The 56344-nt window shown below is 60.1% G+C and carries 57 protein-coding genes, 1 tRNA gene and 2 pseudogenes (1 of these 60 only partly in view); 30 read left to right on the top strand and 30 right to left on the bottom strand.

The features are described from left to right. On the bottom strand, positions 1 to 1333 hold the 5' portion of the coding sequence (locus P792_RS24495) for a Hint domain-containing protein (protein WP_023977925.1). Its footprint begins 953 nt before the window's first position; the window shows 1333 of its 2286 coding nt (coding positions 1-1333); it begins with the start codon at positions 1331 to 1333; the stop codon falls past the left edge of the window. A gap of 291 nt (positions 1334 to 1624) precedes the next feature. Beyond that, on the bottom strand, positions 1625 to 2218 hold the full coding sequence (locus P792_RS24490; RefSeq protein ID WP_023977924.1) for a hypothetical protein: 594 nt from the start codon (positions 2216 to 2218) through the stop codon (positions 1625 to 1627). A 98-nt stretch (positions 2219 to 2316) separates the two neighbouring features. On the opposite strand from P792_RS24490, the gene P792_RS24485 reads away from it, so the two are divergent. Both P792_RS24485 and P792_RS24480 read left to right on the top strand, forming a co-directional pair. After that, entirely contained in the window at positions 2317 to 3096 is a 780-nt protein-coding gene (locus P792_RS24485; protein ID WP_023977923.1) for an SDR family NAD(P)-dependent oxidoreductase, read from the top strand. A gap of 124 nt (positions 3097 to 3220) precedes the next feature. After that, positions 3221 to 3937 carry an MgtC/SapB family protein gene (locus P792_RS24480; protein ID WP_023977922.1) on the top strand — a complete coding sequence of 239 codons (717 nt, stop codon included), beginning with the start codon at positions 3221 to 3223 and terminating at the stop codon, positions 3935 to 3937. 41 nt (positions 3938 to 3978) lie between these two features. Here P792_RS24480 and P792_RS24475 read toward each other — a convergent pair whose 3' ends face one another. From P792_RS24475 to folP, 4 genes are all read right to left on the bottom strand, one after another. Then, positions 3979 to 5157, bottom strand: a complete 1179-nt coding sequence (locus P792_RS24475) for an SMP-30/gluconolactonase/LRE family protein (RefSeq protein WP_023977921.1) — start codon at positions 5155 to 5157, stop codon at positions 3979 to 3981. 66 nt (positions 5158 to 5223) lie between these two features. Then, entirely contained in the window at positions 5224 to 5880 is a 657-nt protein-coding gene (gene folE / locus P792_RS24470) for a GTP cyclohydrolase I FolE (RefSeq protein ID WP_081866710.1), read from the bottom strand. Continuing rightward, positions 5877 to 6755 (bottom strand): 2-amino-4-hydroxy-6-hydroxymethyldihydropteridine diphosphokinase, encoded by an 879-nt coding sequence (gene folK, locus P792_RS24465; protein ID WP_023977919.1) that lies wholly within the window; start codon positions 6753 to 6755, stop codon positions 5877 to 5879. Before folK ends, folE begins: the two co-directional genes overlap by 4 nt. Then, on the bottom strand, positions 6752 to 7657 hold the full coding sequence (gene folP, locus P792_RS24460) for a dihydropteroate synthase (protein WP_235075409.1): 906 nt from the start codon (positions 7655 to 7657) through the stop codon (positions 6752 to 6754). Before folP ends, folK begins: the two co-directional genes overlap by 4 nt. Before the next feature lie 110 nt (positions 7658 to 7767). On the opposite strand from folP, the gene P792_RS37940 reads away from it, so the two are divergent. Beyond that, entirely contained in the window at positions 7768 to 8079 is a 312-nt protein-coding gene (locus tag P792_RS37940; RefSeq protein ID WP_023977917.1) for a hypothetical protein, read from the top strand. Positions 8080 to 8221: 142 nt separating this feature from the next. Here P792_RS37940 and P792_RS24450 read toward each other — a convergent pair whose 3' ends face one another. Further along, complete coding sequence (locus P792_RS24450) at positions 8222 to 9319, bottom strand: branched-chain amino acid aminotransferase (protein ID WP_031240193.1); 1098 nt, start codon at positions 9317 to 9319, stop codon at positions 8222 to 8224. Between the two features lie 228 nt (positions 9320 to 9547). On the opposite strand from P792_RS24450, the gene panB reads away from it, so the two are divergent. From panB to P792_RS24430, 4 genes are all read left to right on the top strand, one after another. Then, on the top strand, positions 9548 to 10366 hold the full coding sequence (gene panB / locus P792_RS24445) for a 3-methyl-2-oxobutanoate hydroxymethyltransferase (RefSeq protein ID WP_023977915.1): 819 nt from the start codon (positions 9548 to 9550) through the stop codon (positions 10364 to 10366). Continuing rightward, positions 10363 to 11208 (top strand): pantoate--beta-alanine ligase, encoded by an 846-nt coding sequence (gene panC, locus P792_RS24440; RefSeq protein ID WP_031240192.1) that lies wholly within the window; start codon positions 10363 to 10365, stop codon positions 11206 to 11208. The genes panB and panC overlap by 4 nt, the downstream gene beginning before the upstream one ends. A 110-nt stretch (positions 11209 to 11318) precedes the next feature. Beyond that, positions 11319 to 12047: an SDR family oxidoreductase gene (locus P792_RS24435; RefSeq protein ID WP_023977913.1), complete on the top strand. Its 729-nt coding sequence runs from the start codon at positions 11319 to 11321 to the stop codon at positions 12045 to 12047. Positions 12048 to 12426: 379 nt separating this feature from the next. Beyond that, positions 12427 to 13632 carry a PepSY domain-containing protein gene (locus P792_RS24430; protein WP_023977912.1) on the top strand — a complete coding sequence of 402 codons (1206 nt, stop codon included), beginning with the start codon at positions 12427 to 12429 and terminating at the stop codon, positions 13630 to 13632. Between the two features lie 61 nt (positions 13633 to 13693). On the opposite strand, the gene P792_RS24425 is transcribed toward P792_RS24430, so the two are convergent. Further along, a complete protein-coding gene (locus P792_RS24425; RefSeq protein WP_023977911.1) occupies positions 13694 to 14011 on the bottom strand; it encodes a hypothetical protein in 318 nt (105 codons plus the stop codon). Positions 14012 to 14561: 550 nt separating this feature from the next. Between P792_RS24425 and P792_RS24420 the strand changes: the two genes are divergently transcribed. The 3 genes and pseudogenes from P792_RS24420 (at position 14562) to arsH (ending at position 16613) form a co-directional block, all read left to right on the top strand. Then, positions 14562 to 15422, top strand: a complete 861-nt coding sequence (locus P792_RS24420; RefSeq protein WP_023977910.1) for a glucose 1-dehydrogenase — start codon at positions 14562 to 14564, stop codon at positions 15420 to 15422. Positions 15423 to 15536: 114 nt separating this feature from the next. After that, positions 15537 to 15890, top strand: coding sequence for a helix-turn-helix transcriptional regulator (locus P792_RS24415; RefSeq protein WP_023977909.1), 354 nt, complete (start codon positions 15537 to 15539; stop codon positions 15888 to 15890). A gap of 39 nt (positions 15891 to 15929) precedes the next feature. Next, a pseudogene (arsH, locus tag P792_RS24410) lies at positions 15930 to 16613 on the top strand (arsenical resistance protein ArsH). A 36-nt stretch (positions 16614 to 16649) separates the two neighbouring features. Here arsH and P792_RS24405 read toward each other — a convergent pair. Then, complete coding sequence (locus P792_RS24405; protein WP_023977908.1) at positions 16650 to 17498, bottom strand: sugar phosphate isomerase/epimerase; 849 nt, start codon at positions 17496 to 17498, stop codon at positions 16650 to 16652. Further along, the gene (locus P792_RS24400) at positions 17495 to 18304 is read right to left on the bottom strand and encodes an alpha/beta fold hydrolase (RefSeq protein ID WP_023977907.1); all 810 of its coding nucleotides are present in this window, start codon (positions 18302 to 18304) and stop codon (positions 17495 to 17497) included. Before P792_RS24400 ends, P792_RS24405 begins: the two co-directional genes overlap by 4 nt. A 175-nt stretch (positions 18305 to 18479) precedes the next feature. On the opposite strand from P792_RS24400, the gene P792_RS36435 reads away from it, so the two are divergent. Then, positions 18480 to 18671: a DUF2256 domain-containing protein gene (locus P792_RS36435; RefSeq protein WP_081866712.1), complete on the top strand. Its 192-nt coding sequence runs from the start codon at positions 18480 to 18482 to the stop codon at positions 18669 to 18671. A 395-nt stretch (positions 18672 to 19066) separates the two neighbouring features. Here the strand turns inward: P792_RS36435 and rpsI are convergent, their stop codons facing one another. After that, the gene (gene rpsI, locus P792_RS24395) at positions 19067 to 19552 is read right to left on the bottom strand and encodes a 30S ribosomal protein S9 (protein WP_023977906.1); all 486 of its coding nucleotides are present in this window, start codon (positions 19550 to 19552) and stop codon (positions 19067 to 19069) included. 5 nt (positions 19553 to 19557) lie between these two features. Then, positions 19558 to 20034 (bottom strand): 50S ribosomal protein L13, encoded by a 477-nt coding sequence (rplM, locus tag P792_RS24390; protein WP_023977905.1) that lies wholly within the window; start codon positions 20032 to 20034, stop codon positions 19558 to 19560. Positions 20035 to 20268: 234 nt separating this feature from the next. Between rplM and P792_RS24385 the strand changes: the two genes are divergently transcribed. The 5 genes from P792_RS24385 to P792_RS24365 all read left to right on the top strand — a co-directional run bounded on the left by P792_RS24385 (position 20269) and on the right by P792_RS24365 (position 26193). Continuing rightward, complete coding sequence (locus P792_RS24385; RefSeq protein ID WP_152530150.1) at positions 20269 to 21690, top strand: hypothetical protein; 1422 nt, start codon at positions 20269 to 20271, stop codon at positions 21688 to 21690. Between the two features lie 2 nt (positions 21691 to 21692). Beyond that, positions 21693 to 22592, top strand: a complete 900-nt coding sequence (locus tag P792_RS24380; protein ID WP_051395808.1) for an SDR family oxidoreductase — start codon at positions 21693 to 21695, stop codon at positions 22590 to 22592. Next, on the top strand, positions 22589 to 23098 hold the full coding sequence (locus P792_RS24375; RefSeq protein ID WP_235075408.1) for a hypothetical protein: 510 nt from the start codon (positions 22589 to 22591) through the stop codon (positions 23096 to 23098). The genes P792_RS24380 and P792_RS24375 overlap by 4 nt, the downstream gene beginning before the upstream one ends. A 62-nt stretch (positions 23099 to 23160) precedes the next feature. Next, complete coding sequence (locus P792_RS24370; RefSeq protein ID WP_023977901.1) at positions 23161 to 24627, top strand: phosphomannomutase; 1467 nt, start codon at positions 23161 to 23163, stop codon at positions 24625 to 24627. A gap of 123 nt (positions 24628 to 24750) precedes the next feature. Beyond that, positions 24751 to 26193: a mannose-1-phosphate guanylyltransferase/mannose-6-phosphate isomerase gene (locus P792_RS24365; protein WP_031240190.1), complete on the top strand. Its 1443-nt coding sequence runs from the start codon at positions 24751 to 24753 to the stop codon at positions 26191 to 26193. 198 nt (positions 26194 to 26391) lie between these two features. Here the strand turns inward: P792_RS24365 and P792_RS24360 are convergent. After that, positions 26392 to 26467: transfer RNA gene (locus tag P792_RS24360), tRNA-His, on the bottom strand. 353 nt (positions 26468 to 26820) lie between these two features. Here P792_RS24360 and P792_RS24355 point away from each other — a divergent pair. Further along, on the top strand, positions 26821 to 28275 hold the full coding sequence (locus tag P792_RS24355; RefSeq protein WP_023977899.1) for a SulP family inorganic anion transporter: 1455 nt from the start codon (positions 26821 to 26823) through the stop codon (positions 28273 to 28275). On the opposite strand, the gene P792_RS24350 is transcribed toward P792_RS24355, so the two are convergent. Further along, positions 28267 to 28743, bottom strand: coding sequence for an Rrf2 family transcriptional regulator (locus P792_RS24350; protein ID WP_031240189.1), 477 nt, complete (start codon positions 28741 to 28743; stop codon positions 28267 to 28269). The two genes, P792_RS24355 and P792_RS24350, sit on opposite strands and share 9 nt — an antisense overlap. Before the next feature lie 46 nt (positions 28744 to 28789). Between P792_RS24350 and P792_RS24345 the strand changes: the two genes are divergently transcribed. Together P792_RS24345 and P792_RS36945 are read left to right on the top strand one after the other, a co-directional pair. Then, entirely contained in the window at positions 28790 to 29983 is a 1194-nt protein-coding gene (locus P792_RS24345; protein WP_023977897.1) for a globin domain-containing protein, read from the top strand. Between the two features lie 355 nt (positions 29984 to 30338). Beyond that, entirely contained in the window at positions 30339 to 30671 is a 333-nt protein-coding gene (locus P792_RS36945) for a hypothetical protein (protein WP_152530149.1), read from the top strand. 1070 nt (positions 30672 to 31741) lie between these two features. Here the strand turns inward: P792_RS36945 and P792_RS24335 are convergent. The 9 genes from P792_RS24335 to cobD form a co-directional block, all read right to left on the bottom strand. Further along, positions 31742 to 32161, bottom strand: coding sequence for a host attachment protein (locus P792_RS24335; protein WP_023977894.1), 420 nt, complete (start codon positions 32159 to 32161; stop codon positions 31742 to 31744). 79 nt (positions 32162 to 32240) lie between these two features. Beyond that, on the bottom strand, positions 32241 to 33113 hold the full coding sequence (locus P792_RS24330) for an inositol monophosphatase (protein WP_051395806.1): 873 nt from the start codon (positions 33111 to 33113) through the stop codon (positions 32241 to 32243). 55 nt (positions 33114 to 33168) lie between these two features. Then, on the bottom strand, positions 33169 to 34473 hold the full coding sequence (gene hflX / locus P792_RS24325; protein WP_031240186.1) for a GTPase HflX: 1305 nt from the start codon (positions 34471 to 34473) through the stop codon (positions 33169 to 33171). A gap of 27 nt (positions 34474 to 34500) precedes the next feature. Beyond that, positions 34501 to 34794 carry an RNA chaperone Hfq gene (hfq, locus tag P792_RS24320; protein ID WP_023977891.1) on the bottom strand — a complete coding sequence of 98 codons (294 nt, stop codon included), beginning with the start codon at positions 34792 to 34794 and terminating at the stop codon, positions 34501 to 34503. Positions 34795 to 34919: 125 nt separating this feature from the next. After that, positions 34920 to 36305 carry a sigma-54 dependent transcriptional regulator gene (locus P792_RS24315; protein ID WP_023977890.1) on the bottom strand — a complete coding sequence of 462 codons (1386 nt, stop codon included), beginning with the start codon at positions 36303 to 36305 and terminating at the stop codon, positions 34920 to 34922. 20 nt (positions 36306 to 36325) lie between these two features. Further along, positions 36326 to 38635, bottom strand: a complete 2310-nt coding sequence (locus P792_RS24310) for a PAS domain-containing sensor histidine kinase (RefSeq protein ID WP_051395809.1) — start codon at positions 38633 to 38635, stop codon at positions 36326 to 36328. Between the two features lie 137 nt (positions 38636 to 38772). Then, positions 38773 to 39702 carry a helix-turn-helix domain-containing protein gene (locus P792_RS24305; protein ID WP_235075407.1) on the bottom strand — a complete coding sequence of 310 codons (930 nt, stop codon included), beginning with the start codon at positions 39700 to 39702 and terminating at the stop codon, positions 38773 to 38775. A gap of 214 nt (positions 39703 to 39916) precedes the next feature. Continuing rightward, positions 39917 to 41020 carry a tRNA dihydrouridine synthase DusB gene (dusB, locus tag P792_RS24300; RefSeq protein ID WP_023977887.1) on the bottom strand — a complete coding sequence of 368 codons (1104 nt, stop codon included), beginning with the start codon at positions 41018 to 41020 and terminating at the stop codon, positions 39917 to 39919. A gap of 105 nt (positions 41021 to 41125) precedes the next feature. Then, the gene (gene cobD, locus P792_RS24295; RefSeq protein WP_081866714.1) at positions 41126 to 42175 is read right to left on the bottom strand and encodes a threonine-phosphate decarboxylase CobD; all 1050 of its coding nucleotides are present in this window, start codon (positions 42173 to 42175) and stop codon (positions 41126 to 41128) included. A gap of 8 nt (positions 42176 to 42183) precedes the next feature. Here cobD and cbiB point away from each other — a divergent pair, with 8 nt between their 5' ends. Both cbiB and bluB read left to right on the top strand, forming a co-directional pair. Then, complete coding sequence (cbiB, locus tag P792_RS24290) at positions 42184 to 43185, top strand: adenosylcobinamide-phosphate synthase CbiB (protein WP_023977885.1); 1002 nt, start codon at positions 42184 to 42186, stop codon at positions 43183 to 43185. Further along, positions 43182 to 43838 carry a 5,6-dimethylbenzimidazole synthase gene (gene bluB / locus P792_RS24285; protein WP_031240182.1) on the top strand — a complete coding sequence of 219 codons (657 nt, stop codon included), beginning with the start codon at positions 43182 to 43184 and terminating at the stop codon, positions 43836 to 43838. Before cbiB ends, bluB begins: the two co-directional genes overlap by 4 nt. A 44-nt stretch (positions 43839 to 43882) precedes the next feature. Here the strand turns inward: bluB and P792_RS24280 are convergent, their stop codons facing one another. Next, complete coding sequence (locus P792_RS24280) at positions 43883 to 44791, bottom strand: LysR family transcriptional regulator (protein WP_023977883.1); 909 nt, start codon at positions 44789 to 44791, stop codon at positions 43883 to 43885. Between the two features lie 367 nt (positions 44792 to 45158). On the opposite strand from P792_RS24280, the gene P792_RS24275 reads away from it, so the two are divergent. Beyond that, positions 45159 to 45500: a hypothetical protein gene (locus P792_RS24275; protein ID WP_023977882.1), complete on the top strand. Its 342-nt coding sequence runs from the start codon at positions 45159 to 45161 to the stop codon at positions 45498 to 45500. 105 nt (positions 45501 to 45605) lie between these two features. On the opposite strand, the gene P792_RS0118090 is transcribed toward P792_RS24275, so the two are convergent. The 3 genes from P792_RS0118090 to cobU form a co-directional block, all read right to left on the bottom strand. Then, positions 45606 to 47036, bottom strand: coding sequence for a cobyric acid synthase (locus P792_RS0118090; protein ID WP_031240181.1), 1431 nt, complete (start codon positions 47034 to 47036; stop codon positions 45606 to 45608). Positions 47037 to 47050: 14 nt separating this feature from the next. Further along, positions 47051 to 47689, bottom strand: a complete 639-nt coding sequence (gene cobO, locus P792_RS24270; RefSeq protein ID WP_023977881.1) for a cob(I)yrinic acid a,c-diamide adenosyltransferase — start codon at positions 47687 to 47689, stop codon at positions 47051 to 47053. 63 nt (positions 47690 to 47752) lie between these two features. Next, a complete protein-coding gene (gene cobU / locus P792_RS24265) occupies positions 47753 to 48247 on the bottom strand; it encodes a bifunctional adenosylcobinamide kinase/adenosylcobinamide-phosphate guanylyltransferase (protein ID WP_031240180.1) in 495 nt (164 codons plus the stop codon). Positions 48248 to 48294: 47 nt separating this feature from the next. Here cobU and cobT point away from each other — a divergent pair, with 47 nt between their 5' ends. Together cobT and P792_RS0118080 are read left to right on the top strand one after the other, a co-directional pair. Further along, complete coding sequence (cobT, locus tag P792_RS0118085) at positions 48295 to 49317, top strand: nicotinate-nucleotide--dimethylbenzimidazole phosphoribosyltransferase (RefSeq protein ID WP_031240179.1); 1023 nt, start codon at positions 48295 to 48297, stop codon at positions 49315 to 49317. Further along, positions 49318 to 50091 (top strand): adenosylcobinamide-GDP ribazoletransferase, encoded by a 774-nt coding sequence (locus P792_RS0118080; protein ID WP_031240178.1) that lies wholly within the window; start codon positions 49318 to 49320, stop codon positions 50089 to 50091. It begins immediately after the preceding gene. A gap of 47 nt (positions 50092 to 50138) precedes the next feature. On the opposite strand, the gene sodC is transcribed toward P792_RS0118080, so the two are convergent. Continuing rightward, positions 50139 to 50666: a superoxide dismutase[Cu-Zn] gene (sodC, locus tag P792_RS24260; protein ID WP_369794202.1), complete on the bottom strand. Its 528-nt coding sequence runs from the start codon at positions 50664 to 50666 to the stop codon at positions 50139 to 50141. Between the two features lie 253 nt (positions 50667 to 50919). On the opposite strand from sodC, the gene P792_RS36430 reads away from it, so the two are divergent. From P792_RS36430 to P792_RS24245, 5 genes are all read left to right on the top strand, one after another. After that, positions 50920 to 51165 carry a DUF1272 domain-containing protein gene (locus tag P792_RS36430; protein ID WP_081866716.1) on the top strand — a complete coding sequence of 82 codons (246 nt, stop codon included), beginning with the start codon at positions 50920 to 50922 and terminating at the stop codon, positions 51163 to 51165. A 147-nt stretch (positions 51166 to 51312) separates the two neighbouring features. Further along, positions 51313 to 52395 (top strand): catalase family peroxidase, encoded by a 1083-nt coding sequence (locus P792_RS24255; RefSeq protein ID WP_023977878.1) that lies wholly within the window; start codon positions 51313 to 51315, stop codon positions 52393 to 52395. Further along, the gene (locus P792_RS24250; protein ID WP_023977877.1) at positions 52392 to 52937 is read left to right on the top strand and encodes a cytochrome b; all 546 of its coding nucleotides are present in this window, start codon (positions 52392 to 52394) and stop codon (positions 52935 to 52937) included. Before P792_RS24255 ends, P792_RS24250 begins: the two co-directional genes overlap by 4 nt. Before the next feature lie 81 nt (positions 52938 to 53018). Further along, positions 53019 to 53159: a hypothetical protein gene (locus P792_RS37400; protein WP_023977876.1), complete on the top strand. Its 141-nt coding sequence runs from the start codon at positions 53019 to 53021 to the stop codon at positions 53157 to 53159. A gap of 48 nt (positions 53160 to 53207) precedes the next feature. Next, entirely contained in the window at positions 53208 to 54062 is an 855-nt protein-coding gene (locus P792_RS24245; protein WP_023977875.1) for a hypothetical protein, read from the top strand. A gap of 106 nt (positions 54063 to 54168) precedes the next feature. Here the strand turns inward: P792_RS24245 and P792_RS24240 are convergent, their stop codons facing one another. Both P792_RS24240 and P792_RS24235 read right to left on the bottom strand, forming a co-directional pair. Beyond that, positions 54169 to 54627 (bottom strand): hypothetical protein, encoded by a 459-nt coding sequence (locus tag P792_RS24240; RefSeq protein WP_023977874.1) that lies wholly within the window; start codon positions 54625 to 54627, stop codon positions 54169 to 54171. Positions 54628 to 54769: 142 nt separating this feature from the next. Further along, positions 54770 to 55762: an aldo/keto reductase gene (locus tag P792_RS24235; RefSeq protein WP_235075406.1), complete on the bottom strand. Its 993-nt coding sequence runs from the start codon at positions 55760 to 55762 to the stop codon at positions 54770 to 54772. A 107-nt stretch (positions 55763 to 55869) separates the two neighbouring features. Here P792_RS24235 and P792_RS38310 point away from each other — a divergent pair. Next, positions 55870 to 56344 (top strand): annotated as a pseudogene (locus P792_RS38310) (hypothetical protein); the annotation flags it as partial.

Below are 56344 nucleotides of genomic sequence, written 5' to 3'. Positions count from 1 at the left end.
GGATACCGGACCCGCCAGCACCATTCACCGAGACCAGATCACCAACGCGCAATGTCTCAACCGCCTGCTCGCCCTCTGGCGTGCGGATCATAGTGCCAGCCAGGAAGCACTTGTCATAGACGAGTTCGGTGCTGCCATCGCTATCGGCTTCCAGATGGAAATCACCCGCCTTGTACGAGCCCGTGAGCGCCGTGGACCAGCTCGTGCCGTCTGAGTGGGTAACTGTCAGGATACCGTTGCTGACTGTGATCTTGCCGCCCGGTTTGTAAGTCAGTCCCTCGATATCGATACGTCCGCGCCACCCGACGCTCAGATTGGTGAGAACAGCGCCGGGTGAGACTGTCAGCAATCCCGCTGCCCCCGTGCTGGACGTCGCGCCGGCCACCACCAGGCCAGCGATGGTCGCCCCGGATGCCACGATCATGGATCCACCGGCGGAGATGACGGCCTTCTGGACCGTAGCCCCAGAAGACACGTTCTGGGTTCCACCCGAGAGAATGGTCGCGCCGCTGACCACCCCGCCGGAAATAACGGCTTCCGACCCACCGGACGCGATTGTGGCACCACTGACTACGCCGCCAGATGACACGACGGCCAGACCGCGTGCAGCGACAAGCTGATTGACGACAAGACCACCCGACAGCGTCAGCCCGGTGCCGCCACTCCCGATCGTCAGGCCACTGATCGTGCCCCCGTTTCCTGCGACAACCGTTCCACCGGCAGAGACAACCGAGCTCGACGCCAAACCACCCTGCACCAGCTGCACGCCCGCACTGAAAATACCCCGGACTGCCAGAGCACCCGACGAGACAACCTGTGTGCCGCCAAAGATACCGCCGATATCCGTCCCGCCGCTGGCAAGCTGCTCGGTCGAGCCCACCTCGAAAGTCCCGCCGGAAACAACCCCGGATCCGGCAAAGGTCTGGCCCTTGATGGTGAACCCGCCGCCAACAATCGCCTGACCGCCATTGAGCACATGAGGCGCAATGGCACTGGCTTGTGCGCCGTTGTAACCGGACAAGTTACCAACAGCGAGACCAGCGCGTGAGGTAATGGTGGCGCTGATGACCACGCCCTGGTTGAGCGCCGCAAACGACCCGCTCTCATAAGCCGTACCACCGTAAGTCGTGCCATTGGCGGCAGCAGCAACCACGCCACCGGAAAGAGCCGTTGCCCCTGATATGATACCACCCGAGGCGAGATCGACCGCTGGATGATCGGTGCCGCCGTTAAGGCCGTAAACAAGATCGCCCGACGTCACCTGGCCGCCAGCGACATAATTGGTCGCCCCGCTGGTGATCGTGGCGCCACTTGTTGTACGGCGAATAGCCAAGGCTGCTCCTTAACGGTGATTGATGGATATTAATTAATACTCACCAAAATATGGGAGAATATCCTGATATTTAACGGTAACGGCGCCGTGATAGAGGATTATGTCTCTGCGTGACAAGCGATTTCGCATAGCGCGTGCGACATTCCTGCCCGTTTGTTCTGTATATGAACTATTTGGGGCAGTCTGAACGGGACTCAGCCATTTCTTTATGGCCCTGATAACTAATCGTAATGATTTCTTATTTGAGATCTCATCTAGGGCATTCAGGTCAGGCGACCGCGTCGTGTTCCATCATGACCAATGAGAATGTTTGCTGTTCGTTACCCTGCTGGCCTGATGCGCAATCGCACGCAGGATACGGCGCCTGATCAAGCCACTGACAGGACGTATGAGAGCCCAGTAGAGCGCCATTTTCCGGCGCTCTGCATCTTCCGGACAGGAAACGAGAGTACGGGTTACGAGATATGTCCGGTCTGGTCCGTCAGGGCGAGCCTCGAACTCCAGGAGGAGGCGGGTCAGGCCACACGCCGCCTGCCATGCCTCTGGCGTACACATCCCACTTCTGGAGAGGCCATAATCCGCACGCCAGAATTGCCCGCTGAGCCCATAACGTAGGAACCTGTCCCCTTCCCGACCGAGAAAGACGAAGCTCTTCTTGCTGAAACGGTGAGCCTCCCGTCCCTTGAGCGCCCTGCCGGGCAGATCGCGCAGGGCGAGGCAAAGCCTGATCAGCCAGTCCTGATCGATCTCAAAGGCCTCTGCGGCGTCCAGACAGGATTTTGCATCAGCTTTGATGACACGGGCATGCTCTTCCCGAAAATCCGCATGTTCCGGGATGAAATTCTTCGTATTCCCGCGCGACCGATGCGTTCGCAGCCCTGTCATCCAACCCACTCCTGCTTGTGTACGCCCGTTCTGACGGGAGCCTGTATGATCCAGCCGGGAAACAACCGGAACATAAATCCGGAGAGCAGGAGAAAACCATGCGCCGTCTCGAAAACAAAACGGCCGTTATCACCGGGGCAGCCCGCGGCATCGGGCTGGCCATCGCCCGGCATTTTTGTGACGAAGGCTGCACGGTGATCAGGACCGATATCGACCGCGAAAACGGAGAAAAATCAGCTGAGGCGCTGTCATGTCGTTTCATACCGCTTGATGTGCGGCGCGAGGCTGACTGGCTTGCACTCGAAACCCTTTGTCCTGAACCCGATATCGTTGTGAATAATGCGGGAATTACCGGTTTCGAGCAGGGCATGGTCGCGCATGACCCCGAACATGCCTTCCTTGCCGACTGGCATGCCGTCCATGCCACCAATCTGGATGGCACCTTTCTGGGGTGTCGTTACGCCCTGCGCCGGATGGGCGGCAGGGGCACTGGCTCCATCATCAACATTTCATCGCGCTCCGGGCTCGTCGGGATACCCGCCGCAGCGGCCTATGCCTCATCCAAGGCCGCCATACGCAACCACAGCAAGACGGTCGCGCTCTATGCCGCGCAGAAAGGCTGGGCGATACGCTGCAACTCCGTACACCCGGCTGCCATTCTGACCCCGATATGGGATGCCATGCTGGGAGAGGGCCCTGACCGCGAAACGCGTATGGCAGCGCTGGTTGCCGATACGCCACTCAAGCGCTTCGGAACAGTCGATGAGGTGGCCTCACTCTGTGTCATGCTGGCTTCCGATGAATCAGGCTACATAACGGGGTCGGAATTCTCGATTGATGGCGGTCTGCTTGCAGGTTCTGCCGCCCAGCCAGGCTGAGAGCCTCAGAACGTCCAGATCAGATATCGGCCCGTTTTACCAAGCACGCTCACTGATGTTTCCCTTGCCTTGCGCCATGTTCTAGACAGGCCGGACCAGCCCATGATCAAGACTGGAGCGCCCGATGCGCTTTATCGAAACGTTCGACCTTCATTCCTTCACTGATTCGAGCATCAGCCTGCTCAGCGCCTTCGTGTTCGGCACCCTGATCGGTGCCGAGCGGCAATACCGACAGCGAACAGCCGGTGTGCGCACCAATGCGCTGGTAGCGCTTGGGGGCGCGGCTTTCGTCGATCTGGCGCAGCGTATTGCCGGCGATGTCGAATCCCTGCGGGTTATTGCCTATGTCGTGTCAGGCATCGGCTTTCTGGGGGCCGGTGCGATCATCAAGGAAGGGGCAAATGTACGCGGCATGAACACGGCCGCCACGCTCTGGTGTTCGGCAGCGGTAGGGGCGTGCGTGGGCAGCGATATGCTGGCAGAAGGGTTCCTGCTCACCTTCTTTATCATCGCAGGCAATACCCTCCTGAGACCGATCGTGAGAGCGATTGATCGTATTCCTTTGCAGGCCAAGACCATGGAGACGGGATACGCTCTGCGCATCGTCACCTGTGCGCTCGAAATCCAGACGATGACGGCCCTGATCAAGGAACGTCTGGAGGAGGCCGATTATACGATCGGCAAACTGGCGCTCAGCGATGAGAAAGACGACCAGACTGCCATCGCCATTGCCCTCATGGTGTCATCGAATGGGCCCGCCGCGTTGGAACAGCTTGTCGCCAGTCTGATGACTGACAGCCGTGTCACAGCCGCGTCGTGGTCGCTCAACACCGATAACTGAGCGACTTCACACGCCTGTAAGCGGTCCAGCCCGTGACGTTCTCAGGGTGCTGGTGATGGCAGGGTGATCTTGACCACAAGCCAGGGGCGTTGCTCCTGGTTTACCCCATTATGAAAAGCGGGCTGACGCGACCACTGGCCAATCGTCGCATAGAGCGCGTTGCCCTGATAAGCCAGACCATCAGGGGCGATCAGCCTCGGGTCATGGGCGACAACCGAAATCGTGCCATCCGGCGCTCTTTGCAAAATACCGTGACGCTCGATATCGGTCAGGAAAAGGCGTCCATCAGGAGCAGTGGCCATGCCATCGCCCATGCCCGCCTCACCCTCGTCCTTCACGCTGAACTCGATTTCGGTTTCGGTGGCGCGTGGGTCTGCCAGAACGGCTGTCGGGGCTGAATAGAGCTCACGGCTGGTCAGGGGCTGCCAGAAAAGCGTCTGCTGATCGGCACTCAGGCCGATCCCGTTGGCGCCTGCCTGGGCCATTGTCGGCTTGTCCGCATTGTAGCGCGAGGCCTTGCCATCGAGCACGGCCATGAAGCCATGACGGGGCATGACCGGCTCTGTATCAGCCAAGAGGCGACGCTGATGGCCGGTGGCGATATCGACCACGATCAGCGCGGGATGCACGGTCAGGGATGAATCGGTAATGAACGCCGTCCCCCGATCGCCATGCGTCAGATCGATGCGAACATCGTTGGGATGGCTGTCAGATCGCAATGCCGGCGCCGTGAGCGCGATCTCTTCCACAATCCGGCTCGCCACCGGGTCAATGTGAAACAGACGTGCGGCCCCCGGCACAGTGCCCTTCTCTGCCAGAATACCCTCATCCAATACCCAAAGCTGTCCGCTGGCATCGACAGTCATACCCAGCGGCGACACAAAACGTCCCTGGCTCTCAGCGTCGGGGAAAGGGGTGAGCTGGCCATGGCTGTAAAGGGCAAGACGGGGGCCATCATGATCGTGCAGGCTGCGGGGAAAGCCCAGCACCATGCGATGGTCGGACAGGATGGCGATGCCGGAGGGCTGGGCATCCTGAAACCGGCCGATGACCGTCACATTGCCGCTGGGCTTGTAGCCGGCGTCGATACTGTCGACAGGCGCATCGCCCATGCCGGTCATATCCGGCATGGAGGCGTCGTCAGCCCCGTACGAGGGCGGCGAAACGAGCGTGGCTGCGAGAGACAGCGCAAGGGTACATAGGGTCAGACGTGTTTTCATATTCCCTCTTCCTGTCCGTCATCAAGGCGATCAGGGCTCTCGCGTCAAACCACAGCAGCGTGACGTTTAGCCCTTGAGCAAGGACATGATCTCGGCACGTAACGCCGCATCACGCTGCCAGGTGCCACGCACAACTGTCGTAACCGTACGACTGCCGACATTGCGTATGCCGCGCATGGCCATGCACATGTGCTCGGCCTCGACCAGAACCATGACAGCCTTGGGTTCGAGAACCTCGATGATGGACGCAGCAATCTGGTCTGTCAGGCGCTCCTGCAACTGCGGGCGACGGGCCAGAACATTGACCGTACGCGCAATCTTGCTCAGCCCGGTCAGGCGTCCGCCCTCAGGCAGATAGGCCACATGAGCCTTGCCAAAGAACGGCAGGAGATGGTGCTCGCACATCGAATGAAAGCCGATATCGCGCACGATAACCGCCCCTTCATGCTGGTCCGCCAGAAACTGCTTGTGCAGATGATCACGCGGGTCCTCATGCAGGCCACCCAGCACGTCCAGATACATGCGCGCCACACGACCCGGCGTCTCGAACAGCCCTTCCCGGTCAGGATCCTCACCGAGAGCCTCAAGAATTTCGCGCACGGCACCGGCGATGCGTGTCTCGGCATCCTCGGGTTTCGCAATCGGTGCGATGGGGCGCTCGCCACCCTGCCCCTTGTGGCGGGCGGCATCCAGCGCCACGAGATCGGCAGTCGGTTTGGTCATTTCTGGTCCTCGGCAATGCAAGACGGGTCTTCCGCGCAGGGGACAACGTCTTCAGCCTCGCGGGGGAGCCTGTCCAACATGTCCGAAACCGAAAGTCCACTGATTTTCTGTTCCGATGCGATTTCTGCAAGGGGAACGAGCACAAAAGCCCGCTGGGCGATACCGGGATGCGGCAGGGTCAGAACGGGATTGCTGATTTCCTGCGTCCCCAGATAAAGCAGATCGACATCCATCGCGCGCTGCCCCCAGCGCACCGAAGGCACCCGCCCGAGACGGGTCTCGATGTCCTTGCAGACGCGCAGAAGCGCCATGGCATCGAGACCGGTCCGCCCCGTGACGCAGAGATTATAGAAATCGGGCTGCTCAACCCCACCCCACGGCGCCGTACGATAAAGACCTGACACAGCGGTGATTTCCAGACCCGGCGTGAGACCAAGCCATGTGACCGCAAGCGCAAGCGCACTCTGCCGATCCCCCATATTGCACCCAAGCGAAAATCCGACCGGCAGGGTTCGCTCTCTGGTTGTCTCGACGCTCACCATGCCGAACGGATGGGCGATGGGTGCACCGGGCTTGCTGACCCGCACGGTCAGGCGCGCAATGGTGGGGAAATGCGCCAGCAGGTCCTGCGCGATGCGGTCGGCCAGTGTCTCGATCAGCTGTACCGGCTCACCGGCGGCAAGCGCCACCACATGATCGCAAAGCGCCGCATAACAGACTGCGTGACGATAATCGTCGTTGGCCGTCGCCCGGGCCGTATCAGCGGTGACAACCAGATCGATCAGGAATTTCTGCCCGAGCCGCGTTTCCTCCGGCAATACGCCGTGCCGGGCAAAGACCTGTATGCCGTCAAGGCGAATGACCGACTGGGTCATGACACGGGGGACCTCTCTGCCTGCGGGGAAAAGCAGCCCAGCATTGTCGCGATACGCACAGCATCAATATGGGGCGCTACATCATGAACACGCAGAATGGCCGCGCCCTGTGCCAGACCGCCAAGATTAGCGGCCAGAGTACCCGCCAGACGTTCATTCACGTCGCGGCCAAGCAGGCGACCGAACAGCGATTTGCGCGACAGGCCCAGCAGCACCGGCACGCCATATGTCTCACGCAGGAAACCGATCAGCCGGATACTCTCAAGATTTTGCGGGTCAGTCTTGCCAAACCCGACACCGGGGTCGAGCACGATATGCTCGCGCCTGATGCCGGCACGCAGCGCCTGCGTCAGGATCGCATCGAAACAGCGCCGGAATTCGTCACGCAGGTCCAGTCCAGGGTCGATGGTCTCGCGATTATGCATCAGCACGGCCACTGCCCCGGTTTCGGCCATCACCGACGCCATGGCGGGGTCGCGCTGCATGCCCCATACGTCGTTGATCATGACCGCCCCGGCACGCACTGCTTCACGCGCCACACTGGCCTTGTAGGTGTCGATGGACAGGAAACAGGTTTGGTCGCGCAGCGCCAGCATGACAGGGCGTGTGCGCATAATCTCTTCAGATGCGGGGACAAAAGCCGCACCGGGCCGCGTGGATTCACCCCCGATATCGATCAGGGCCGCCCCTTCGGCAATCAGCTGGCGCGCATGGTCGACGGCCAGGTCCGGGGCGTCATGCAACCCGCCATCGGAGAACGAGTCAGGCGTCGCATTGACGATACCCATGATCAGCGGTTCATGCGCCTCATGCGCACCCCATATCGCGGCTTTGAGCGCATCGCGCCTGTCCTGCCACTGGGCCTTGTGAACCGCGGAGCCGACCGCTTCCATAACATCCATTCATGCCGGGACTGAGGGAACCACGCTCTTAGAGTATGGGAGCGGACAGGTCCAGAAAAACGAACCGGCCCCTTCGCCCGCTGTTCTATCCTGCAAGAAGGAGACGCATCATGGCCAACGACCAGTTCGACACCCCCGTATTCGATGGGGAAGACAACAAGCATTACAGCGCCCGCGCCCTTGCAGAGGCCGCCCTGCGCGCCGAGGGGGAAGGCGAACAGGAAAAAGCGGAGCAGCTTTTCCGCCAGGCAGAAGCCGCCGATCCATCAGCGCTCGAGAGCGTCCTGCTTGAACGACGCAGCGAGCACCCCGGCTTCAGCCCACAGCCCGCCTCGAAGGACGAGGAAGTGGCTGCCATGAGCCGCACCATCGAACCCGAGCGTCATGCACCGCCCCCGGAGGCCATGGACGAGAACTACTGATCACGTAACGCAGGTCAGAACGAGACAGGGCCGGTCGGGTATCACCCCGACCGGCCCTGACCACATGAGATGCGCCATTGGTGGGCCCTGTCATGACAGAGCCCTACCATGACAGGATCCTTTGCAACACTGGGAACTAGTTTCAAGTGATGGCGTGGATCCAGCCATGCGCATCATTGGTCTTACCGGCCTGGATGTCGGTCAAGGCTTTCTTGATCGCCAGCGAGACCTCACCCGGCGTCTTGCCGTCGCCGAAAACAGCCTCGCCACCCGTGCGACGCAGGGCGCCAATCGGGCTGATGACGGCGGCCGTTCCGCAGGCAAAGGCCTCCTTGTAGCGGCCAGAAGCGGCACCGGCGAAAATCTCGTCGATCTCAAGCGGGGTCTGCTCGATTTTCAGACCGCGATCCTTTGCAAGCTGCAGGATGGCATCGCGCGTAATACCGGGCAGGATGGTGCCTGTCAGTGGAGGCGTGACCAGTGTGTTGTCATCACGCAGGAACATGACATTCATGCCCCCCATCTCCTCGACGAAACGCTGCTCGCGGCTATCGAGGAACAGCACCTGATCGCAGCCATGAGTTTTGGAATCGCGCTGGGCCACAAGGCTTGCTGCGTAATTGCCACCGCATTTGGCAGCCCCCGTGCCACCCGGGGCAGCGCGCGTATAGTCGTCCGACACCCATACGGAAACGCAGCCGGAACCGAAATAGGCGCCCACAGGACAGGCAATGACGATGAACAGATATTCGGACGCAGGCTTGACGCCAAGGAACACTTCCGTCGCGATCATGAAAGGACGCAGATAGAGGCTCTTGCCCTCACCGGTCGGCACCCAGTCCTGATCGATCTTCACGAGTTCATCGACGGCCTGCATGAAAATTTCCTGCGGCAGGTCGGCCATGGCCATACGCTCTGCCGAGGCCCTGAAGCGCCTGGCATTCTCCTCGGGACGGAACGTCGCAATACCACCCCCTTCGGTGCGGTAGGCCTTCATGCCCTCGAAAATTTCCTGCGCATAATGCAGGACCGAAGCCGCCGGATCGAGGGTGAGCGGCTTGCGCGCGGTGATGCGCGCATCGTGCCAGCCGCGGCCCTCGGTGTATTTCACAATGGCCATATGGTCGGTGAAGACACGTCCGAAAGCGGGATTGGCAATAAGATCCGCACGGTGATCCGCAGGAGTCGGATTGCTGATGGGCTCGATGGTGAAATGCAGGGCTGCGCTCTCGGAAACCATGGTCTGATCCATTTTCGTGTCAACAGTCAGCGCACTCTATCCCGTTCGCTGCATCTTGACACCCTTTGATAGGGAGAGAGAAGAACAGCCCCTCGCCTGACGCTTTCGTGAGCCTTTCCTGCCACCCGGCAAGGTGCAGGGCCATGCTGGCGGCAATTCCCTAAACGGATCAGGCAAACGGACCATAGACAGGCCTGTGACAGAGGCTGATGAGCAGAAGGGCGTATCATGAGCGCATCGACCCCCATCCGGACCCTCACCCCCCAGGCCGTGAAAGCGCAAAAAGGTGGCGCGCCCCTTGTGTGCCTTACCGCCTATACGACACCGGTGGCCCGCCTTGCCGATGCTGCCTGCGATATCGTTCTGGTAGGCGACAGCGTCGGTATGGTCCTGCATGGCCTGCCCTCCACGCTGGGTGTCACCATGGAAATGATGATCCTGCACGGGCAGGCCGTCATGCGCGGCATCACGCGTGCCCTGTGCGTGGTGGACATGCCCTTCGGCTCCTATGAGGAAAGCCCGGCCCAGGCCTTTCGCAACGCGTCGCGCCTGCTGGCCCAGACCGGCGCGAGCGCGGTCAAACTCGAAGGCGGCGTGCATATGAAGGAGACAATTGCCTTTCTGGTGGCACGCGGCATTCCGGTCATGGGCCATGTAGGACTTACCCCGCAGGCCGTGCATGCTCTGGGCGGCTACAAGGTTCAGGGCCGCGACGAGGATGCACAGCGCGTCATGGACGATGCCCAGGCTGTGCAGGAGGCGGGCGCTTTTGCCGTCGTGCTCGAAAAACTGCCCCGCATGCTCGGTGAATCCATCACGCAGGCTCTGACGATCCCGACGATCGGTATTGGTGCCGGGCCTGAATGTGATGGCCAGATACTCGTCATCGACGACATGCTCGGGCTTTTTGCCGATTTCAAACCGAAATTCGTCAAGCGTTATGCCCATCTTGCCGAGCAGGCCGAACAGGCTCTCGCCGCTTATGCGCAGGACGTTCGGGCGCGCGCCTTTCCGGGGCCCGAGCACAGCTTTGGAGAGCGCTCATGATCATTCGCGATATCGCGACACTGCGCCAGACCGTCCGGCGCTGGAAAGAGGCCGGAGAAACGACAGGGCTCGTTCCCACGATGGGCGCCTTGCACGAAGGCCATCTGAGCCTCGTCAAACAGGCGCGCAAGCAGGCCGACCGGGTCATCGTCTCGATTTTCGTCAACCCGACGCAATTCAACAATCCGATGGATCTCGCGACCTATCCCCGTACGGAAGAGGCCGATATCGCCCTTCTGGGCGATGCGGACGCGATTTTCATCCCCTCGGTCGACACCATGTATCCGGCGGGGTTCAACAGCCGTGTGCAGGTCATGACCATGACGGAAACGCTGGAGGGCGCCCACAGGCCAGGCCATTTCGATGGCATGGCGACCGTGGTGACCAAGCTCTTCGGCATTACGCAGGCGGATATCGCTTTTTTCGGTGAAAAGGACTGGCAGCAGCTTCAGATCATCCGCCGCTTCGTTCAGGATCTGAATATACCGATCGACATTGTGGCGTGCCCGACCCTGCGTGAAGCCGATGGTCTGGCAATGTCCTCGCGCAACCGTCGGCTCTCCCCGCAAGCGCGTGCCATCGCACCCGAACTGCATGCCACGTTGCAGGAAACTGCCGCGCAACTGCGAGCAGGCACCCCTGTCACCGAGGCGCTGGCTCAGGCCAGAGCGAGGCTTGCCCGGTCCGGTTTTCAGCCGGTTGATTATCTCGCCTGCTGCGAGGCCGAGAGCCTGACTTCCATCAGTGATGTATTCGCAACAAAATATGACCGGGGATCGCTTCGATTACTGGTAGCCGCCGCTCTCGATTCTGTGCGCCTTATTGACAATATCGTTATTTAGTTCTGCGGCGGGGCCGTGCCATGATACCCGCATATTGAGGCGCGACCCGAATGTCGGGCCTCCGGTGCCCTCCTGCCGGAAGGCACCGATGCACAAGAAGGTATGCAAGCATGTCGCTTCCGCTACAGGACAAGGTCGCCGCCGTTACGGGTGGTGCTTCCGGCATCGGTCTGGAATGCGTTCGTCATCTCATCAAGGCTGGCGCTATCGTCTATGTCCTCGACCGCGACAAGGCGGCCATGGAAAAGGCCCGCGAAGAGCTCGGTGAAAAGCTGCACGGCGTCGAGGTCGACCTCTTCCGTCATGCCAGCATCCAGCAGGCTGTCGATACCGTGCTCGCGGAGCAGGGCCGTCTGGACATCATGTTCGCCAATGCTGGCTCCTATGTCGGTGGCAACGCCTGGGAAGGCGACCCGGATGTATGGGACCGTATGCTGAACCTCAACATCAATGCGGCATTCCACTCGGCGCGCGTTGCCATGGTGCCCATGATCAAGCAGGGCAGCGGCGATATCATCATCACCAGCTCGGTGGCAGGCGTGGTGCCGATCGTGGCTGAGCCGATCTATACCGGCTCCAAATATGCCGTGCAGGCTTTCACCCATACCTGCCGTCGCCAGCTGGCACCGCATGGCGTTCGCGTCGGCGCGATCCAGCCCGGCCCGGTTGTCACGCCGCTGATCAATGACTGGGACCCCGAGCGCCGCAAGGCTGCTCTCGAAGGCGGTGGCATGATGCAGCCTTCCGACGTGGCCGAAGCACTGATCTTCATGTTGACGCGCCGCAAGGGCACGGTCGTTCGTGACCTGGTCCTGCTGCCGAACGGCTTTGACGTCTGATCCAGAGATCAAAGGCGTCCGGGCTCGCTGAGCCCGAGCGTCTGCGAGACCCTGTTGGACGAGAACATGACCCCGCCCCAAAGGCGGGGTTTTGTTTTTTGACGGGGCCGGTGGATGGACCACGGTTGACGGATCATCGCTGCATACCCCCTAATATCGTCCGATGGCATGCCCGGCTGCGCCTTATATCGCCTTCGTACGTTCGAAGGCCCGGTTCCAACCTTATCTGCATATTGCGATTGACTATTACTTGCGCACTCACTAGCCAGAAGCGAGCTCAAGCCTTCGTGACTGGAACGGCCCCATTCCCAGCGTGCCAGCCCCCTTGCGGCCTCGCGCCCCCCGTCAAACGGACCGCGGCCGGCCTATCGACCGCTTCATGTGGCCGCTGCGCCCTGCGCGCCCCGTCCTGCTGGCCTTTCACCGATATCTCGGTCTGATTCTGGCCCCTCTGCTTATCGTGCTCGGCCTTACGGGCAGCATCAGCGTATTTCGGGTCGAGCTTGACCGGATGCTCAACCCTGATCTGTTTACGACGACGCATGGCGATAGCCATCTCGCGCCATCTGACCTGATCAGAGCCATCGAAACGCGGCACCCCGGTCAATCGCTCATCCTGCTCGATTACAGGCCTGCCCGCTTCGAGACGATCCATGCCTATCTCTCACCGCTCAGGGACCATGCCGGACACCCGTTATGGGACGAGATCTTTCTCGATCCATCGGATGGTCATGAAATGGGGGGACGACTGAGCGAGGGATGCTGCCTCGGGCGGCGCGCCCTGATGCCCTTTATCTACCGGCTGCATTATTCGCTGGTTGCCGGTCAGACAGGGCTCTGGATCGTCGGCATCACAGCGCTGATCTGGAGTCTGGATTGCCTGAACGGCCTTCTCCTCACCCTGCCGCCTGCCCTTGCTCCGTGGCGGCGGCGATTCTGGCCGGGATGGAAGAAATCATGGCTGGTGGCCTCTCCCCGCAATGCCCTGCGCCTGTTTTTCGACCTGCATCGGGCTGCAGGATTATGGTTGTGGCTGCTGTTTCTCGGCATGGCAGTCAGTGGCGTGGCGCTGGCACTCGGCCCCCAGATCTTCCAGCCTGCTGTCAGTGCCCTGTTCCCGCTGGCCCCGCCGCAAGCCGAGATTGCCCTGCCCGGGGGCCCGCATGCATTGACCCTCGAACAGGCCGAGAGTCGCGCCCACGAATGGGTTGTTACGCATGGCTGGTCTGCCCGACCCGCTGCCCTGATGCTGACCCACGCGCCCGATACCGCCCTGTTCTATCTGTTCAGTGACTCGGATCGTTTTCCTGCCGGGTTTGGCAGCCCGCTCGTCACAGTGGATTTGCAGACCGGCGCGACGAAGCAGACCGTAATGGCGCCCCAGGGCTGCCTTGGCGATATGATCCTGCAGATACAGGACCCTTTTCATAGCGGGCGGATCGCAGGACTGCCGGGACGTATTCTGGTTTGTCTGAGCGGTGTCGCCACGGCGGCTCTTGCCGCCACAGGCGTGCTGATCTGGCTTGGCAAGCGACGTGCCTGCCGTGCCGCAACACGCAAGACGGGTCGTCGGTCTCGAACCTGACACTTGCGCTTCCAGCCTGTTGCGACATTGTCCAGCCGCAAGAACATCACAGCATCAGGTCTTAGAGATCGTCGTCCTCATATGTTTCGTCAGACAGGATCTCGATCGAAAGCACACCGGGGTCGATCGGGTCCTGATCACCCAGAGACAGCATTGCATCCCCCGAAGTCCAGCGTGACTGGGCTGAGTGTTTCTCACGCCAGCCGTCTAGCGCAGGGCTGTCGAGATGCTCGGTCATCGTATGGGTCCGGTTTGAGTCGAAGAACGTGATCTTGCCGACAAGCACACCACGCGATGGGCCGTAATGACTGCCCTCAGCCCAGGCAGGATGAAAAAGCCTCGACACCAGTCGTACGGTCTGGATCTGCCCTGGCACCATGAATATCCAGACCCTGCCGTTCTTGCGTGCGGCTCTTATGCGTCGCCCTCTCTCATCAAGCAGATGGAGATTGGGATCATCGGAACGAGTCAGGACCAGGCTCCCTGAAGAAAATAAAGGCACGCGACACGAGGTTGACAGCGCGACATAACGGATCCGGGAAACGTGTCTTCACCTGATCGAATGGCAAGATCCCCCCGAAAGGGCGGGACAGAACGCAGGAAAATCTCTCTAGCCTTTTACATCCTTGTGAACCACCCCCTTTTGCCCGTGCAACACAATGCTCGAACAGGATGGTCTTCCCCCATCAGACCGACACCGCAGAGGGCGGTCGGCTGAACGTTTCAGCGTAACGAGATTCCCACGAAACCTCTCTGGCGATCAAAGAACACGCCTCAGGCAGCGCTTCAGGCTGCCGCTCCCTTCTTGTGAGCAGGCTCGTTCACAACGGGTTGAACACTGTGACCTGACGGAACATCACGCCATGTGAGGCATTCTTCACGGGTCCGTGAAATCGTATCCGTGGTCATTCGACCCAAGGAGCCAGCCGATGCCAGAGCAGATCCCTCCCCAGTCGCAAACCCATCAGCCCGGTGTAGAAAAGGCAATGCGCCCGCTCGCCGTTCATATCCGCGATGGTTATCGTGGCAGTGGCAAGCTTTCGGGCAAGACGGCGCTGATCAGCGGGGCTGACAGCGGCATCGGCCGTGCTGCCGCGCTGCATTTCGCCCGCGAAGGGGCCAATGTCGTCATCCTCTACCTTGAGGAACATGAAGACGCGCAGGAGACCGTCAGCCTGATTGAGAAAGAAGGGACCAAGGCGCTTGCCATCGCCGGTGACATACGCTCCAGCGCCTTCTGCAATGACGCTGTAAAACAGACGATCGAGCAATTCGGCACTCTGGATATCCTCGTGAACAATGCCGGCTGGCAGGTGGTCAACCAGAACAGTGCCACCATCACCGATGATGAATGGCAGCGTCATATGGACACCAACATCAACGGCTATTTCTATCTGACGCGCGCGGCCCTGGCCCATTTGGGCGGAGGCAGCGCCATCATCAATACCTCGTCCATCAATGCCTATCGCGGCAGTGCAGGATTGCTGGCCTATTCCACGACGAAGGCCGCCGAGATGGGTTTCACCCGCGCTCTGGCACTCGAACTCGTTTCGAAGGGCATAAGGGTCAATGCGGTCGCGCCAGGACCGGTCTGGACACCGCTTCAGCCGGCAAGCTGGGGACCTGTCGACCCGCAGGAAGTCTCCGGGTTGGCCAATTCCGTGCCGATGGACCGATGCGGCGACCCGGCTGAGCTCGGGCCGGCCTATGTCTATCTGGCGAGCGCTGACTCATCCTTCGTGACAGGCCAGACGCTGCATGTGAATGGCGGAACGATCATCAACGGCTGATTTTCTCCGCGGGCATGCTGCGCTTTTCGCGCCATGCCCCGGCACACGCGAGTTTGACCGGTCGGATCCTCACTCGGCATTGTGCCACCGAAATATATCAGTTAATCTAGATATATGGAAACGTCAGAGGCCCTCGCAGCTTTCGCTGCGCTGTCACAGGCTACACGCCTGAAGATCATACGTCTGCTCGTGCGTCACGAGCCGGACGGCCTGCGTGTCGGCGAAATTGCGACCCAACTTGAGCAACCACAGAACACGATATCGACCCACCTGGCCATTTTGCAGCGTGCGGAGCTCCTTACCTCAGAGCGCCGGAGCCGGGCGGTCATTTACCGGGCAGCCGTGGGGCAGCTTGCAGAGCTGATGGCGTTTCTGCTGTCAGAATGTTGCACGGACCGCCCTGATCTCGCCTCGCCAATCTTGTCCGGGCTGCATCCCTGCACGATGGGTGCAAAGCCAAAAAGCTGAACGCCTGTGCCTGATGGACATAGTAAAGGACGCCCCTACATGCCGGATGCACCGCTCTACGATCCCCGCCATCTTCATCCTATCGACTAGGACAGGCTTGAGCCTCGTATCGGCGCTACGCACCGGCCGCGCATCCTGCTGCTTTACGGTTCGCTGCGCCCACGCTCGTTCAGCCGGTTACTCGTGATCGAGGCCTCCCGTATTCTGGAGGCGCTCGGGGCGGAAACGCGGATTTTCGATCCAGCAGATCTGCCGATGGTCGATTCCGTGACGGATGACCATCCGAAGGTGCAGGAATTGCGCCGCCTGTCCCTGTGGTCGGAAGGTCAGGTCTGGTGCAGCCCCGAACGCCACGGCACATTGACGGCTGTTTTCAAGAACCAGATTGACTGGCTCCCGCTCGAAACCGGTTCCATACGCCCGACCCAGGGACGAACACTCGCCGTCATGCAGGTTTGCGGCGGTTCGCAGAGCTTCAACACAGTCAATGCCCTGCACATTCTGGGCCGCTGGATGCGCATGATCACCATACCCAATCAATCCAGCGTTCCCATGGCCTATAAACAGTTCGACGAGAATGACCGGATGATCCCCTCGTCATTCCATGACCGGCTGGTTGATGTCATGGATGAACTCGTCAAGTTCACCCTGCTGACCCGTGACCGAGCCGATTATCTCGTTGACCGCTATAGCGAACGAAAAGCCCTGTCTGCGGCACCATAATGGCAGCGCTGAAAACAGGTGACGTTCCCCGACAGATCAGGCGTCTGCCCATGCCGTGATTAGCCCCTCATGGCTCTCCCGGATCACCGCTTCCAGATCACGGTCGTAGAGGCTGTCTTCAACGCCGGAAGAGAAAATTTCGACTGTGCAGGCGCCCCGATAGCCAGCATCGTAGGTTGCCTTCATCAGTGCCCCAAGCGGAATGGCCCCCTCCCCGGGAATGAGACGGTCCATACCGGAACGGGGCGTGCGCCAGTCGCTGGCCTGCACAACAAGGATTGCCGTGCCTGCCCGTCTGATTGCTCCAGCACAATCGGGCTGCTGCCAGATATTCCAGTAATCCAGGCAGAGCCCGCATGAGGGATGCCCAACGGCCTCGATGACATCCAATGCCTGATCAATGGTCCAGATGGCCGTCTCGACATTGATCGAGACAGGGTTGAGTGGCTCGATGGCCAGTTTGACTCCCAGATCGGCCGCAAGCAGAGCGAGAGTGCGCAGATGTTTTTGCGTCTCGTCCAGGCAGCGTCGCATATCGCCTTTGGGTGGTGCGCCGGTATTCATGACAAACGACGCGCCCTCGGCATAGGGTGCAAGGCGCTTCAGGCTTTCCGCAAAAGCCGTCACACGCGCCTGGGTAGCCTGTGGCTCGGGTGCCATCTGACTACCGAAAAACGTGCGGATGGCCGGTTGCACCGCACTGATGGCAAGTCCGGCCTCCTTCGCCATTTCCATTTGTCGGGGGGCGTTATCCGCATCGAGCTTGGCTTCGCAGATCTCGATCGCCTGCACGCCGAGGCGGGCATAATGCTCGACATCCTGTTCGAATGACCACGGCTGGGTGGTGAATTGATTCATGCCGAATGCGAAAGGGAAAGGGCTCATCGGTCAAGAAACTCCAGCACGGCCTGATTGAATTTCGCTGTTTCATCGATGAAGAGCATGTGGGAGCTGTTCTCGAAATGGAGCACGTCGCATTTCGGCATGTTTTCCGCCACCCAGGCAGGGCCTTCAGGCACGAGTACGGCGTCCTTGCGGGCGACCATCATCAGGGCAGGTAGATCGATATGGGGCAAAAGGTCTCGCCAGTCATGCACTGTATGGTCCGCCATCATTGCGGCGCGGGCATGAGCAGGGCTTTTGGCCATTTCGGCCAGGAGCATGGTGCGCTCGTCATGCGACAGTGTGGTGGCCAGACAATCGGCAAGATTCTGCTGGTCGAATGCCTCTGGCGTCAGGGTCAGTTTCTGGATGGTTTCAGCCAGTCCGGCCTGATCGTAACACGCAGCATGACCGTATTTCCATTCAGCAGAGAAATACTGACGCGGCGTTTGCTGCACAAAGATGGCGTCACGCAGATGCGCCTTGCCGAATAGCTCAAGATAAGACCAGATAATCGGGCAGCCGATGGACCAGCCCAGAACTGTTACATCATCAAGGTCAAGCTGCGCGATCAGGTCGCGCAGATCCGCCGCGAGGCGGGCGATACGGTAGGAGTGGTCCGGCTTGCCAGACTCGCCATGCCCGCGCAGGTCGAGTGTGATGACGCGGGCTTTCTTTGCCAATGCCGGAATATTGCGATGGAAGAACCGGCCTGAAAATGTCCAGCCATGAATCATGATCAGCGGGCGCCCGCTGCCCTGCTCCTCGTAATGAAGGGTCGTTCCGTCACTGGCAGTAATTTTGGGCAAGGGCCGTTCCTCCGGATGAGGCGGCATACAGGATACCGCCAGTGCTTCGAGCTCACATGGCTGGGCAAGCGTCCGGAGACGGGATCGGGTTTCATGAAACGATCGTCACGCAACGGCACGAAAACCTGCACGCTTTCGGGCGTTCTGATAAATCGCTCATCGAAGGAAAAATGTCATGGCCCGCGGAAAGGGGCGCATTCCACCCCGGCCAGACAAGGCAGATCTGCCTCAGAAAATATGCCCCATGTGCCACCGCCATTTCTCCTGGCGCAAGAAATGGGCTCGTGACTGGGATCAGGTGCGTTATTGTTCGGAACGCTGCCGACGCAATGACGGCAATGGGTCACCTGAGATACGCCCTGAATGATGTCATGCCTGTACATCAGTGCAACCGACTCGCTGTTCCTCGTTGGCAGGGGTGTCAGATCCTAGGGCTAGATACCCAAACATCCAGAAAGCCAGGTTCATCCATCCGGAGGCATCGACTTGCGACGGGTAGTGCCAATGCGAGAGGTATGCGGATGAAAACAGGATCCGAACGCATATCGTGCGCGGCGGCCTCATCTTCCAGCGCTGTCCGGGGGGAATTACTGCTCCCCTTTACCCCGCAGTACGGCCGAGCCAGCCTGTATGGGACCTTTGCGCCGTATCGGCGCAGCTTGGTCTTTTGACACAAAAAAACCCGCCCTCTTGCGAGAGCGGGTTTTTCCAAAACGTCCCGCACAAACGGGTCGATCCCTGCGGGGCCGAAGCCCCGAAGTATCAGCGCTTCGAGAACTGGAACGAACGACGAGCCTTGGCGCGACCGTACTTCTTGCGCTCGACAACGCGGCTGTCGCGGGTCAGGAAGCCTGCAACCTTCAGAATGCCACGCAGAGCGGGGTCATAATGGGTCAGGGCGCGCGAGATACCGTGACGCACTGCACCAGCCTGGCCGGACAGACCGCCGCCCTTGACCGTGCAATACACGTCGAACTGGTTGTAGCGATCCGTCAGCAGGAAGGGCTGCGTGATCAGCATGCGCAGAACCGGACGGGCGAAGTACGTCGTGACCGGACGGCCATTGACGATGATGTCACCCTTGCCCGGCTTGACCCATACGCGTGCCGTGGCGTCCTTGCGACGACCCGTTGCATAGGAACGGCCCTGTGCATCGCGCTTGACTTCGTGAACCGGAGCAGCCTGCGTGGCAGGAGCGATACCGGCGAGGTCCTGAAGCGTACCTGTGCGCTCTTGAGTTTCAGACATATCTCTCAGGCCTCGATCACATTGAGGGTGTTCTTGCGGTTCATGGACGCAACATCCAGCTTGACCGGCTGCTGGCCTTCATGCGGGTGCTTGTCACCGGCATAGACATACAGATGCTTCATCTGGGCGCGCTGCAGCGGGCCGCGCGTGATCATACGCTCGACTGCCTTCTCGATCACGCTGCCGGGGTTCTTGCCCTCGAGGCGCTGCGTGATGGTGCGCTCCTTGATGCCACCGGGATGACCCGTGTGGTAGTGGAACAGCTTCTGGCCCACCTTGTTGCCGGTCAGGACGATCTTCTCGGCGTTGATCACGACGATGTTGTCGCCGCAATCGACATGCGGGGTGTACTGGGGCTTGTGCTTGCCGCGCAGGCGGGTCGCGATGATGGTGGCGAGGCGGCCAAGAACGAGCCCTTCGGCGTCGATCAGGGTCCAGCCTTTCGTCACCTCTGCAGGCTTCAACGAAAGTGTGGTCTTCATGATTCTGACTGATCCAGCAACATGTGTTGGTATTGGGGGCGCCTTATGGGGCGCGCCCGCTCGCAGGTCAAGCTTTTTCGACTCATGCTACCATACAAAAAATGGCTGTTTTCCGCCATTTTTTGTATAACGGTATCATGATACCGCATGAAAAATACCTGAGATTGTCCCTGTCGCAAAGCCGGACTAACATGCAGCCAGTCGATTGAGGCCGTTTCAAGAGGATGATCTGACGTGAAAAGACCCTTGCTTGCCGCAGGCCTGTGCCTTGTTGTCATCGGTCTGGGTGCTATCGGGGTACGCCACGAATCCAAGGCTGAGTTGCAACGCGCCCTTGCCAGCCTGCGTGCCAACCTGCCACCCGACTCACGTTTCGAATATGATCAGGCCTATCCGCGCTTTCTCGCACGCGGTGCCGGTTTCGAGAATGCCCGCTTCATCCGCGGCGATATTGTCCTCGCGGCAAGACATCTCACCATCAACAACCCTACGGGTTATCTTGCAACGGGGCTGAGCTTTTCACAGATCCATGCTGATCATGTGACAGTTCAGGGGCCTGTGAGCGGTACCATTGGCGAAGTGACGCTCAAGAAGCTTCTGCTACCGCCCTTCAGCCGCGAGAAACGCGATATCGTCACCCTGCCGCCGGCCTCGCAGATTCATTTTCGTCATGGTCAGATCCATGACATTGCCTTGACCGCATCGAGCGGTTGCACGTTTACGATGGGCTACGCCTCTCTCGATAATTACGGCCATGATGATGGCAATGCCGGAAGCCTTCATGAAGGTCATGTGCTTTGCGCGAAAGACAGCATGGTGGCTGGCCTGTTGTCCCGTAGCACCCACCAGGCAACCGCACCCGTCAGCCTTGATATTACCGACATGCATGAGAGCGGCATACGCTACGCCCGTTATGTCGGTTGGGCGGAGCAATTCAGGGGCGGCACCCTGCCGGCTCACGTCGCGCTTTTGTCCGATGCGCTGGAAACCCCTGCAAGAACCGAAACCAAGGGTCTGTCCTTCTCATTCCTTAACCTGCAACTGACATCGGAGACCAGCGACATGCGCCGCTGGAAAGAAGGCGAGACGATCGAAACACGGGGAGAGACGCGTAATTCCTCTCTCAAGATCAGCCCTGCGTTTCCCCTCTCCCTTGTCCTGCCCCCGGTCATCCACATCAACACGGTCAACCAGACCATGTCCTTCAACACGACCACGCGTGCGGGAATGATCGGTCTGACGGCCACCACCCCGAAATCCTTCACGGTCAATGCCCGGCTCGCCATGAACAATCTCGAGAATTACGATGCGGAGCATCTGCCCGCCCTCGTCTCGACCGATCTGACCTACACGGATGAGGGGGGCAATCTCGATGCGCTCCTGACCCGCATCGCCGCCCAGCGCAACATGACCCTTGAGGATCTCAAACCGACGCTCCTCATGTCACTGGCCTTCGTCGTACAGAAGGTCCCGGGGCTGAGTGCGGTCCCCGAATTCGTGCAGTCCCCTACAGGGAAAAGCCTGACGCTCTCCTTCCGACCGCCAGTACCTCTCGATAATTCGAGCATGATCAGAATGATCAAGCCGCTATCGCAGGATCCTGCCATGGCACGGGCCTGGTCATCACCGCCCGTCCTTTCCACGACGCTGCACTGAACATGGCGTCACCCATCCATCTGATAGGGGCCAGTGGTCGCTCCGGCACCGCTATCGCCCGGGCGCTTGCCGCGCAGGGCGACACGGTGATTGCCGTCATACGGTCCCCGAAAAAACTCGAAAGCGCCCAACGTCGTACGGCGCGCATGGCCGATCTGAACGACGCCACCAGCCTTGCCACGGCTCTTGAGGGGGCTGTGCGGATCGTCTCGACTGCCCATGCCCGCTTCATTCCTGCCATTCTTGCCGCCGCACCGGCCACTGCCAGCCTGATTGCCCTTGGCAGCACACGAAAATTCACGCGCTGGCCGGACGCGCATGGCAATGGGGTACTGGCTGGCGAATCTGCCCTGCTGGCGTCAGGGCGCAAAGGCATGATCCTGCATCCGACCATGATCTATGGCGCACAGGGTGAGGACAACGTGCAGCGCCTGGCCAGCCTGCTGAAGCGCCTGCCTGTCATTCCCTTGCCCAATGGCGGGCGCTCTCTGGTGCAGCCTATCTATCAGGATGACGTGACACGCGCGGTTCTTGCCGCGCTGGAACTGGCCGAAACAGGCAGGCTGACCGGCCCTGAATCGCTCGTCATTGCCGGCCCCGAGGCCGTCACCTACCGGCAATTCATCGAGGCGATCCTCAAGGCTGCCGGTTTGGGGCGTCGGCTCTTTCTGCCCCTGCCCGGCCCCTTGCTCGAGGCCCTCGCTCCCCTCGCAGCGAAGCTGCCAGGCTTTCCCACCATAGGGCGCGCCGAGATACGACGCCTGCTCGAGGACAAGGCTTTTCCCGTCCAGCCCATGCAGGACCGGCTGGGCATAACGCCAGTTCCGCTCGAGGTCGGGCTGTCCCGTCTCTTCTCCCCCGCCTCCGAACAGGCCCCTTTCTCCTCTGGAATGCGCCCATGACCCGCCCAATGCCCCAGCCCGTACCCCGCGCCCTGAAAAGCCTGTCCCGCCTCGGCTGCCTGATGCTGGCGATGGTGTCATGCACCACACTGGCGGGCTGCACCGACCCGACAGGGCCGGTTTTCGGTGACTGGTACGGGTTCAACCCACTTCCTACGCCGCAGGGCAATATCTCGATCGAGCTGGTTCTGGATGGCGCCCCAACCGCGACATCCGGCCGATATCGTCTGCATCGCCAGTCATTCTGGGCAGAAGACATGATGTTCAACCGGGCCGATACGCTCGATGGCACATGGACGCTCAGGGAATATACGGTGGACGGCAAGATCTGGCGCAATGTCTTCCTCAAGGGGCCAGAGCTGCACATCACCCACTACGTGCTGCTGCCCAATGGTTACCTCACCCCCGCAACCGACCAGAACACGCCGGATATGGGTGAGGGGGGATGGAAATGCTGCCGTCTGGCGCCCCGCGCGCGCAACAGCTTCGGCTATGGGCGCGTCTAGGCCCGGACCCGGACGGCAGGAGCAGCACGCCCATGGCTGACGCCTTCACAATCGGCGCCTGGATGACCCGCTCGGGCGTCGGTTTCGGCACGAGCGGTGCGCGTGGCCTTGTTTCAGCCATGCGCGATGACGTGTGTTTTGCCTATGTACTCGGATATCTGCAGCATCTCGGCACACTGGGCGAGTTCATGCCGGGCTGCCCGGTTGCCCTGGCGGGCGATCTGCGTCCCAGCACGCCGCGCATCCTCTCCGCCTGCGCGGCCGCCATTGAGCATGCAGGCGGTGTGCCGGTCTTTTGCGGCTATGTGCCGACACCTGCTCTTTGCCTTCATGCCTATGCACGCGGCATACCGTCCTTGATGGTGACAGGCAGCCATATTCCGGCTGATCGCAACGGTATAAAATTCAACCGTGCACGAGGGGAATTTCTGAAAGAAGACGAGCCCGGGATGCGGGAGCAAAGTGTTGTGCTCCCTGCCGGACTTTTCGACGACCATGGTGCCCTCGTCCAAAGTTTCACGTTACCGGACCCCATTGATGTTCTGACGCCGTATATCGCCCGATATCGCGATTTCTTCGGGGCCGATGCGCTGCGGGGCCTTCGCCTTGGCGTCTATCAGCATTCCGCCGTGGGAAGAGATTGCCTTATCAGCGTGCTCGATGCCCTGGGGGCCAGGGTGACGCCGCTGGCCCGGTCGGAAACATTCATGCCGGTCGACACCGAAGCGGTTCGCCCCGAGGACGTCGCTCTGGCCAGCACCTGGGCAGCGACAGGGGCTTACGATGCCCTTCTGACGACAGACGGCGATTCCGACCGGCCCCTCATTGCGGATCGACAGGGCCAATGGCTCCGTGGCGATATCCTCGGCATTCTCGCCGCCCGTTATCTCGGGGCCCAGGCCGTTGCCACACCCATCAACAGCAATACCGCCCTTGAAAAAGCCGGGTTTGCTCGCGCGATCCACCGCACACGCATTGGCTCACCCTATGTCGTTGCCGCCATGACGCAAGCCGCGCAATCGGGGCTGGCTCCCTCCGTGGGCTATGAGGCCAATGGAGGGTTCCTCCTCGCCACACCGGTCATGCGCCCTACGGCCACAGCTCCCGGCGGCGCGCTTGCCGCTCTGCCAACACGTGATGCGGTTCTCCCGATGCTCTGCGCCCTCATGGCTGCGCGCGACCACGGGGATGGTCTTGCGGCTCTGGCCGCGACGTTGCCTCAGCGCTACACGTTGAGCGACCGGATCACACCACTGGCAACCGACCGCAGCCTTGAGGCCATCGCGGCCCTGCGCGACTCACTGGCCACCCACCGGCATCTGCCCGCCTTCGCGGCTCTTTGTGGTGACATCGTTCACATCGATGAGACGGATGGCCTACGCCTGACCTTCGCGTCGCAGGATGTCGTGCATTTCCGTCCCTCAGGCAATGCGCCAGAACTACGGCTTTATGCCGAGGCTGCCACCCAGACACAGGCCCGCCTTCTTCTCGCAACCGCTCTCACGCTTGCCACCTCTTTGCGCGACTGACCATTAGGGATTAGGGTCGGCGCAACGGACAGCCCGCAAGGCTCTGGAAATCCTGCATCAGAGTGTCGCCCGGGCGGCCCCGCCGCAGCCCAGTCTCCAGAGCAATTTCAACTGGATCGAGTCTTGCCTTCTTCATCCCTGACGACCCCTCATCGCATTGTTCCTATCATCCTCTCCGGTGGCTCAGGGAGTCGCCTCTGGCCGGTGTCCCGCAGCAGCTTCCCCAAACAGTTCTGGCCGCTCCTTACAGACAAGACCCTGCTGCAGGAAACCGCCATGCGTGGCATGGCTGCCGGGCTGGAAGCGCCTATTGTTGTGTGCAACGAGTCACATCGCTTCATCATTGCCGAACAGTTGCGAGCGATCGGAATTGATAACGCCAGAATCGTGCTCGAGCCCTCGGCGCGAAATTCGGCCCCGGCTATTGCCGCGGCAGCTTTTCTCGTCGCTGAGCACATGCCAGACGCCATTCTCTGGGTCATGGCTGCGGATGCCGCCATCACCGATATGGACGCCCTTTTCTCGACACTGGCCATCGCCGCAGAGACCGCAGAAAAGGGCTATGTCACGATATTTGGCGTCGAGCCGACCAAACCCGAAACCGGCTATGGCTATATCGAACGCGGTGATGCCCTGGCAGACGTATCGGGCGCCTTCAGTGTCGCGCGCTTCATGGAAAAACCCGATCTGGCAACAGCGACACGGCTCGTTCAGGATCAGCGCTATTCATGGAACTCAGGCATGTTCGTCGCGCGTGCCGATATCCTTCTGCGCGAAATCAGCACCTTCGAGCCTGATATTCACGCCCATGTCGAACAGGCCGTTGCAGGCCGTAAATCCGATCTCGACTTCGAACGCCTCGACCCTGAAGCATTCAACCGCTCGCCCGATATCTCCATCGACTACGCGGTCGCTGAACGCACCTCTCATGCCGCCGTCGTGCCGGCACGTTTTGGCTGGTCTGATATCGGCAGCTGGGATGCCCTATGGGAAATCAGCCCCAAGGACGACGATGGCAATGTGACGTCAGGCGATGTGTTCCTGGACGGCACACGCAATTGCTACGTCCGCTCCGATGGGCCGGTGACAACGGTTATGGGGCTGGATGATCTTGTTGTGGTCGCGACAGAAGACGCCGTGATGGTGTCGCATCGGGACCGGGCGCAGGATGTCAAGAAAATGGTCGCCCGCCTGAGCAAGGCAGGCCGTGCCGAAGCCCTGTCGCATAACCGGATGTACCGCCCCTGGGGCTTTTATGAAAGTTTGATCCAGGGCGACCGTTTTCAGGTGAAGCGGATCCATGTCGACCCCGGTCATACCCTCTCCCTGCAAAAGCACTTTCACCGTGCCGAACATTGGGTGGTGGTTGCCGGTACGGCCGTCGTCACACGCGACAGCGATGAGATTATTGTAAGAGAAAACGAGAGCATCTATCTGCCACTTGGATGCACCCATCGTCTTGCCAACCCAGGCCGGATCCCGCTGACACTGATCGAAGTGCAGTCCGGCCCTTATCTGGGTGAGGACGATATCATTCGTCTTGAGGATGTGTACGCGCGCCCTTGATCCGCAAAATTAGCCTGGCATGCACGATCATGTGCCAGGTTTTCGAAAGAGCCGACATTCAGGTGCGGTGACTACTCGATGCTCTGCATACCACCGGGTAGTCCGGCAAACTGCATGAAACCACCGTACAGCAGAGCGCAGACATGAGACGCAAGAGCACTCACGATGCTTCTTATGATCATATTTTGTGGAAAATGCTGGGGCGAATGACGGGACTCGAACCCGCGACCACCGGTACCACAAACCGGCGCTCTACCAACTGAGCTACATCCGCCACACAGCGACGCCCGATTTAGAGAAATGCAGGGCTGTCGTCTAGTCCCTTTATCGAGATTCTTTTCCACCCCGAGAGGAAACCGGCCATCGACCTGTTCTGGCTGGCGATGCCTCCCGGATATGTTGCTCTGTCCCTCAACGCCCGCCGAGGCGCGCTACACACGAAGCACGATTGCCTTTCTGCTGATCGATACCAATCAGGGCAGCATAACTCGCAATCCCGGACACGTATTCCAGACAGCCCCCCTTGCTAAGGGAGACGGCTCTTTCTAGGTTCTGCACATCATTGCCGCGTCGGGCCGGAATACGACGAGACCCTGCTGATCTTTGACCGACGAAAGGAATCGTCCCTTGAACCTCTCGACTTATCGCGCACAGTGGGCTTTCAGCCCGCTGAGCGAGGTGCTGGCTGGCATGGTGGGCACATTTGCGCTCATTCCCGAGGTCATTGCCTTTTCATACATTGCTGGTGTTTCGCCGGCTGTCTCGCTCTACGCGTCATTTGTCATCAGCGTCGCGATTGCCATTACAGGCGGCCGACCAGGCATGATTTCCGGCGCTGCCGGTTCGGTGGCGCTTGTTGCCGCAGCGCTCGTGCATCATCACGGTATCCAGTATCTGTTTCTGGCCACGCTGGTCGCGGGCGCCATGCAGATCGTATTCGGCCTGCTGAAACTGCATGTGCTCATGCGCTTCGTCTCGAAAGAGGTGCAGACCGGCTTCGTCAATGCGCTGGCCATCCTGATTTTCTCGGCGCAGGTGCCGCAGATGCTGCATGTGACATGGCACACCTATGCCTTGATCGCGCTTGGTCTTACCATCATCTACCTGCTACCGAAGCTGACAACGGCCATCCCCTCCCCCCTGATCTGTATCGTCGTCCTGACACTCATCACCATCTGGTACCCGATGCCTGTGCATGTGGTGGCTGATCTTGGCGCCCTGCCTACCGGCCTGCCTGGCTTTATACTGCCGCATGTCCCCCTTACGCTCGAGACATTCGAGATTGTCATGCCCTATGCACTGGCGATGGCCTCGGTGGGTCTGCTTGAATCCCTCATGACCGCGGGTGTGGTGGATGACCACACAGACACCCACGGCGCACCGCGTATGGAATGCACCGGGCTCGGCATTTCCAATATACTGGTCGGACTTTTTGGTGGCATCGCAGGCTGCGGCATGATTGGCCAGACGGTCGGCAACCTTCGTTATGGCGGCCGCGGACGACTCTCCACCTTCACGGCAGGTGCCTTCCTGCTGATCCTGATGGTCCTCCTGCACAGCTATGTTGCGCGTGTTCCCATGGCAGCGCTTGTTGCCATCATGATCATGGTGTCAGTCAGCACATTCGCATGGGGCTCGCTGCGTGATCTCATGCGTCACCCCAAGCTTTCCAGCCTGGTCATGATCATCACCGTGATTGTCACAGTCACCACGCATGATCTTGCGGCTGGCGTGGCGGTTGGCGTGCTGCTGAGCGGCGTTTTCTTTGCCTGGCGGGCCATGGGCATGCTGCGTGTGGAAAGCCGGCAATCGGCTGAAGCTGATCTGTATCTGGTGCACGGCCAGGTGTTCTTCGCCTCGGCTGACATGCTGTACGATGCGATCGACTTCCAGACAAAAGCGCCAGTGGTCGAGATCAATCTGGCCGATGCGACATTCTGGGATATCACATCGGTCGATATTCTGGAGAAAATCGTCAATAAGCTCCAAGGCAGATCGATCACCGTTCGCGTCGAGGGGCTGCATAGCCGGCGTCATGGTCTTATCGCCGAGCAGTCAGACGAGCCCCTTCTTTCAATGTGAACCGTGGAGGCGTTTCGCCAGAGCCTCCCGCCCTGGCGACGCAACAAGATCGGCAAGGCTTTGCCGATCCAGCACGGCCATGAATGCTTCCAGCGCCTCGCCCAGCACCCCCTGCAATCGGCAGACGCCGGTGAGAAGACAGGTCTGGCCCGTCTGAAAGCAGGCGACGAGGGCCATATCCTCCTCGGTAAAGCGCACAAGCGCTCCGATATTGATCTCTTCAGCAGGGCGGCCAAGCACGAGGCCGCCTCCACGCCCACGCATGGTCGTAACGAACCCTCCCTGCCCCAGCCGGTGCACAATCTTCACGAGATGATTCTCGGAAATGTCGTAGCGCTGGGCAATCTCATGAATCGACACACGGCGATCAGGATTGAGGGCGAGGTAGAACAGGGTGCGCAGGGCATAATCGGTATGAAGGGTCAGGCGCATATTTGAAGATATATCATATTTACATGTTAAGTGCATTCATCCTAAAAGATGTATGTTATTTGCATCTTTTAGGAGTCGAAGGATGATCACACCGCTCAAATCCGGCACTGCTGGTATCGTCAAGGCGACAATCCCCGCTTTGGAGGCCCATGGTGTAGAGATCACAAAGACCATGTATGGCGCTCTGATGCGCGATCCTGCGATTGCAGCCATGTTCAATCAGACCGATCAGGCCAATGGTCGTCAGCCCCACGCATTAGCGGCAGCGGTTCTGGGCTATGCACGGCATATCGAACACCCTGAAAGGCTGAAGGCCGCACTCAGTCTTATCATCGAGCGTCATGTCGCCGTCATGGTCAAACCCGAGCAATACCCCGTGGTAGGCAGGGCGCTTCTGGGCGCGATCAAGACAGTGCTGGGTGATGCCGCGACTCCCGAGATTATCGACGCGTGGGCAGATGCATACCGGTTTCTCGCCGATGTCCTGATTGATCGGGAAGCCAGGATTTACGCTGAGCGCGCAGCGCTGCCCGGTGGATGGCGTGAATGGCGCACGTTCCGGGTTGCCTCCAAAACGAAAGAGAGTGATGCCGTTGCCTCTTTCTGGCTGGTACCTGTGGACGGCAAGCCGGTTCTGCGCCAGGAGCCCGGCCAGTTCCTGACATTCCGCCTGGACCGTGATGGCCTTTCCACGCGGCGCAGTTACAGCATTTCAAGTGCGCCCGATTCGAGCGGCTACAGGATTTCGGTCAAGCGTGACCCCTTGGGCAAGGTATCGCGCTGGTTCCACGACGTGCTCAAGGAGGGTGACGCACTCGATGTGGCGCCGCCCGCCGGAGACTTCACACTCGCCCGAAGCGGCACGTCGCCTGTCATTCTGGTCAGCGCGGGAATTGGTATCACGCCCTTCATGAGCATGATCCTGGCGGCAGGCGACCGCAAAAGCAGTGCAGCAATACGGCTGGTACACGGTGATCACGATTTTGCCCGCATGGCCTTCAAATCTACCTTCGTTGACGCCGCGACCAAACCGGAAGCTTGCCGGATCGATCTGTTCAGCAGTTCGGGCGAGGGCAACAACCTGCCAGTGCCAAGCCATAAAGGGCATATCTCGGCCCAGTGGATTTTCGACCAGATGGAGGCCGACACGCATGTCTTCGTCTGTGGTCCCAGAGGCTTCCAACGTGACCTGATTGGTGGCCTGCGCCAACTCGGCATCCCAGGCGCGCACCTGCACCATGAGTTTTTCGGCTCGGACGAACCACTCCCGGACTGACGCTCTCTACGCACATCGCGATCGGTTCAACCTGCGATGTGCGCTGCAACGTTGCTGGCAGTACTACCGAGTTTGACTAGGGATCGTCGTTATCGTCTTCCCGACCCAGCGACAAACGCAGCGTGCGCTTTTCTCCTGCTCTCCTCCTCAGAGAGACTATTGTGTATAGATATGATATTTATTTCTCATATTTGAGATAATAAAATATTTGTTGTTCAACACGATATATAGTCTGTTAATATACGCGATACATAGTATTTTATCGGAATCGTTTGTATGATGGAAACGTTATATTACTTTATTTTTCCTTATAGATCTGTACCTCGTTAAGGCTTGTTATCAGGGGAAAGGCGTAATGGCTGTTATCTTCGAAGGTGACGATCTGGTCGTCCACGAAATAGCTGGTGATTCCGATTATGCGGTAATTACCTTTGAGCCCGCCGAACAATGCCAGCACGCGACCAGTAATTTTTTCGCTGAAAAACCGTTGCGATTTAATAATGTAAAAAGTATTGGTGTAACAGCAAAATATTCGAAATGGTATATATTCAACGAAGTTGATGATGTTATCACAATAATAAATAATAAATTGCATGGCATAAATAATAGTATTGTTTTTGGTTACTCTATGGGTGGCCACCCAGCTCTCAATTGGTCCCGTCGAATTGGCGCAAAGACAGTTTTTTGATGTGCCCGAAATATTCGCTCGATCCAGATATATGTAATATTGAACAAGCCCATGTCGACAAATATTTCTGCAAACGCATGAAGGGAATGAAAATCGACCCGAAGAACGTATCTGGCCGCGTTTTCATCGTTTATGATCCCGACCACACGCACGACTAATCGAAGAAAAGCTCGCTTCTTGCAATGTAACATTGCTCCAGAGTTTCTATTCCCAGCACGACGTACATCTGACAATACAAGGCAGCGCGAAATTCGGGCGCATGATCCGAACGCTCGCGTACGGTTCCGATCAGGAGATAAAAGCGGTCTATGCAAAGGAACGTAAAACGAGTTCCTCGACCCTTAACACTTTACTCCTGCGTAATATTCATTACCATCCAGAGAGAGCTCTAAGCGCGATATTATCCAACAGATCTTTAATGCATGGAAATATGCAACCGGTTTTGGGAAGAACTTTGGATATGGCGCGCCTATCGCATCGATTTTCTGAGAAAGGCAAGTTCGAGGAAGCCTGCCTTTGTCTCAGTCTACCGTTTCTGCAGGCAAGATATAGTAAGGAACTCGACCGAAATATTTTGGCCAGTGCCGCGTTGCGACAGTTTACTCGCGCACCCCTAGGATTTCACGGTCACCTTTTATGTTACGATTTCATTACGAGAGAATTTTCTGGTCGAGATCTGTTTGGGCCTACACCCAACTGTCCGGAGGTGGAGATACGCAAGTCCGGCGGATATTATCTGATGCAAATCACAACCGGCATGGAAGCGACCTATCTTTATGAGCAGGACGGGAAGATACTTACGTCAGACGTGCCACGTGACTGCGGATTTACGCTTGAGAAAAGCGCGCGCAATCATCACTACCACATACGTTCCCGGCTAGGGTACCTCCGCTCTCATCCTACAGGCCACTATGAACTGGATCGTCCTGTCAAACTCGAATGGGAAGAATTTTCCATACCGTCAGTCTTTAGCTGATCTTTAAATCTTTGCTGTATATGCAAAACGCCCGGCACACCAAGCCGGGCGTTTGAGAAAAGTCCTGCACCCCTCAAGGGAACCAAAACCTGGCTCAGGGTTTTGGCCAGCCAGTCGCGGGGCGGTCGAAATGTGACAGAAGATCCTGATCGGGGATATTCGTCAGATCCTTGCTCTCACTCTTGATCAACTTCTTGCTGGTCGCTTTCGACAGATGCTCGCGTATGTCGTGAAGCACGTGGGGTGCCGCCGCAAGCACGAGCCCCTCGAGGGCAGGGTTGTCGTTCAGTGCCGTCTCGATTTCATCTGCAATCTGTCTGGCGAACCGCTCCTTGACCTGCACTTTCGGATCCGAACGCGGCTCTTTTATCGAAGCGACATCACCCGCTGCGTCCGTTGCCTTGTCGTGGGCTCCAAAACGCTGGATTGTACGCATCTGCTGGCCATCATAGCGCAGAAAGCGTGCCTTTTCTCCATCGCAGACTGCATAAAGTACTGGGTCCTGAACGGCCATAAAACCTCTCCTGTGTTCACGAATAATGAACGCAATCTGGTAAAGGCAGTTTCTGCTTACACAGATACTTGAAGCAGGATCAGCAGGACAAGGCCAAGGCGTCACGGACCATTTGCCAGGACGCTCGGTCGGGCGCGTAAAGCAGGCCCCTTCCCGGCACCGCAGGATGGTAAGGCACATCGTTCAAACGCGCACCATAAGCCCCTGCTTCAAGCATAAGCAGCCAACCCGGGCAATGATCCCACAGACATGTGCGACTATAAGCCAACACATGCCCGTGCCCCCCTGCCACCAGGCGATATTCATGCGCGGCGCAGCGCAAATCCCATAAACCGGTCATGGAACGCAGCGCCTGGTCGGCGCGCTCTGTGTCACCCATGGGCAGCGTACGCCAGGCAATTTTTCCGGTTACATCCTCAATACGGGAAAAAGGCCGTGCCGCCCGCATGGGACGGGTTGCCCCACAAGGGTCCTCCGTCCAGGCGCCCTCACCCATCAGGGCAAGGGCAGAACTGCCTGTGACAGGGTCATGAATGACACTCGCAACCGGCACGCCGTGCTCGAGAACCGCCATCATCACGCCAAAAACCGGCAAGCCGGCGGCATAATTGGCTGTGCCATCGATAGGATCGATGGTCACACTTAGCGGGGCTCTACCGGCTTCTTCGATCAGGGCCGGTTGGGTGCAGCATCGCTCTTCGCCAATCAGGACAGCCTCTGGCAACAGGCGCGCCAGCTCCCCCGCAATAAATTCTTCCGAGAGGATGTCCGCAATCGTCACCAGATCGGATGGGGACGATTTCGTACGTATGTCAGCTTCGGACAGACGACCAAAACGGGGCATGATGATCCGTGTCGCCGCATCACGGGCGATCACGGACAGATCCTCCAGCACCGCTCGCGTCACGGTGCGTGTCCGCACCGGTGTCATGATCGCCTCACCCTCGCTCAATCGTTCCTCCCTGGGAGAGACCGTTATCCTCCCTCAATCCACTATCAGGAGGATTTCAGGCAGATACAAGGCAATCCGGGTAGAGTTGGCCAAAGCGTGACCGGTCCTGTTCGAACAATCGGACATCGAGTGTGATCTCGGTTTCCTGGTCCAGACGTTCCAGAACCTCGCCATGCTCATAAAGCCATGCCAGCGCGGCACCGTTGCTGATATCAAGGCTCACACGTGTCAGGCTCATCGACGCCGTCATATGCTGATCGAGCATCGAATAGAGATTGGGCAGCCCCTCGCCTGTCATGGCCGATATGGCCACACAGCCGGGATGACGCGGCACAGCCTCGATACCGCCCATGAGGTCGGCCTTGTTCAGAACCTCGATGGTTCGCTCGGGCCAGTTTTCATCCAGCATGCCATCGCGCACCATGCCATCCAGCACGTTGATGACATCAGCACGCTGGGCGGCACTATCCGGGTGAGCAATATCGCGCACGTGGAGGATGATATCAGCCTCGGCCACTTCTTCGAGTGTCGCACGAAAGGCCGCAACCAGCTCGGTAGGCAATTCACTGATGAACCCGACCGTATCGGACAGAATGACCCTGCGCCCTGACGGCAGACGCAAACCCCGCATGGTCGGGTCCAGCGTCGCAAAAAGCTGATCCTGCGCATGCACGGCGGAGCCGGTCAGTGCATTGAACAGCGTCGATTTGCCCGCGTTGGTGTAACCCACCAGAGCGACCACCGGGAAGGGCACCTTCTTGCGGGCGGAGCGATGCAGACCACGCGTGCGGCGTACCTGATCGAGATCCTTGCGCAGTCTGACCAGCCGCTCGTCGATCATGCGACGGTCAGCCTCGATCTGGGTTTCACCAGGACCGCCAAGAAAGCCGAAACCACCGCGCTGACGCTCAAGATGAGTCCACAGCCTGACGAGACGGGAGCGCTGATATTCCAGATGCGCAAGTTCGACCTGCAATACGCCCTCACGGGTCGCTGCGCGCGCGCCAAAGATATCCAGGATGAGCCCGGTGCGATCGAGCACCTTGCAGTCCAGCGCCTTCTCGAGATTGCGCTGCTGGCCGGGTGAGAGTTTGGCGTCCACGATCATGACCTTGACGTCATTCTCGTGCACCAGCTCGGCCAGTTGCTCGACCTGCCCCTTGCCGAACAGGGTCGCAGGGCGAACCGCACGAATCGCCAGAACAGCCTGCCTGACGACAACGAGACCAATGGAAGACGTCAGCCCGACAGCCTCTTCAAGACGGGCTTCCGCAGCACGGAACTCGTCGTTGGGTGTCGGGCGCGCCCAGGGTAGAATGACCGCAGCGCGTGTCGCGGGGGGTGTCGTACTTGTCGTCACTGACACGTCTTGGGGAAACTCCAGTCCTTAAAGGCTCAGTTCGCCATCCTGAGCAAAAAGCGCCAAGGGAGCGACAGGCATGATCGTGCTCACCGCATGCTTGTAGACAAGCTGGGTGTGGCCGTCACGACGCAGAATGATCGTCTCATGATCAAATTGAGGGATGACGCCCTGCAATTTCACGCCATTGACGAGAAAAACCGTCACGGGAAGCGCATGTTCCTGCAGATGCTGGAGGAAGAGGGATTGTACGGTTTCACCCTCCTGGAATTCGGCAAAGGGGGCGGTCTGGGGCGATGGGGTGGGGTTTGCTCTGGCCAAGATTGCTCTTCTTCTTTTCAGGTGTTTGCAGGGGCCCCTGTCCGGGGGGCCGGGAGACAACGCGTGAAACAGGCTCCCGGCTTTATGGCCCCTACCTTATCTTTATTGAGATAGGGTTTCCAGACTCACAAAGTCCGGTCTTCAGGTGTCACGCCAAGCTGCTTGAGCTTGCGATGAAGGGCGCTACGCTCCATCCCGACAAAATTCGCAGTACGGCTGATGTTTCCGCCAAAACGCAAGAGCTGCACCTGCAGATATTGCGTTTCAAACAGGTCGCGCGCCTCACGAAGGGGCAGCGCCATGACATCCGCGCCCGCATCGAGACGCGTCATGGAGGGGGCGCCCTGGCTGACCGTGCTGGGCAGCATATCGGCGCGAATGAGATCCTGACCATTGGGCATCATGATCAGAAGGCGCTCCATAAGATTGCGCAGCTCCCGGATATTCCCCGGCCATTCATAGGATTGCAGCGCAGCCAGCGCATCGACCGACAGCTCGCGCGGCGCAAGACCGGCATTCTCGGCGTAACGACGCAGGAAATGCTGCGCAAGGGACGGGATATCCTCACGACGTTCACGCAGGGAGGGCAGACGCAGCGGCACCACAGCCAGACGGTAGTAAAGGTCCTCTCGGAAACGCCCCAAGGCAATTTCACCCTGAAGATCGCGGTTTGTGGTGGCGATCACACGCACATCCACCTTGACCCTTGTCGAACCACCCAACCGCTCGAACGTCTGGTCCTGCAACGCGCGCACGATCTTGCCCTGGGTCTCCAGTGGCATGTCCGCCACTTCGTCCAACAGCAGCGTTCCCTTATGGGCACGCTCCAGCACGCCGGTGCGGCGCATCACACCATCGGATTGCCCCTCGATGCCAAAAAGCTCTTCCTCGAAACGGTTTGGCGCGAGCGTTGCACAGTTCAGGGCGATAAACGGCCCCGTGCCGCGGCGCGAGCGGGCATGAACCATACGCGCTGCGATTTCCTTGCCCGATCCTGCGGGGCCCGTAATCAGCACGCGTGAATTGGTAGGCGCCACACGCTCGATCTGCCCCCGCACGGCGCTGATGCCGGGGCCATCACCGAAAAGCAGCGTCTCGTTTCCCGAGCGCAGACGCAGCTCGGCATTCTCGCGTTCAAGGCGCGCGGCTTCCAGCGCGCGCTGGACAACAACAATCAGACGATCAGCCTGAAACGGCTTCTCAATGAAATCATAGGCCCCGTGCTGAAGGCTCGAAACGGCAGTCTCGATGGTGCCGTGGCCGGAAATCATGACGACCGGCAGACCCGGCTCCTCCGCCTTGATCGTCTTGAGCAGATCGATGCCATCAAGGCGCGATCCCTGCAGCCATATGTCGAGGATGACCAGCGACGGACGACGCGCCCGGAACGCTGCCAGCGCCTGATCCGAATTGGCGGCAACGCGCGTTTCATATCCCTCATCACGAAGGAGCCCCTCGATGAGAAGCCGGATATCCGGCTCGTCATCGACGATCAGGATTTCATGCTCCATGCGCATTCCTCATCAGAAGTTCACTGCTCCCTGCTCGTCTGGACCATAAGGTCGGGCTGTGCATCGGACACCTCGCGCACAGGCAGGGTGAGCGTCGAGACGGTTCCACGTCCGTCCGGTCGGTCCTCCAGCCTGATCCCACCTGTGTGATCCTCCATGATCTTCTTAACGATGGCGAGCCCCAGCCCCGTCCCTTTCGGTTTGTGCGTGATATACGGTTCCGTCAAGCGGTGGCGGTCAACAGAAGGCAAACCGATGCCGTCGTCAATGACCTGCACCATGGCTTCTCCCCCCGCAACCCCCAGGGCCACGCGTATACTTCCCTGGGTCGCCCGCCTTTCATTCCCCGCTTCGCCCTGTCCGTCCATCTGACTGGTGTCGCCCTGCTCCTCACGTTCCTTCGCCGCCATGGCCACGGCATCGGCGGCGTTCTGCAGCAAATTGGTCAGGGCCTGGCCAATCAGACGTCTGTCGCAATGCACGAGAGGACCACGAGCCGGCATATCGGTCGTGTCATAGATGATCTCGGGATGAGCATTGCGCTGGAGGACCAGAGCTTCTCGCACCAGACGCGACAGATCCTCGTTCTTGAGAACGGGTTGCGGCATGCGGGCAAAAGACGAGAATTCATCCACCATACGCCCGATATCGCCAACATGACGCACAATGGTATCCACGCACTGACCAAATGTTTCCGGATCGGAACTGATCTCGCGCAGGAAGCGACGCTTCAGCCGCTCTGCCGAGAGCTGGATGGGCGTCAGTGGATTCTTGATCTCGTGAGCGATGCGTCGGGCCACGTCGGCCCAGGCTGCCTTGCGCTGGGCCGCCAGAAGCGCCGTGATATCATCGAACGTGACCACATAGCCTGTCGAATCATCGCTTCGTTGCTCACCCACCACACGCACCAGAAGCGTGCGGCCGGATGTACCCACACTGGGGCCATCGCCAAGCACAGCCCCTCTCTCAGCGACATCAATCTGGATTTCCGCGGTGTGCGCCTCTCCGGGCTCTGCCCGCGCCTGATCGAGCATGGTGCCGAATTCCGGTACAACATCGCGCAGGGCCTGCCCCTTGCCACTGTCCATGTCACGCTGGAGCAGTCTGGAGGCGGCGCGATTGGGTAATTCGATCACCTGATGCGCATCGAGACCAATCACGCCGGCCGACACACCCGAAAGCACCGTTTCGGTGAAGCGACGCCGCTCATCAATCTGCTCATAGGCTTCCATCAACTCCGTGCGCTGGGTCGAAAGCTGATCGGTCATGCGGTTGAAGGCACGCGACAGCGTACCAACCTCATCATCACGCCGGGCGTCGCGGGCCCGTGCTTCGGGCACACGCACGCTCAGATCGCCCTCGCTCACCCGTCGCGCTGCAAGGATCAGGAGCCCGAGAGGCTGGGTAATCTGTTTGGCCAGAACCAGCCCCGTCAGCATGCCGATGCTGAGCACCAGCAGGCCCAGTAGCGCAAAGATCAGCGCAAAGCTCACCTGTATGGCCGAGCGATGCGCATCGAGACGCTGATATTCCGAAACGACTGCATCGGTATGGCGCATATGCTCAAGAATCTTGGCATCGACCGGGCGTGTAATGACCAGCATCAGCCCGGAACTCGGCCCAAGGCTGACGACAGCGCGCACAGTGCGCTCATCCGGACTATCGAGAATCGCCACGTCATTGGTGCGCGCGAGGGTCGTGGCATCCTTGGGCGGCAGGGCAAGCTGCTTGCCCTGCAAGGCTGCCAGCCCACCCGAGGCCACCACCTTGTTAGTGTAGGAATCGAACACCACGGCCTCGTTCAGGCCGCGTTCAGTCGCTTCCACATCCAGCATCATCCCGAGCTGACCCGGATCACGCATCAGATCCACGCCGTGGCGATACATCTCGTCATTATTGGCGGTGATGATGATGTTCGCGAGGGCAAAGGCCTCGGTGCGGATGTTGTCGTTATGCTCCTGCAGATAGCCTGCTGCCACGTCACGCGCTTCGGTCAGCGCCGTGTTCACCCGGTTGGAAAACCAGATCTGGATCCCAAAATGGAAGAAGAGGGCTGCAAGCCCCCCGATCACCACCGTCGGGGCCACGGCGACCACGCCGAAAAGCGTAATCAGCCTGACATGGAGCCGCGCCCCGGCCAGACCGGTACGGCGCTCGGCAAGCATGCGCCCGACGCGCATGATGACAGCCGCCCCCAGAAGAAGCAGCACCACGAAATCGAGCAGGAACACGACGGATTCGATCTGGGGCCGGTAAGCAAAGGAGAGGCCACGCGCCAGAACGACAAATGTCGTGATCAGCAGGACCAGCGCCGCACAGGCCAGAACCATCGCCGTCTTGAGACGGCTGACACGCCGTATAACCCGCAGGAAGGCAGAGTCATGCTCTGCCTGCGATCCGACCCCAGGTATGGCATCATCCGGGAAGGGGGTGGACGCATGCGTGATTATGGGCTTGTCCCTGTCTGTCATGACCGTGTGCGCCCTGTCTCGATGCCTAGAAGCTGCAGCCGTTTACGCAGCGTATTGCGATTGATCCCAAGAAGGGCAGCCGCCCTGATTTGATTACCCTCTGTCGCCCTGAGCACAAGGCGGAACAAAGGTCGCTCAACCTCTGCCAGCACGCGGGCATGAAGCGACCCCTGAACATCGCTTTCAAGATCGAGCATGGAGGGAAGATAACGCGCCAGAAGCCCCTGAAAAGAGGCGGCATCAGCCGTTGTGTCCACCCGATGCAGCGCAGCGAGACGCGACGCCGTCACGACCCCGCCTGCCCTGGATTGCGCAGCGTGAGACAGGAGCTGGCGTATCTGACGGAAATTACCGGGCCAGTCCTGCTGGGCCAGCCAGGCGGCGCAATCCGGATGAAAAACCGCCTCTCCGCCATTCTGTTCGGCCCAGACGGCACAAAGCGCCCCCATATCGTCGTGGCGCTCCCGCATGGCCGGAACGGTGACACAGTGCCGGCTCAAAAGGGTCGCCAGGGCCTCATCCATGCGGCGATCCTGCACAAGGCGCGCAGGCGTCCATGTACTGGTGCAGATCACCACCGGGCGTTCATTGGTCCGTTTATTGCACAACAGCAAAAGCAGGCTGGCTTGCAGGCCTGGCTCGACAAGGCCGACCTCACCAATGAACAGGCACCCGGCCTGATCCGCCAGAGCCTCTTCAAAGGAAAGGCGGTCAATGACCGGCACGAAGCGCCCCGGTCGGGCAGACTGCACCCAGAGATAACGTGCAGCTCTTGTTCGGCCGCTGCCTGCCTCACCGCACAGCATGAGTGCGTCGAGCGTCGGCAGGCAGGCATCAAGCCGATCTCGCAATTGTCGGACCGCTTCAGACTGCCCGTCAAAACCAAGACTAGCCGGTGCGGGATGCTTCAAGGCATGAGGCGCCACGTTCGCCGCGCCTCGGAAATCTGGCTCTGCATTTTCAGAAAGCATGCCGGGAGAGGCGCGATCGTACGGCATCAGGAACGCACTGACACGGTTGCGATCATCATGTGCCCGACGGGCCAGGGCCGGCAAGGCAAGGCGCGGTCAGATCTCTCTCATTCAGAGAATGCAGAAGTCCGGGATAAAGGGACGCATCATGATGCAGAAAACGCGTCATTCAGGCAGCTTCTTCGACCGCATCACCGGAATCGGGGCGCTGATGCGTGGATTCACGGTCGCGCACGACCCCGTTGGCGATCTGCTGGTCATAGAACGCCGTGAGGTGGCCGATCACATCCTGCGCTGTATCCATCTTGTTGATGCTGGCACGAAACGCGGCTGAACCGGGAAGGCCGTGCGAGTACCAGGAGACATGCTTGCGGGCGAGACGAAGGCCGGGGCGCTCGCCGAAATGGTCCAGCATCATCCCGTAATGGCGCAGAACGATGGCTTTCTCTGTCTCAAGGTCCGGATCCGGCATGTTCTCGCCCGAACGAAGCGACTGCGCCACCTGGGCCAGGAACCACGGCCGCCCGTAGCAACCGCGACCGATCATCACGCCATCCGCCCCCGAGGCCGCCAGCGCATCACGGGCATTCTGGATGGAAACGATATCCCCGTTGACGATCACAGGCAGAGAAACGCTTTCCTTGACCGAGCGAACGAAATGCCAGTCTGCCGTGCCGTTATAGAACATCTGGCGCGTACGCCCGTGGACGGTCACAAGGCGAATACCGACATCTTCGGCAATGCGGGCCAGGCGCGGGGCATTAAGCGACTGATGATCCCACCCCATGCGCATCTTCAGCGTTACCGGTACTGAAACGGCTTTGACCGTGGCTTCCAGCAAGGCCGCAGCCTTGACCTCATCACGCATGAGCGCGGATCCGGCAGATTGCCCTACCGCCACTTTTTTCACAGGGCAGCCAAAGTTGATGTCAATCAGGTCGGCTCCCTGATCCACGGCAATCCTGGCAGCTTGCGCCATCGCCTCGGGGTCACATCCTGCCAGCTGAACGGAGTTGGGGCCGTTCTCGGCGCTGCGCGCCATGCGCAGGGTGTTCTCGTTCTCACGCACCATGGCCCATGAGGCGATCATTTCCGACACCACCAGCCCGGCACCGAGATCACGCGCCAGCTGACGGAAGGGCAAATCCGTAACACCCGACATCGGCGCCAGAATGACCGGCGTCTCGATCACGACACCGCCGCCAAGATCGATCGGGCGTAGTTCAAGGCCGTGGCTCGACCCAGCCACGTCGGAAGAGGAGAGATTGCTCATGATGGGCCAAGGATACCGGCGGCCCTTGCGCGAAGCAATCAGAGATCGCCTCTCGTGGCACAGAGAGTCCCTTGCACAACCCGGCTTCTCACGCGTCGGGATCGTTCAGCTTGCCGGGCTTGCCAGCGCTTTGGTCAGACGGGTCAGAGCGGCCTCGTCCGCAGGCAGGCCGAAACGCAGCAGGGTTTCATCCCATGCAAAGCGTCGCACCAGTATTCCGGCCTGCGCCAGCCTTTCCCATATCTCCTGGGCATGGGCCGTTCGCCAGAGGCTGAAAAGCAGCGTTCCTCCCACAAATGACAGGCCAGCATCATGCAACATATGGCGCAGGATTTGCGTCTGATGCGCGAGACGTAGGCCCATCGAGTCGCGCCAGGCCGTGTCCAGCAGCGCCTCTCGCCCGATCTGGCAACCCGCCGTGTTGACGGCCCAAGGGCCCATGACTTCCCGCATGGCATGAAGCACCGGATGGGTACCCAGCAGAAAGCCAAGACGGACCCCCGCGAGACCATAGGTCTTGCCGAAAGAGCGACAGACGATCAGGGCCCTGTGCGGCAGCAGGGATGCTGCACTGACGGGTTGGAAATCGGCAAAGGCTTCGTCAATGACCAGTACCCCGTCCGCATGGCCGTGACTTTCAGCGAGAGAGGCCATCTCTCCGGCACTCAGAACGTGCCCCGTCGGATTATTGGGCGCGCAGATGATTGTAACGATGTTTCGTCCCGGCATCGGCAGGGATGCACCATGCGGAATGAAGGTGATCGGTACCCCCGCTGCTGCCCAGGCGGCCTCGTGCCCGCTATAGGTGGGTGTCAGGATACGAACACCCTCTACGCTCTGCAGCCGCGAGAGCAGGATGGGCAACAACCCGATCAGCATCTGCGTACCCGGACCCGCCAGCACATGGTCTGGCGACACGCCGTAAGCCTGTGATGCCGCAAGACGCAGCGCCTCTTCCTCCGCCGGATCAGGCAGGCGCGAGAGAGCATCCGCCCCGGGCGGGGTGAAGGGATAGGCGAACGGATTGATGCCGGTTGAAAGATCGATCAGGGGGGTGGGAGCCTGCGGAAAGCGATGCGCCAGCGTGCTCAGTTGGCCCCCATGCGCGGGCCAGGGCGTCATGCTATGATGCCGTTCCTCATGCTTTGCGGTCATCTTGCTCCATGTTCCTTCTCCTGACCCTTTGCGCTCTCGTGACAGAGAGCGTGTTCGGGTATCCGGACGCCCTGTTCCGCCTCATTGGCCACCCGGTAACATGGATTGGCCGACTGATCACGGCACTGGATAAGGGGCTCAATCCGCTCGTTCTCCCCTCCTGCGCGTCCCCCCCCCGAAGGCAACACTCGATCATCAATGTCCGGGCGCGTGGTTTGCTGGCACTTGTCCTCATCATCGCTGTCCCGACAGGGCTTACGATCGGGGCACAGACTCTTGCCCGTGCCGTCCTGCCAATGCCGGTCACTTTCTGCCTCGAAATCTGCGCGGCCAGCACACTGATTGCCGGGCGATCCCTTCATGATCATGTACGGGCTGTTCTGACCGGGCTGCGCGCAGCTGGCCTTGACGGTGGGCGCAAGGCGGTCGCGATGATTGTCGGACGCGACCCCGAGGCTCTTGATCTCGCCGGCGTGGTTCGCGCTGCCACGGAAAGTCTGGCCGAAAATTTCTCTGATGGTGTTGTGGCGCCTGTCTTCTGGCTGGCCGTTTTCGGTTTGCCCGGCGCAGTGGCCTACAAGGCCATCAATACGGCAGACAGCATGATCGGCCATATGACGCCGCGCCATGAGGCTTTCGGACGCGCAGCAGCGCTCTGCGATGACTGCGTGAATATCCCGGCATCCCGTCTGACCGCGCTCTGGCTCGTTCTGGCGAGTCTGGCACCGGGCTACTCGACACGGGGTGCCCTGGGCACGGTATGGCGTGATGCCTCCCACCATCGCTCCCCCAATGCGGGATGGCCGGAAGCAGCCATGGCTGGCGCGCTGGCTTTGCGTCTGGCAGGCCCCAGGCAGTATGGTGGCACAGTCATTGCCGATTCCTGGATGGGCGATGGGAAAATGACGGCCGACACCCGCGATCTTGCCCGCGCCCTCACACTCTACCGTCTGGGGTGCCTGATACAGGGCGGCTTCCTGCTCGCCTTGTTTTGTGGAGTATGCTCATGAGCCCCCCCGCCTGTACCAGTGCGCCGGTTTTCGATCAGGATTTTCGCGACAGGCTCGACACGTTGTTCCAGTGGCGCCGCGATGTCCGCCATTTCCGGCGCGACCCTGTCCCTGAATCGGTGCTCGACCATCTGCTAGCGGTGACCTGCGCCACTCCGTCGGTGGGACTCAGCCAGCCATGGCGTTTCATGCGCATCGACGCGCCCGAGCGCCGCGAGGCCGTGCGTCAGGAGTTCATGCTGCGCAATGCCGAGGCTCTTGCCGCAAGAGGCGTCACGGATAACACGGCCTATGCCCGCCTCAAGCTCGCAGGGCTTGAAGATGCCCCGCATCACATTGCCATCTTCTGTGACCCCGACCCCGCTCAGGGGCGCGGTCTGGGGCGCATGACCATGCCTGAAACAGTCCAGTGGTCGGCGGTCATGGCCATTCATGGTTTCTGGCTGGCAGCGCAGGCCCATAATGTCGGGCTGGGCTGGGTGTCCATTCTCGACCCGGCGCATATGAACCCGCTTCTGGATGCCGATCCGCACTGGCAGTTCATGGCCTATCTCTGCGTTGGCTATCCCGAGGAGGAGCACAGCACCCCCGAGCTGGAAAGACGCGGCTGGGAGCAGCGCTCAGGCGATCGTCATCGCTGGATCCTGCGCTGAGCCGCGCCCCTCTGGGCGACTGACCGCCCCACGCTGCCCCCCCTTCAATCGGGAAAGGGCAGCCCATGGGCGGCGCAGCTCATCCAATCGATGAACAGACGCACCGCTGCCGAACGCTGTTTTGTCGGGTAGGCATAGGCCAGAATATCACCGCTCTGGGCTGACCACTCAGGCAGGATCTTGACCAGCTGCGACGCAACACTCGGATGATCGTAAAGAAAATCCGGCAGAACCGAATAGCCTTGCCCGGCCATCAGACTCTCAAGAATCAGGTTGATTGGCCCCAGCGACAGATAGGGGCTCGATCCCAGACCGCGGGGCTCACCCCCGGCAGACAGGCGCCATCCATCCCGCCCGGGATCATCGACATAGCCAATGAACGGCAAAAGGGCGAGCTGATCGAAACTCTCCACCGGGCCGTACTGATCCATAAAGCCACGCCCCGCCACCAGATGCCGCTCATACCCCCCGATCCGTCGCACATGCAGTGAAGGATCGTCGAAGGGACGGGTGCGTATCGCCACATCGAACCACGTCATCGTGGCCTCGGACACGTCGTCGCCCAGAGCAAAACTGATCTGGCATGACGGATATCGTGCGGCGAAGGCATGAACCACCGGCAGGACGACATATCGCCCATACGCGGCATTGGCGAGGATATGGAGTTTGCCCTGGGGGATGGAGCCATGATTCTGCGTATCGAGAAAAGCAGTCTCAATAGCCTCTACACCTGAATTGCAGCGCCTGTAGAACACCTCGCCGGCCCGCGTCGGGAGAATCTGTTTTGATGTTCTGATCAGCAGATCGGTCTGCAGAAAGGCCTCAAGTTCGATAATCGCCTTGCTTATAACGCTTTTTGACACGCCAAGCGTCCGGGCCGCACCGGAGATCGACCCCGCCTCAACCACCGATATAAAGTAAACCATGCCATTGAAATTTATCTTTTTTCTCATGGATTCCCTCAGGCATCGTTCTAAAAAACCGCACGATCCGTCGCAAAATTTTTCCTTGTTTTTACACAGCATTTCAGCCGATGCTCAGGATCGTAAAAACACGATGAAACTTCAGATACTCAACAGTCTTATTCGTTACATATCGTTAAATACGCCGAACGAACCAAATAGGTAACACCGCCTTTACGAATGTCTCTCTAGAAAACGCGGCCCACGATAAAAAACAAGACCGGAGATTGAGATGCACAGATTTAACCCACCCTCGACATTGCATAATGAAACTGTGAACAGCTGGAATAATTCCTTGGGGAATGCCGCATTCGTTCGCAATTTTTCTGACTCTCACCACGAGTATTATGAGTCGAAGATGGTATTCGATGGCGCTCCGCACGCGCTTGACGATGACAGCGAAACCCATTGCGCCGTAAATGATGGTCTGGACGACGCCATTTCTTTCCTCGGCACGGACACAGGGCTTCTCGACAACGCGCAGAACGATCCTGTATCGATCCGAGTTGTCTGGAACCTGCTCGAGAATGTTTCGCGGGTCTACCTCCCCAAGGTTTCCGCTGCCAGCGCCGATGAGACGGTTTGCCTGTCGGTCAAGGGCGATCCCTATTCAGTGCGCGAGAACGGCGTCATGCTCGATGCGCTGAACTACGTGCGCATGCTGTTTTCCGAAACGGCACGGGCCGTGCCCGCTTTCTGAATTTCGGTTTCCTGCATCTCATGGCCCGTGCCGAACGGGCCACCGGTAGCGCATTCCGGCTTCTCGCCGGCACACAGGCGAAACAAAGCGCCTGCAAGCGACCCGTCAGATCGACAAGAGACGATCGATCGCGACATGCTCCTCAAGATGATCCGCCAACGCATCGAGCACCGTCTCGATACGGGCCCTGTTATCGAACGGGGAAGATCCGGCACCAAGCCATGACAGGAATGTAGCGCGCGCTGCCGCCTGATCGAACAGGCCATGCAGATAGGTGCCACGCACACGGCCATCCTCCGAACAGGCACCATCCAGCCGCCCATCGGCAAAGCACAATACGGGCCGCGACAGGGCTGGCCCCTGAGTAACCCCGGCATGAATCTCGTAACCCGAAACCGCAGCACCTGACGGCAGAAGATGGCCGCCTGTCTGACGCACGGTCTTGCCTGGCGTCAGACTGGTCTCGATATCGAGATATCCGAGCCCCTCGCGGGTTTGAGGGGTGCCCTCCAGACCGTGCGGGTCACTCACGCTGCGCCCGAGCATTTGGTACCCGCCACAGATCCCCAGAATATGACCGCCACGCCGATGATGTGCTGCAAGATCGATATCCCAGCCCTGCCCCCGGAAGAAATCCAGATCGGCAATCGTCGCCTTCGATCCCGGCAGAATGACCAGATCGCAGACAGGCAACGCCTCACCCGGCGGTACGAAGACCAGCGACAGGGCTGGCTCGGCGCGCAGAGCATCCATATCATCGAAATTAGCAATCATGGGCATGAGCGGCACCGCCACACGCCACGCTCCTGCCCCCTGCCAGCCGGTGGGCAGATCGCCCGTATCCTCTGGCGGCAATTCGCGCATCGCAGGGAAAAACGGGACCAGACCGCAGGGTGCCCAGCCGGTGTGCTCGGCAATGAAACTCATGCCACTGGCAAACAGGCTGGCATCGCCACGCATACGGTTGACGATGAATCCCCTGATGCGTTCGGCATCCGAGGGCGACAGAACCGTGCGCGTTCCAACCAGGCTGGCAATGACGCCCCCGCGGTCGATATCGCCTATCAGGATAACGGGGAGATCGGCCGCCTCGGCAAACCCCATATTCGCAATGTCATTGGCGCGCAGATTGACCTCTGAGGCCGAGCCCGCCCCTTCAACAAGCACAATATCCGCCTGAGCTTGCAGATGATGGAAGCTCTCAAGCACGGCAGGCATCAGAAGAGGCTTTACCGCCTGATACTCACGCGCCTTGCGCTGCCCCCAGATCTTGCCTTGCAGGATGATCTGCGATCCATGCTCTGACTGCGGCTTGAGCAGGACCGGGTTCATGTGCACGCATGGCGCCACCCCGCAGGCCAACGCCTGAAGCGCCTGGGCCCGGCCGATTTCGCCACCATCTGGCGTTACGGCAGCATTGTTGGACATGTTCTGGGGCTTGAAGGGCCGTACACGCAGCCCGCGCCGTGTCAGTGCTCGAGCCAGACCGGCCACCAGCACAGATTTACCAACATTGGAGCCCGTTCCCTGAAACATCAGGGCGCGAGGGCTCAAAATTCGAAGCCCTGCTGGGCTTTTACACCATCACGGAAATGATGTTTCACCAGGGTCATCTCGGTGACCAGATCCGCAGCCTCGATCAGCCATGCCGGGGCATTACGCCCGGTAATGACAACATGCTGATGCGCGGGGCGGCTGCCCAGACCTGCCAGCACCGTGGCCTCGTCAAGATAGCCATAGCGCAAAGCAATATTCAGCTCATCCAGCACCACCAGCGCCACATCCTCGCGTGCCAGCGCCACACAGGCCTGCTCCCAGGCCCGCTTGCAGGCGGCAATGTCCCGCTCACGGTCCTGCGTCTCCCAGGTGAATCCCTCTCCTAATGCGTGGAACTGCGCCAGATCGCCAAAGCGGGCGAGCGCCCGCCTTTCGCCTGTATCCCATGCCCCCTTGATGAACTGCACGACAACCACCTTGCGCTCATAACCAAGCATACGCAGGGCAAGGCCGAAAGCCGCTGTGGATTTGCCTTTGCCGGGGCCGGTATGAACCGCGATCAACCCTTTCTCGATCGTCTTTTCAGCCACCTCACGGTCCTGCACCTCCTTGCGGCGCTGCATTTTCGCGCGGTGACGATCACGTTCGGCCTCCGAAGGATCTCCCTCAGGGGTAGCGGGCAGGTCACTCATCGCATTCGTCTCCAAACACATCATCTTCAGGAAGTAGCCGCCGGAAGGAGGCCACATGCATGGTCATTTCATTTCGAGCGCACAGCCTGCCGCGACAAACAGGACGCGCTGCGCCCGCTGGGCCAGTTTCTGGTGCAGCAGCCCTGCCTCATCCCTGAACCGTCGTGCAAGGGCGTTTTCAGGCACGATGCCGAGCCCGACCTCATTGCCGACGAGAACCGTCAGGGCACTGCGCCTGTCCAGCGCATCAAGCAGGGTTTCGGTCGCCTGTTCAATATCGCGCTCCCCGAGAATCAGGTTGGTGAGCCACAAGGTCAGGCAATCCACAAGCGCCGGTTCGGGGCCGTCCAGCGCCGTGGCCAGATCGAGGGGGGCCTCGATCGTTTCCCAACCGGCGCCGCGTTGTGCCTGATGCAGGGCAATGCGGGAGCGCATTTCATCATCCCAGGCACGCCCCGTCGCGATATAGCGCCACGGCCCCGGTTCCGCCGTTACGAGCGCTTCGGCATGGCGGCTCTTGCCGGATCGGGCACCACCCAGAACAAGTATGGTTTTCATGACCGCTCCCCCTTGCAGAACCGGGCTTATCCCAACACAAAGGCGCCATGTCACCTTTCTGCTCTCTCGAAACCCTCCGGAACGCGTGCGAAACCCTGCCGGAGCCCGATGCTGCGGCACAAGACGCCATCAGGGAGCAAGAGGCACGGCTGACAAAACCCGCTGGAAGCCTTGGACGTCTCGAAACCCTCGTTTCCTGGTTCGGCGCGTGGCGTCCCCTGCAAATCAATCAGGCAGCCATCTGCCTTTTTGCCGGGAATCACGGCGTTCTGGCGCAGGGCGTCTCGGCCTGGCCGGCCAGCGTGACCACTGCCATGATCAGCAATTTCAGACAGGGTGGAGCCGCCATCAACCAGCTGGCCCGTCAGGCCGGTGCGTCGCTTCACGTCGTACCCGTGGGGGACCTCACCCCCAGCGCCGACCTGACATGCGCGCCGGCGCTCACGACAGAGGCCTTTCTTCAGGCCGTCTCAACGGGGTATGATACCGTCCCGGCACAATGCGATCTGCTCGCCCTTGGTGAAATGGGTGTGGGCAATACCACCGCAGCGTCGGCGCTGGCTGCTGCTCTGTTCGGCGGGGATGGCGCGACATGGGCAGGTCGCGGCGCAGGGCTGGATGACGACGGTATCGCGCGCAAGGCCAGGGCCATCGATACGGCGCTGGCCCTGCATGGTCGCGAACACCCGCCTCTGGAACTCGCGCGACGCTATGGCGGATGGGAACTGGCCGCCCTGCTGGGGGCCACGCTGGCCGCCCGCCACCGGCGCATTCCTGTCGTGCTGGATGGCTTTGTCGTGACGGCTTCGGTCGCGCCTCTGGCGCTGATGCATCCCTCTGGCCTGTCTCACACCGTGCTGGGCCATTGCTCGGGTGAGCAGGGCCATAGCCGTCTTTCCGCCCATCTCGATCTTGAGCCATTGCTCGATCTGGGGCTGCGCCTTGGAGAGGGGTCCGGGGCCGCTCTGGCCATCCCGCTTGTGCGAGCGGCCCTCGCCTGCCACAATGGCATGGCAAGTTTTGATGATATTGCCGTTCTTGATGAGAATAATCGATCAATAAAGAGCTAAATGCCTATCATTCGCGCAGATTTCGCTGCGGGTCTCAGCCTGCTGACACGCCTGCCAACAGGCTGGCTTCATGCCCCCGACAAGAAGATAGACCTGACACGGTCCAGCTGGTGCTGGCCTTTGATCGGGGGGGCCATCGGTGCGCTGACCGGCACGGTGATGGTGCTGTGCATACGCCTTGGCATGCCAGCCATCGTTGCCACGGGCTGGGCCATCGCCTTCCAGCTTTTCCTGACAGGCGCCCTTCATGAGGATGGGTTTGCCGATACGGTGGATGGGTTTTTCGGTGGCCGTACGCCAGAGCGCAGGCTTGAAATCATGCGTGACAGCCGGATCGGCAGTTATGGCGGGCTTGCGCTGAGCCTGCTAATGCTACTGCGGGCTGGCACCATGACAACTCTTGCCACCCAGCCGATCCATATCATCTCAATTCTGGCAACAGCCGGGGCCTTCTCGCGCCTGTCGCTCATGCTGCCCCTGCTCTGGCTGCGTCCTGCCCGAGCCGATGGGCTGGCCCATGAGCTGCGCCATCTGCCAGCGCGTGGCCTGCTGATTGCCATGATCCTGACCGCCCTGATCGCCAGCTCGCTTTCCGTCCTTGGGGCGCTGTCCCTTTTTCTCGTGGCCTGTTTGGCCACACTTGGCCTGTGTAGCGTCGCCTATCGCCTGATTGGCGGCTACACGGGTGACGTTCTGGGCGCGACAGCCATCATCACCGAGCTTGTGGTTCTGACGGGGGCCAGCCTGCACGGGTTCGACAAGCTGCCCCTGTAGACGTCAGGGCCTCTCACCCCGCGCAGGGACGAAAGGCCCGAACACTGTCAGTCGAGTACGGCGCAGGCGATACGCGCACCGGCGCCACCGATCGGCTGGGTCGTATAATCATCGGGGCTGGTGTGAATGATCAGTGCCGCACCATCGGCATCCTTGAGTGCGGGCCGCTCGCCTGCACCATGCAGAGACACAAGCGTCGAATACAGCTCGACAGTCGCCGTGCCATCGGGTGCCACATAAAGATTGGGCAGATCACCGGCATCATTCGCGTTCGGCGTTAGCAGACCATGCACGACAGGCGTCACTGCATGAACATGACCGCCTGCGCTGGTGAATTTCGGTGGGGTACAGCTGCCTTTCTCATGGAAATGCATGCCATGCCAGCCGGGCGCCAGACCTTGTGCCGTAATATGCAGCAGAACACCCCGCGGGGCTTCGGTCACGCTGACCGTTCCATGCGCCTTGCCGTCCGTGCCCAGCAATGTGCCCTTAGCACTGTCTGCCGCCTGCGTCCGTGACAGACCAGCAGGGGAGAGAGCGATGACTGCCCCCCCTAGGAGAAAAACAGAAAGCATCTTGTTCATGGCATGACGCATGAGATCTGACCTCGACGTTGAAGAGAACGCTGCTGCTCCGAAACGGATGACAGCCGGGAAAGGTTCTGGACGGGAAACGGAAAGCTTGCCTGAGTTGAGACCGCTTCGCAACATGCCGTTCTGACGCGCCGTCCCGGTTATTCCCGGTCCAGAACCGTGCGCCACGCTTGTGCCGCCCGCGTTCCTGCCCGAAACTGGTTTCGCTTACCCCCAGGCACAAGGAGGCAACACCATGCTCGAACTCAGGCCCAATTGTGAATGCTGCGACGCGGATCTCTCCCCCGCTACGAACGATGCCATGATCTGCTCTTTCGAGTGCACATTCTGCGTGCGCTGCGCCACCGATCACCTCAAGGGCGTATGTCCCAATTGCAGCGGTGATCTGGTGCCCCGCCCTGTTCGGCCATCACGCTTTCTGGCCTCCAGCCCCGCCTCGACGCACCGTGTGTTACGGGAGCAACCCTGCCCCGGCCTTTGAGTCGTTCCTAAAGTCGTTTTTAAACCGGAATTTTCTAATACCCTGCGTGTCGATGCTCTAACCTCGGGCCATGCGTAGGCCGTGAGCCCTGCCAGCATGGTGCTGACAGCTCACGGCATACCCGAAGGTACACAAGGCTGATTGGTCATGGCAGACAAGGCTTCAAGCCCCTCGTCCGGTGCGTGGCGCTGGCTTGGTGTGGCGTCTCTTCCCTGCCTGCTCGCCATCGGCTTCGCTGTCGCTGGCGGATGGTTGAGCCCCCACAGGGTCACACAGAACACACTGCTCGGCGCCTTGCAGAGCGTGGACGGCCATCATCCGGGCTTTCGGCGCAACCATGCCAAGGGTGTTTGTGTCACCGGGTGGTTCGAGGGCAATGGTGCCGCCGCCACCTATTCCACAGCCCCCTTCTTCGAGGCAGGTCGCGTGCCGGTCATCGGGCGCTTCGCTCTTGCCGGTGGCATGCCCTATCAGGGTGACGCACCGGGCAAGGTGCGCTCGCTGGCGCTGAGTCTGGAAGCACCGGACGGGCAGGAATGGCGCATGGGCGTCAATGACATCCCTGTCTTTCCGGTTCGCACACCGGCGGAGTTCCAGTCACTCCAGATCGCTGTTCGCCCCGACCCGGCCACGGGCAAGCCGGAGCCAGCGCGCGTGCAGGCTTTCAAAGCGTCCCATCCGTGGTTGGCTGAAGCCGGCGCGGCGCTGGCCAAAAGGCCGATTACCCCCGGATTTGAAAACGATCGCTATAACAGCCTCGATTCCTTTCTGCTGCACGATGCCAAGGGGGGCACAACCCCTATGCGCTTCGCCCTGCGCCCCGCGGAAAATGTTGTAACCACCCCCCTGACAGGCGATGACGCCCTCTTCGAGCAGCTTGCCGCGGCCATGAGTGCCCATCCCCTACGCTGGACACTGGTGCTTACCCTTGCCGGTCCGGGTGATGCCATCAATGACCCAAGCAGGGCCTGGTCTGCGCAGGACAGGCAGATCGAGGCTGGCACCCTGACGCTTGACAGGATCGAGAGCGAGGAGACCGGCCCCTGCACCGGCATCACCTATGATCCGTTGATCCTGCCGCAGGGAATAAGCGCCTCGGACGATCCGGTTCTTCAGGCCCGTTCAGCGGCCTATATGCGCTCTTTTGCCGAACGGTCACGCGAGCCCGTGCCTCAGCCTGCCGTCACACCCACGACGCTTGAGCAGAAGATGCCGGAGAAAGCATCATGAGCCCTCACCCTGTTTTCAGCCTGACATCGCGCCTGCTGCACTGGCTGATGGCTGTACTGATTCTGATCATGATCTTTGTCGGTCTGTTCATGGCCTCCGGTGTGGGGCCGCACTACCATAGCCTCGTGTCGTTTCACCGCCCGTTGGGCATGGCCATTCTGCTTCTGGCTGTCCTGAGGTTGCTCAACCGCTGGCTGAACCCGCCTCCTACCCTGCCCGCCGATCTGCCGAATCTCATGGCGCTCATGGCCAAAGCATCGCACTGGGCGCTTTACGCGCTCATGATCGGGTTACCTCTGCTCGGCTGGGCCATGCTCTCGGCGGGCGGTTACCCGATCCCGCTTTTGGGCCACAGCTTTCTTCTGCCCCCGATCCTGCCACATGATGCAGCACTCTGGGGCTGGCTACGCCTCGCCCATACCGTACTGGCCTTCTGTCTTTTCGGGCTCATTCTGGCTCATAGCGGGGCGGCGCTTTTCCATTTCCTGATCAGGCGCGACAGGGTGTTACAGAGCATGACGGGGCAGGATCACGAGATCTGACATCGGCGCCTTCCCGTGCCCTCTTGCAAAGCCGCGGGGCAACGGTTCATGGGAGGCAAAACACCTTTGGATCCTCCTGCCATGCCGCGTGTCCCTTCCCCCGCCTTTGGTCTCGCCCTTGCCCTGCTGGCGTGGCAGCCCTGCCCTGCTCTGGCCAGTGAGACAACCGACAGGGCCCTCACCGGCAGCCGGGTCGATGCGCTCTGTGCGGCGGTGCAGTAGAGCGCGCCCCCTGCGAGCGACCGGCCGGATCCGGCGCAACGCGAGGCGTTGAGGGGATGTGACAGCGAGGCCCTGTATTTTGGTATCGGCATGAAGGCCGATCCCGTCAGGGCGCGACTCTGTGCCTTTACCGAACAGTCCCGGGAATCATCCCGGGTCGTGTGGGGTTATACAGGCAGCCATCTGCTGATGATGATCTATGCCAATGGCGAGGGGACCTCCCGCAACATTGCCTATGCGCAGAATCTGGCCTGTTCCACCTCTTTTGCCCCGGCGGAGCGCGACCTGCGGGTGTTGCATCTGCAGGCCATATCCGAAGGCACGGACAAGGCTCCTTTCGATTACTGCCATGACGCCACGGCGGGCGTTACGGGCGGCTATTGCGCGGCCCATCAGGCGAGAATTGCGAGCGAAGCCGAGGACCGGAAAATCCGGGATTTTGCGTCCAGCCTCCCTCTCTCTGCCCGCCCGGCATTTTCCGCGCTTGTGGCGCAACAGAAACTCTGGGGAGAGGCCCGCGCCGCCAACGAGACAGATCTCTCAGGCACTCTGCGCGCGGCTTTCGAGATACAGGAGCGCATGTTGCAACTGCGCGATTTCACCCAGATGCTGGCGCGCCTCGGGCATAGGCCCCTGCCCCCTCTTGGCGGCGCGCAGCTCGATACCGCCAATACGCGCATGCAAGCAGCCCTGAAACGTCTTGCTGGCCATAAAAACATCGGCGGCACAACCATCAACTTGAGCGATATCGAAAAGGCCCAAAGCGCTTTTCTGGCCTACCGGCAGGCATGGGGCAGTTTCGCCGCCACTGCTTATCCTTGCTGGGGGCGTGACGCCGCCGAAGCCTGGGTCACGATGAAACGAGCCGACATGCTGGAGCACCTTGCCGCCTTGCTGGATTGAAGAGCGTAGGCAGCGGAAGAACTGGTGCCAACTCAGCAACCGGCTCCCAGATATGAAAAAAGCGGCCGGATGGCCGCTTTCTCCCATTTCAGTCCGGCTGAAACGCTTAGTCAACCAGCTGGAAAGACAGACCCTGACCGCCAGCGGCGAGATGCGCCCCGCGTGTTGCGGTCGTGATCTTGATCTTCACGCCATTGCTGTTGCTCAGAATAGCGCCACCGATCCCACGATCCAGCGTCGCGTCGCCGTTCAGAGCGCCGTAACCACCATCGAAATCATGCAGGTTCTTCAGGTTATAGACGACACCCGTTGCCTCGATTTTCGAGAAACCGACAGCAGCAATATTGCCGCCCGAAATCTTGAAGCGATAGGTCTTGTGACCATAGGTCAGCGTGCCCTGGCCCCAGGTATAGCCAATACCCACATCGGCGGATTTCGCCATCAGGGTGATGTGGCCAACGGGGGTGCCCAGTGCATCGGGGGCTGCATGCGCTACCGGCATGACGGCCAGAGCCGCAGCGGCAAAGGTCGAAGCAGCAAGGGCACGGCGGGTAAATGAGCGCATTGTTATTGTTCCTCTCAGAAAGGGAATGCGTTGCGGTTCGTTAACTCCCTGCATCGCTTTTCGTTCCCGCCCCGCCTGCATGATCGCGAGGCGTTGACCTCAAGGCGGGCCAACGCTGCGCGAAGGGCGCGCGGGGGATGGCTCAGTCGCGCTGCGGCGGGGCCATGAAATCCGGCTCGATGGCATCAGGCACGTTGTCACGCAGGATGGTCTCGATCTCGGCCTTGTCCTGATCGCTCAGTGACCAGCCATAGGCCTCGGCCACACCATCAATCTGCTCGGGCTTGCGTGCGCCCCAAAGCGCCACAGTCGGTCCCTGATCGAGCACCCAGCGAATGGCCAGCGCCAGCATGGATTTGTCGTGACGCGCGGCGATGGCCTTCAGCGCCTCGACAGCGGCGAGGTAACGCCCGAATACCGGCTGCTGGAATTTCGGATCGCTGCTGCGCAGGTCATCCTTTGGGAAATGCGTTTCACCCGTCATCTTGCCTGCCAGAAGGCCGCGACAAAGCGGACCATAAGCCATCACGATTGCGTCATGAGCCTTGGCGTAAGGCAGGATGTGACGCTCGGTGGTGACGCGCTCGAACAGGTTGTAGGGCGGCTGGATGGTGCTGATCGGGGTGATGGCCCCGAACCGGTCCATATCATCAACCGAGAAATTGCTGACCCCGATGGCGCGGATCTTGCCTTCGCGGCGAAGCTTTTCCAGCTCATGGGCGGTTTCCTCAACCGGGGTCTTGCCGTCAGGCCAGTGCACCTGCTCCAGATCGATCACATCGGTCCCAAGGCGTCGCAGGGAGTCTTCCACCTCCTTGCGGATGCGCTCGGGGCGGCTGTCACGATAGACTTTCTGGTCATCTGTCCAGGCCAGACCAAGCTTTGTGGCCAGCACGACCTTGTCGCGTCGGCCGCCCTCCAGCGCCCGACCGATAACCTCCTCGCTGTGGCCAAATCCGTAAACTGGCGCTGTATCGATGAAGTTGATGCCATTATCGATCGCCTTGTGAATGGTGCGTATGGCGTTGTCGTCATCGGGGCCACCCCACATCCAGCCGCCAATCGCCCATGTTCCCAAGGCGATGCGTGTTACAGGCTTGTCGATATTCCTGATGCTGATCGTGTCGGCTGTCATGAGGGGTTTCTCCATTCGTGTGAGGTCACATGCTGTTTCATACGGTGGAGAACCGTGTTCGTTGCCTCACTTGCGCCTGATGCGCCGAGCGGGCATCACCGCAGATCATGACACGCCGCGCCCGCCTTACTTCCGTGCTTGATCGCCTTGGTTTCGGGGCGACGCTGCTTCTGCCTGTCTTTCTGACTCATGGCAGGCTGTTTTCAGAGATCATGATGGACCTGCTGGCCGTCGGCCTGCTGGCGCAATCGGCGCTGGGGCTTGGCTGGGGCTGGGGTCGGCAGTTCTGGGTCCGTGTGGCCCTGCTGTGGTGGGGTTGGCAGATTGTTTGCTCACTGCCCCATATCGGCATTGGCTCGTCGCAGGCGCTCACGCAGTCCATTCTCGCCATACGGTTTCCCCTCATGGCGGCAGCCCTTCAGGTCTGGACGCTGCGCGATGAACCATCACGGGCGACAATGCGCTGGGTCCTGGTCACCTGTTGCGGATATTTCGTGCTGCAATTCCTGGTGCAGGCCATCTTCGGGCATAATCTCTTCGGTTACCCGCGTTATATCGACGGGACGCTGACCGGACCCTATG

Source organism: Asaia sp. SF2.1 (genome assembly GCF_000505765.1).
Lineage (GTDB): Bacteria > Pseudomonadota > Alphaproteobacteria > Acetobacterales > Acetobacteraceae > Asaia > Asaia bogorensis.
This window is presented reverse-complemented; position numbering and strand designations above follow the sequence as displayed.

What these genes read in the sequence shown, in the direction of transcription:
- P792_RS24490 (WP_023977924.1), bottom strand. Translation starts at nt 2,218, where the DNA reads ATGACAGGGCTGCGAACGCATCGGTCGCGCGGGAATACGAAGAATTTC.
- P792_RS24275 (WP_023977882.1), top strand. Translation starts at nt 45,159, where the DNA reads ATGGTATTCGATGGCGCTCCGCACGCGCTTGACGATGACAGCGAAACC.
- sodC (WP_369794202.1), bottom strand. Translation starts at nt 50,666, where the DNA reads ATGCTTTCTGTTTTTCTCCTAGGGGGGGCAGTCATCGCTCTCTCCCCT.
- P792_RS0118090 (WP_031240181.1), bottom strand. Translation starts at nt 47,036, where the DNA reads ATGTTTCAGGGAACGGGCTCCAATGTTGGTAAATCTGTGCTGGTGGCC.
- P792_RS24435 (WP_023977913.1), top strand. Translation starts at nt 11,319, where the DNA reads ATGTCGCTTCCGCTACAGGACAAGGTCGCCGCCGTTACGGGTGGTGCT.
- panB (WP_023977915.1), top strand. Translation starts at nt 9,548, where the DNA reads ATGAGCGCATCGACCCCCATCCGGACCCTCACCCCCCAGGCCGTGAAA.
- bluB (WP_031240182.1), top strand. Translation starts at nt 43,182, where the DNA reads ATGAGCCCCCCCGCCTGTACCAGTGCGCCGGTTTTCGATCAGGATTTT.
- P792_RS36430 (WP_081866716.1), top strand. Translation starts at nt 50,920, where the DNA reads ATGCTCGAACTCAGGCCCAATTGTGAATGCTGCGACGCGGATCTCTCC.
- P792_RS24415 (WP_023977909.1), top strand. Translation starts at nt 15,537, where the DNA reads ATGGAAACGTCAGAGGCCCTCGCAGCTTTCGCTGCGCTGTCACAGGCT.
- P792_RS37940 (WP_023977917.1), top strand. Translation starts at nt 7,768, where the DNA reads ATGGCCAACGACCAGTTCGACACCCCCGTATTCGATGGGGAAGACAAC.
- rpsI (WP_023977906.1), bottom strand. Translation starts at nt 19,552, where the DNA reads ATGTCTGAAACTCAAGAGCGCACAGGTACGCTTCAGGACCTCGCCGGT.
- P792_RS24255 (WP_023977878.1), top strand. Translation starts at nt 51,313, where the DNA reads ATGGCAGACAAGGCTTCAAGCCCCTCGTCCGGTGCGTGGCGCTGGCTT.
- P792_RS24420 (WP_023977910.1), top strand. Translation starts at nt 14,562, where the DNA reads ATGCCAGAGCAGATCCCTCCCCAGTCGCAAACCCATCAGCCCGGTGTA.
- P792_RS24380 (WP_051395808.1), top strand. Translation starts at nt 21,693, where the DNA reads ATGGCGTCACCCATCCATCTGATAGGGGCCAGTGGTCGCTCCGGCACC.
- cobO (WP_023977881.1), bottom strand. Translation starts at nt 47,689, where the DNA reads ATGAGTGACCTGCCCGCTACCCCTGAGGGAGATCCTTCGGAGGCCGAA.
- cbiB (WP_023977885.1), top strand. Translation starts at nt 42,184, where the DNA reads ATGTTCCTTCTCCTGACCCTTTGCGCTCTCGTGACAGAGAGCGTGTTC.
- P792_RS24335 (WP_023977894.1), bottom strand. Translation starts at nt 32,161, where the DNA reads ATGGCCGTTCAGGACCCAGTACTTTATGCAGTCTGCGATGGAGAAAAG.
- P792_RS24310 (WP_051395809.1), bottom strand. Translation starts at nt 38,635, where the DNA reads ATGGTTCTGGCCTGTGCGGCGCTGGTCCTGCTGATCACGACATTTGTC.
- P792_RS0118080 (WP_031240178.1), top strand. Translation starts at nt 49,318, where the DNA reads ATGCCTATCATTCGCGCAGATTTCGCTGCGGGTCTCAGCCTGCTGACA.
- P792_RS24315 (WP_023977890.1), bottom strand. Translation starts at nt 36,305, where the DNA reads ATGGAGCATGAAATCCTGATCGTCGATGACGAGCCGGATATCCGGCTT.
- P792_RS24405 (WP_023977908.1), bottom strand. Translation starts at nt 17,498, where the DNA reads ATGAGCCCTTTCCCTTTCGCATTCGGCATGAATCAATTCACCACCCAG.
- P792_RS37400 (WP_023977876.1), top strand. Translation starts at nt 53,019, where the DNA reads ATGCCGCGTGTCCCTTCCCCCGCCTTTGGTCTCGCCCTTGCCCTGCTG.
- P792_RS36435 (WP_081866712.1), top strand. Translation starts at nt 18,480, where the DNA reads ATGGCCCGCGGAAAGGGGCGCATTCCACCCCGGCCAGACAAGGCAGAT.
- P792_RS24350 (WP_031240189.1), bottom strand. Translation starts at nt 28,743, where the DNA reads ATGCACTTAACATGTAAATATGATATATCTTCAAATATGCGCCTGACC.
- P792_RS24480 (WP_023977922.1), top strand. Translation starts at nt 3,221, where the DNA reads ATGCGCTTTATCGAAACGTTCGACCTTCATTCCTTCACTGATTCGAGC.
- folK (WP_023977919.1), bottom strand. Translation starts at nt 6,755, where the DNA reads ATGACCCAGTCGGTCATTCGCCTTGACGGCATACAGGTCTTTGCCCGG.
- P792_RS24370 (WP_023977901.1), top strand. Translation starts at nt 23,161, where the DNA reads ATGACCCGCTCGGGCGTCGGTTTCGGCACGAGCGGTGCGCGTGGCCTT.
- folE (WP_081866710.1), bottom strand. Translation starts at nt 5,880, where the DNA reads ATGACCAAACCGACTGCCGATCTCGTGGCGCTGGATGCCGCCCGCCAC.
- P792_RS24450 (WP_031240193.1), bottom strand. Translation starts at nt 9,319, where the DNA reads ATGGTTTCCGAGAGCGCAGCCCTGCATTTCACCATCGAGCCCATCAGC.
- P792_RS24345 (WP_023977897.1), top strand. Translation starts at nt 28,790, where the DNA reads ATGATCACACCGCTCAAATCCGGCACTGCTGGTATCGTCAAGGCGACA.
- P792_RS24240 (WP_023977874.1), bottom strand. Translation starts at nt 54,627, where the DNA reads ATGCGCTCATTTACCCGCCGTGCCCTTGCTGCTTCGACCTTTGCCGCT.
- dusB (WP_023977887.1), bottom strand. Translation starts at nt 41,020, where the DNA reads ATGAGCAATCTCTCCTCTTCCGACGTGGCTGGGTCGAGCCACGGCCTT.
- panC (WP_031240192.1), top strand. Translation starts at nt 10,363, where the DNA reads ATGATCATTCGCGATATCGCGACACTGCGCCAGACCGTCCGGCGCTGG.
- rplM (WP_023977905.1), bottom strand. Translation starts at nt 20,034, where the DNA reads ATGAAGACCACACTTTCGTTGAAGCCTGCAGAGGTGACGAAAGGCTGG.
- P792_RS24250 (WP_023977877.1), top strand. Translation starts at nt 52,392, where the DNA reads ATGAGCCCTCACCCTGTTTTCAGCCTGACATCGCGCCTGCTGCACTGG.
- cobT (WP_031240179.1), top strand. Translation starts at nt 48,295, where the DNA reads ATGTCACCTTTCTGCTCTCTCGAAACCCTCCGGAACGCGTGCGAAACC.
- P792_RS24430 (WP_023977912.1), top strand. Translation starts at nt 12,427, where the DNA reads ATGTGGCCGCTGCGCCCTGCGCGCCCCGTCCTGCTGGCCTTTCACCGA.
- P792_RS24235 (WP_235075406.1), bottom strand. Translation starts at nt 55,762, where the DNA reads ATGACAGCCGACACGATCAGCATCAGGAATATCGACAAGCCTGTAACA.
- cobD (WP_081866714.1), bottom strand. Translation starts at nt 42,175, where the DNA reads ATGACCGCAAAGCATGAGGAACGGCATCATAGCATGACGCCCTGGCCC.
- P792_RS24280 (WP_023977883.1), bottom strand. Translation starts at nt 44,791, where the DNA reads ATGAGAAAAAAGATAAATTTCAATGGCATGGTTTACTTTATATCGGTG.
- P792_RS24425 (WP_023977911.1), bottom strand. Translation starts at nt 14,011, where the DNA reads ATGGTGCCAGGGCAGATCCAGACCGTACGACTGGTGTCGAGGCTTTTT.
- P792_RS24475 (WP_023977921.1), bottom strand. Translation starts at nt 5,157, where the DNA reads ATGAAAACACGTCTGACCCTATGTACCCTTGCGCTGTCTCTCGCAGCC.
- folP (WP_235075409.1), bottom strand. Translation starts at nt 7,657, where the DNA reads ATGGATGTTATGGAAGCGGTCGGCTCCGCGGTTCACAAGGCCCAGTGG.
- P792_RS24375 (WP_235075408.1), top strand. Translation starts at nt 22,589, where the DNA reads ATGACCCGCCCAATGCCCCAGCCCGTACCCCGCGCCCTGAAAAGCCTG.
- P792_RS36945 (WP_152530149.1), top strand. Translation starts at nt 30,339, where the DNA reads ATGGCTGTTATCTTCGAAGGTGACGATCTGGTCGTCCACGAAATAGCT.
- cobU (WP_031240180.1), bottom strand. Translation starts at nt 48,247, where the DNA reads ATGAAAACCATACTTGTTCTGGGTGGTGCCCGATCCGGCAAGAGCCGC.
- P792_RS24485 (WP_023977923.1), top strand. Translation starts at nt 2,317, where the DNA reads ATGCGCCGTCTCGAAAACAAAACGGCCGTTATCACCGGGGCAGCCCGC.